Consider the following 57,269-nt stretch of genomic DNA (forward strand, 5'->3'; position numbering starts at 1 on the left):
CCTCTTCCTCGGCCCGACCGGCGTGGGCAAGACCGAGCTGTGCAAGTCGCTGGCCGAGTTCCTGTTCGACTCCGAGGACCACCTGATCCGCATCGACAGGTACGAGTTCATGGAAAAGCACTCGGTGTCGCGGCTGATCGGTGCGCCGCCGGGCTATGTCGGCTACGAGGAAGGCGGGCACCTGACCGAGGCGGTGCGACGCAAGCCGTACAGCGTGATCCTGCTCGACGAGGTCGAGAAGGCCCATCCGGACGTGTTCAACGTGCTGCTGCAGGTGCTGGATGACGGCCGCATGACTGATGGTCAGGGGCGTACGGTGGACTTCAAGAACACCGTCATCGTGATGACGTCGAACCTCGGCTCGCAGATGATCCAGCAGATGTCGGGCAGCGATTACGGTGTCGTGAAGGTCGCAGTGATGGCCGAGGTGAAGACGCATTTCCGGCCGGAGTTCGTCAATCGCATCGACGAGATCGTGGTGTTCCACGCGCTCGACGAGGCGAACATCGCGAACATCGCGCGCATCCAGCTCAAGCTGCTCGAGCGGCGCCTGGCCGCCATGGAGATGACGCTGGAAGTGACCGATGCCGCGGTGGCGGAGGTCGCCAAGGCCGGTTTCGATCCGGTGTTCGGCGCGCGACCATTGAAGCGGGCGATCCAGGGCGAGATCGAGAACCGGCTCGCGCGCGAACTGCTCGAAGGCCGGTTCGGTGCGAAGGACACCGTAAAGGTCGATGTCCGGAACGGGATGTTCGTATTCGAGAAGGCGTGATCGAAGGCGGGCGCGGATGTTCGGGCTTCGTCGTCCACCAGGATCACGTTCGGAACGGCCCCCTTTCCGGCTTGTGGGGGACAAGCAGGGGCACTTGCAAAAGTCGTGTGTCGGCTTTCACCTTCGCCCGGACCCGGTATATTCCGAGGCGGTGCATGTCCGTTGCGGTGCCTGTCGTCGAGCGGTGCATGGCGCCTTCAGGCCCGACCCGACAAGGAAGCTTTCCTCCCGATGAATCTTATGGCCCGCCGCATCGTCGGCGACCGGCGCTTCGAGCGCCTGATCATTGCGCTGATCGTGCTCAACGGAGTACTGGTCGGCCTCGAGACCTCGGCGACCGTCGTGGCGCACGCCGGCCGCATGATCGAATGGGTGCACCACCTGATCCTCGCTGCATTCGTCGCGGAGGTCGGCTTGAAGCTCGCTGCCGTCGCGCCTGCATGGCGCCGCTACTTTGGCGACGGCTGGAACCTGTTCGACTTCACCATCGTGGTGTTGTCCCTGCTGCCCTTCTCCGGCGAACTCGCGATGGTCGCGCGGATGGTGCGGCTGCTGCGCGTGCTGCGGCTGATTTCGGCGGTGCCCAAGCTGCGGCTGGTGGTCGCCACGCTGGTCCATGCACTGCCGGGCATGGGGCATGTGCTGATGCTGGTGGCGCTGCTGTTCTACATCTATGCAGTGGCCGGCTACCATCTGTTCCACGCAACGGATCCGGAACGATGGGGCAACCTCGGAGCTGCGCTGCTCACCCTGTTCCAGGTCGCGACGCTGGAGGGCTGGGCCGAAGTGATGTATGCCGCGATGGAGGCGACGCCCTGGGCGTGGCTCTTCTTCATCTCGTTCGTGATCGTCGGCACGTTCGTGATGATCAACCTGTTCGTGGCGGTCGTGATCAACAGCCTGGAGGAGAGCAAGGCGATCGAGGCGGCCGACGCGGGTCGCGAGGCCGCAGCTGACGGAGACGCGCGATTGCTCGACGAGTTGCGCGCGGCGCGCGCGGCACTGGCGCGCGTCGAGGCCGCGCTGTCTACGAGGAAACCGTGAAGCGCCCGCGCCGCGCCGGTGATCGGGCATGAATCCGCCCGCGCTGCCGGCGCTTCCGGCACGGGGATCGGTCGTGGTCACAGGTGCCGCGAGCCAGATCGGTTTCTTTCTGCTGCCACGCCTGGCGGCAGCCGGCTTCCGCGTGATCGCGGTCTCGCGCCGACCGGAGACTCAGGCGGTGGCTTCTTTCGGCGAGCGCTGGACGGGGCATGGCGTGGCGCGATGGATACAGGCCGACCTGGAGCACCCGCTCGATACGAACTGGGTCGACGGATGCGACTACTGGATAAACCTGGGTCCCCTGCAGCTGGTGCCCAGGCTGCTCGAATCCGCTCGTGTGCCTGCCCTCCGCCGGGTCATCGCATTCGGCTCGACCAGCCGTTTCACGAAGGCTGGCTCGACCCATCCGCGGGAGCAGCGCATCGTCGCGGACCTCGAAGCCGGTGAGGCCGGGCTGGCGCGCAGCTGCGCGGCGGCCGGTATCGGCTGGACGCTGTTCCGGCCGACCCTGATCTACGGGGCCGGTCTCGACCGTAACGTGATGGTGATCGCCGCGGCGATCCGGCGCTTCGGGGTCTTCCCGCTGGTAGGCGGAGGCGCAGGCCTGCGGCAGCCGGTACACGCGGACGACCTTGCCGCGGCGTGTGTCTCGGCGCTGGCCGGCACGGGCAGTGAAGGACGCGCCTACGACCTGTCCGGCAGCGAGGTGCTGTCCTACCGCGAGCTGGTGCTCAGGATCTTCCGGGCCGTGGGCCGTCCGCCGCGCTGGCTGCCGGTGCCAGTAGCCGCTGTCGGCCTCGCGCTCTGGGGCCTGTCGTGCGTCCCGCGCTACCGTGACTTCAACATCGAGATGGCACGGCGGATGGCCAAGGACATGGTGTTCGACCATGGCGATGCGCAGCGCGACTTTGGCTATCGGCCGAGGTCGTTCGAGCCAGTAGTCGAGCGACCTGTCTGAGGGGAGACGGCTGCGGCCTCCCGCTTGCCGGGTCAGGTCATCCCGGGGGCGCCGGACGTGCGGCTGGTGCGCCAGCATCTCCCTCCAGTTCGCGCGGTCGGATGATCCGGAAAGCCGTGAGCGCAGCAAGCATGAGGACCGCGATCGAAGCGAACGCGGCGCTCCAGCCTGAAGCGGACATGCCGCCGGACAGGTCGAGGATGAAGCCGACCAGCAGGGGACCGACGAAGCCGCCGGCGTAGCCGAGCATGGAATGCACCGCCAGCGTTGCGCCGCGCCGTGCCGGATCCGCGGTGCCGGCGCTACCCGCGGTGAGCGAGGACGAATCGAGCCAGGCCACCAACCCCCACAGGAACACCAGGCCCACCGCGAGCCCATAGCTGGCGCTGCCGAGCCAGCCGATGCTGGCGGCCAGCACGGTCGAAGCGGCCATTGCCAGCGTCACCAGCCGACGGCGGCCCAGCCGGATCGACGCTTCGTTGCCGGCGACGCTCGCCATCGTGCCGGCGAGCGCCAGCAGTGTCAGGACGGTGGTCGGTGCCAGCGCGGCAGGCGCGCCGCCGCTGGTCAGCCCGACGTAGCCGAGGAAGGCCACGCCCCAGCCGCGGATCGCGTTCATCTCGAGCGTATGCACGCAGTAGGCGAGCGCATAGGCCATCGCCGAGCGGTTCGCCAGCACGGGCCGGAAGTCGTACAGCGAGCCGCCGTCCGCGGGCTTCGGTCGCGCCGCGTGCGCTGCCTGCGCCGGTACCCGCCAGGCCACCAGCAGCCATGCGAGCGCGGCCGTGGCGGCGACGATGCCGAAGGCGGCGCGCCATCCGAACAGCCCGTCCAGCAGGTCGGCACAGGCAAACGAGGCGGCGCCCGATACGCCGATCGATGCCGCATGCCCGGTGACCGCACGCGACATCAGCTGGCGATCGACCCGGTCGGCGAGCAGCTTCAGCCCTGTCATGTAGGTGCCAGCCCAGCCTATGCCGGTCAGCGCACGCAGCGCGAGCGCGGACCAGAAGTCGTCGGCGAAAAGCCCGAACAGCAGGTGCCCGGCGACGGTGCAGCCTACGCCGAACAGGTACACGCGCTTCGGATCAACGCGATCGGTGAGAGTCACCAGCACCGGCACCGAGAGCATGTAGGCACCGTAGAACGCTGCGGTGATCCAGCCGGCTTCGCTGTTGGTGAGCGACCAGCGCTGCATCATGCCGGGCAGCAGCGCCGGCCAGAAGAATGCACCGATCTGCACCAGCACCTGTGCGGCGCAGACCAGCGCGACCAGTCGTGCCAGCGACCGCTGGTGCGCAGTTGCGGCGGGGCTCACCGGCACCACGCGCAGGCCAGGCGCACCGGCGCGAGGGCTTGACGGTGATCGAACAACTGAGCTTGCCGGCCTTCTTCCGATACCAAGGAATGGCTCCCATGCTGCCGTCGCGCGCTGAACCTGCCTGCCTGCCTGCCTGGCGACGCGCTGTCGTACCGATCTGGCCAGCCCGCGCGCGGCGGCTTCCTGGCGGATTGTAGAACGTCACGATGCAACTGGCGGTGTCCTGTCGCGCCTGGCCGCGCCGTGCCTGGCAGGCGTGCTTGACAGGGATCCGCAGGCAGGCCCGGTTTTTCTGGTATAGCGATTGTTGATGATGTTCCAACCGGATGAGGAAGCGAAGACGATGGATGGCCTGCAATGGATACGTGCGACCGACGCAGCGAAGGCGATCCGGGAGGGTGAGCTGGCCGCGGAGGATCTGATGAAGGCCTGTCTCGCCCAGATCGAATCGCGCGAGGGCGACGTCGGCGCCTGGGCGTTCATCGATCGCGACCATGCACTCGACCAGGCGCGACGGGCCGACGAGGAACGGCGCAGCGGACGCAGCCTGGGCCCACTCCACGGCGTGCCCGTCGGCATCAAGGACATCATCGACACCGTCGACCTGCCCACGGAAAACGGCACGGTGCTGCATGCCGGACGGCGGTCCGATGGCGACGCTGCGGTCGTGGCGATGCTTCGTCGCAGTGGCGCGCTGATCGCGGGCAAGACGGTCACGACCGAACTCGCTTCACTCGCGCCCGGCAAGACACGCAACCCGCACGATCTCGCGCGTACACCCGGCGGCTCCTCGAGCGGCTCGGCCGCTGCCGTGGCCGCCGGCATGGTGCCTGTCGCGATCGGGACGCAGAGCAACGGATCGGCGATCCGGGCGGCGGCGTTCTGCGGTGTCTACGGCTTCAAGCCCAGCTTCGGACTGGTGCCGCGTACCGGCATCCTGAAGCGCTCGCCCGCGCTCGACACCGTCAGCGTCTTTGCCCGCCACCTCGAAGACATCGCGTTGTGCATGGAGGCCCTCGCCGGGTTCGACGCCGGCGACCCGGCGACCCATCCAGTCGCGTCGCCCGCGTTTCGCGCCATCCTCGATCAGTCGCCCCCGTTGAGGCCGCGGCTGGCCTTCGTGCGTACGCCGATGTGGGAGCGGGCCGAGGCCGGGACCACGCTGGCCTTCGAGGAACTGGTCGAGATGCTGGGACCCTGCGTCGGCGTGCAGGACCTCGGCGAGCCGATGCGCCAGGCCTGGCAATGGCACAGGACGATCATGGAAGCAGACATCGCCGCCAGCTTCGCCCTCGAATACGAGCTGGGGCGCGACCGGTTGTCCGCAGCCCTGCGCGCACAGATCGAGCGCGGGCAGGGCGTCACTGCGGTCGATTACATCCAGGCGCGCGACCGCAGCGCGATACTGCACGAGGTGTTCGACGACCTCTTCGATCGCTACGATGCGATCGTCACGCCCGCTGCCGCGGGGCCCGCGCCGGCGAACCTGGCCGACACGGGCGACCCCGCGTTCTGCACCTTGTGGACCCTGTGCGGCATGCCGGCCCTGAGCCTGCCGCTGATGCGCTCGGAGGACGGCCTGCCGATGGGCGTACAGCTCGTCGGCAAGCGTGGCGACGATGCGCGCCTGCTGCGCACGGCCCGATGGCTCGTCGAAAGCCTGCAGGCTGGCGTCGACGCCGACGCTGCCACCGACGACGCGCCGTGATACTGGGCCGCGTCGCCGGTGCGCGGGGTTGCTCCCGCGCTACTTGTACAGCTCGTTAGGCAGCCACAGGCCGATCTGCGGGAACATGTAGAGCAGGGCCAGGGCGATGATCTGGATCACCATGAACGGCATCATTCCGGCGAAGATCTGGTTCAGCGTCACGTGCGGTGGTGACACGCCCTTCAGGTAGAAGGCTGCCATCGCAACAGGTGGCGACAGGAACGCAGTCTGCAGATTCAGCGCCACCAGCAGCCCGAAGAACAGCGGGTCGATGTTGAAGTGGCTCAGCAGTGGAATGAAGATGGGCATGAAGATCACGATGATCTCGGTCCACTCCAGCGGCCAGCCGAGCAGGAAGATGATCGCCTGGGCGAGCAGCATGAACTGGATGGGCGACAGGTCCATCGACAGCACCCACTGCTCGATGAGCGCCTGGCCGCCGAGCAGCGCGAAGGAGGCCGAGAAGATGCTGGAGCCGACGAACAACCAGCAGACCATGGCAGTCGTACGCGCGGTCAGGAACACCGACTCCTTCAGCCTCGGCCAGGTGAGTTGCCGGTAGAGCAGGGCGAGCACGACGCCGCCGAGCGAACCGATCGCCGCGGCTTCGGTTGGTGTCGCCAGGCCGAACACGATCGACCCGAGCACCATAAGGATCAGCATCGTCAGCGGGAAGAATGATTTCAGCAGCAGTTGCAGCACATGGAGGCGCTTGTAATCGGTGCGCCAGTAGAACCATGCCGACACCCCGCCGAGGATCACGGTGAACCCGATCAGGAGCTTGCCCCAGTCGAACCCCTGGGGACTGTCGGTGGCCGCGGCATCCGGCGGGGGCGCTTGCGCCGACAGCGGGCGCTCCTGGGGCGACGCCGGTTCCGCCACGTTGCCCAGCGGCTGAAGTTGCTCCGTCGAGGCTGCGGGTGGCGGTTCGGAAAGGCCGGTCGCGGAGGGCTCGGGCGTTTCGCTCGGCGGCGGCTCGGCCAGGCCGGTGACTGAGAGCTGGGTGCCGGCACCCGGGCTGGACGAGATTCCCATTTCAATCGGCGCTGCCCCTTCCAGCGGCGCATCGGCACGCGATCTCGCGTCGTAATAGGCCAGGATCACGACCACCATACTCAGTACCGCGAGAGCCGGTGCCGCGCTGACCAGCGCCTTCACCGCTACCTCCCGGCGCTCCGGGGCCACACCGGCCGCCGCCCTGGCCGCCTGGAAGCGGCGTGGCGCGAGCAACGCCGCCCAGATCGAACCCAGGAGGCCGCGACCATAGGTCGCCACTGCAGCCTCGGCCCAGGGCGGCGCCGGGATGCGCTGGTCTTCCTCGGACAGGCGTGGCGCGAGATGCGGCTTCCACCAGCCCACCAGCATCACGTAGCCGATGTAGAGTGTTGCCAGCATCAATCCCGGCAGGAAGGCGCCCGCATAGAGCTTGACCACCGATACGCCGGCGGTCGCACCGTAGACGATCAGCATGATGGACGGCGGGATCAGGATGCCGAGACAGCCGCCCGCGGTGATGGCCCCTGCGGCCAGGCGCACGTCATAGCCGTGGCGCAGCATCGCCGGGAAGGCCAGCAGCCCCATCAGCGTGACGACGGCACCCACGATCCCCGTCGCCGTCGCAAAGACGGCGCAGGTGATGAGGGTAGCCACGGCCAGCGATGCGGGCAGCCGCGACAGGGACAGGTGCAGGCTGCGGAACAGCATGTCGATGATGTTGGCCCGCTCGACGACGTACCCCATGAACACGAACAGCGGGATGGCGATGAGTACATCGTTGGTCATCACCCAGTAGGCCCGCTGCACCATGAGGTCGAGTACCTTGGCGGTATCGAAATCGAAGGCCAGCCAGCCGAAGAACATGCCCATGCCCATCAGCGTGAACGCCGTGGGAAACCCGAGCATGATCGCCACGACGATCAGCGCGAGCATCAGCAGGCCGAGGTGGCCGTTCGTCATGTCGCCGGGCGAGGGGAACAGTACCGCGCAAGCCATCACGATGATGGCCATCAGCGTCAACCCGAATTTCATGCCTGTCATCGCACGCTCCCGTGCGCGGGCACGGCGGGAACATCCACGCCGACCATCTTCTTCAGTTTATCCACATCCACTTCCTCGACGTCGTGCAGGCGCGCCGGCCAGGCACCGTCGCTCAGTGCGATCACGCAGCGCACCACTTCGGCGATGCCCTGCAGCAGGAGCAGCGCGCCCGCGACGGGAATGAAGGTCTTGAAGTGGTACACGGGAGGCCCCGAGGCCGTCACCGACGAATGTTCGCGGATCGCCCAACTCGTTTCCGCGAACGTGGTGCCAGCCCAGACCAGCGCCACCACGCCAGGGAAGAAGAAGACGAAGTAGAGCAGGAGATCGAGCCCGGCCTGCACACGCACCGGAAAGAATCCGTACAGCACGTCACCACGGACGTGTCCGTTGCGGGAAAGCGTGTAGGCCCCCGCCATCATGAACAGGATGCCGTACAGGATGTAAGTCGTGTCCCAGACCCAGTCGTTCGGCGAGTTCAGGACATAGCGACAGAACACCTCGAAGCTGATCAGCAGCGTCAAGCCGACGATCAGCCAGGCGAAAGCCTTGCCGAAGAACGCGCTGATCCGGTCGACCGCCAACAGCCACCCCTGCATGGTGCATCCTTCCAAAAAGAAATCACCCTCCGTTGCGGCGGAGGGTGATTGTCTAGGGCAACGTCAATGCTGCGCGGCGTGCGTTTACGACTTGGCCGGCGCTGCGGGTGCAGGTTTCGGGCCGAACCAGTGGTTGTACGCGATGCGCGGATCGACCAGCGTGTCCATCGACCAGGTCACCGTGCGGCGCGCCCAAGCCATCTGCGAATCGAGCACCTTCGCGAAGAAGGGATTCTCTTTGCGTTTCTCGTCGACGACCGTCGTCCAGGCCCGCATCTGCGCGCGCAGGATGTCGTCCGGCGTCTTGAAGAAGCGCACGCCCTGCTTCTCGCGCATCTCGATGTAGTCCTGTGAATAGCGGTGGATCGCCTTCCACGACATGTCCGCGCTGGCCGCCTCTGCCGCGATCTTCAGGATCGACTTCATGTCGGTGGGCAGCGCGTCGTACCGCTTGCGGTTGAACAGGATCTCGAAGGCCTCGGCCGGCTGGTGGTAGCTCTGCAGCATGCAGACCTTGGACACGTCCGGGAATCCCAGCAAGCGGTCCGAACTGGCATTGTTGAACTCGGCAGCGTCGAGCAGACCACGATCCATCGCCGGCACGATTTCGCCGCCCGGCAGCGCATTCACCGAAGCGCCCATCGCCTTGAAGACGTCGATAGAGAGGCCGACTGTGCGGTACTTGAGCCCCTTGAGCTGGCCGGCATTCTGCACCGGCTTCTTGAACCAGCCCAGCGGCTGGGTAGGCATCGGTCCGTACACGAACCCGACCACGTCGAGGTTGAGCACGTTCTGCACCAGTTCGTCGTACAGGGCCTGGCCACCGCCGTACGCCATCCAGGCGAGGAAGTTGTTGGCATCCATGCCGACCGCGGGGCCGGTGCCGAACAGGGAAAAGGCACTGTTTTTGCCGTACCAGTAGGCAGAGACCCCGTGACCACCGTCAAGCGTGCCCTTGGCGACCGCATCGATGAGATCGAACGCCCTGACGACGGCACCTGCCGGCAGCACGTCGATCCTGAGCCGGCCGCCCGACATTTCGTTGACCTTCTTCGCGTAGTCGAGCGCGTACTCGTGGAAGATATCCTTCGCCGGCCACGTGCTCTGCCAGCGCAGGGTGATCGGCTGCTGCGCCCTGGCGATCATGGGAAAGCCGGCGGCTACGCTTGTCCCCAGTGCCGCACCTGCCAGAAACTTGCGCCGGGGCGGATTGGACTTCGTCGAGACTGCGTGTTCTCCCACGGTGGTTCTCCTCCAGTTGTGAATGGACCGGCGCCATTGGGCGGCGCGCAATTATTTGGCAACAACTCTGAAACATCAGCACTCTATCGGCCGTTGGCGGCGCGCGCAAGCAGCGTCGGGCGTGACGATGCCGTCGTCATGCAGTCGCGCCTGGCGACAGTTGCCGTGGGGGTCAGCCAGGAGCCCATGGCAAAAAGCCCCGCTTGGTGCGGGGCTCCGGGCGCCTTGCAACCCGACTGAGCGGGTTGGAAGGAATGTTCCTGGCGGAGAGAGAGGGATTCGAACCCTCGATACGGCTTTTGACCGTATACCCGCTTTCCAGGCGAGCGCCTTCAACCACTCGGCCATCTCTCCGCTGTCTGTCGTACAGCACACGGCCGGAACCTGCCGCGACCGGGGATGATACGCCAGCCAGGCCCGTCCTTGCTAACATCGCCGGCATGAACGCGATCGATGTGCACACCCATATCGTCCCGGAGAAGTTCCCGGCCTACATCGGACGCAACCTGGACGTGCCGTGGCCGTCGATGGCACCTGCCCATGCGTGCCACTGCCACGTGATGATCCGCGGCAAGGTCTATCGCACGGTCCACCAGAGCACCTTCACCCTGGAAGACCGGCTGGCGGACATGGACCGTACCGGCGTACAGCTGCAATGCCTCTCGCCGATGCCGGAACTGCTGTCCTACTGGCTGCCCGCAGAAGACGCGCAGGTGCTGTGCCGTTACCTGAACGAAGAGATCGCCGGCATGGTGTCGCGCCATCCGGCGCGCTTCGCCGGTCTCGGCTGCGTGCCGCTGCAGGACCTCGACCTCGCGCTGGCAGAACTCGACCACCTCGTCGATACGCTGGGTTTTCCGGGCGTCGAGATCGCCAGCCACGTGAACGGCGTGTCGATCGGCGATGCGCGCTTCGAGCCGTTCTTCGCGGCGGTCGAGGCGAAGGGTGCCTGCGTGTTCGTGCACGCGCTGCGGCCGGCCGGCAAGGATCGGATCGTCGGCAGCTTCTCGGAGCAGGCAGTGTGCTTCCCGGCGGATGTCGCGCTGGCCGCGGCCTCGATGGTGACCGGGGGCATCGCGGAGCGGCATCCCGGCCTGCGCCTGTGCTTCAGCCATGGCGGTGGCGCCTTCGTCGGGATGGTGCCGCGCCTGTCGCGCGCCTGGCACCTGAACAAGCCGGCCCGAGAGTCCCTGCCGCGCGACCCGCTCGAGTACGCAAGGCGTTTCTGGTACGACAGCATCATGTTCGACACCGGATTGATCGAACTGGTCGCCGCGCGCTTCGGCCCGACCCAGGTGGTGGCCGGCAGCGACTATCCGTTCACGCTCGGCGATCCGGATCCGGTGAAGACGCTGAGCGGCACGCAGGTGGACGCGAGCACGCTGCAGGGGTTCTTCCGGGACAATGCGCTGCGCTTCCTGGGAAGGGCCTGAGAGCGCCTCGCGGTGGGCACCGCTCAGCGCATCGACCTGAGCTTCAGCGCGGCTTCGCTCTCTGCGCACAGCGCCGCCGGATCCGCCAGTCCGCGCGCCTGCGCGGCATGCAGCACGGGCAGCAGCAACTGGGCGGTGGCCTGGGCGTCGCCCAGCGCATGGTGGCGCTCGCAGTCGTCGATACCGAAGCTTGCCAGCCAGTCGTCTAGCGACACCGGCGTCTTGCCGCCGGAAGACTGCCGCGAGGGCAGCAGCAGGGGCGCCATGACCGCGAGGTCGATCCATCCGCGCAGCGGCGGCGCTGCGTGCCCATGCGCACGCAAGGTGCGCTCGATCATCCGGCGGTCGAAGCCGGCATGGAAGCCGACCGCCCAGCGGCCGTCGCACCAGCGTTCGAACGCGTCCAGTGCCGTATCCGGATCCTCGCCGTCGGCCTGCTCGCCGGTACCGACGCGGTGGATCAGGATGTCCTCGCCGACGGTTGGTTCCGGCTGGCGCAGCACCGCATAGAACGCGTCCGCAGTCTCGACCCGGCCGTCGCTCACCCCGACCGCGCCGATCGAGAGCAGCCGGTCGCGGGCGACGTCCAGTCCCGAGGTCTCGGTGTCAATTACTGCATAGCGTGCCGGCGTGCCGGCGCCGGCGGGCGGCGTGCGGCGAAGGAGGCGGTCGAGCCAGCGCATCGCGCCACTCAGATCTGGTAGTCGGCCGCCAGCCGCTGCTGCAGCTGGCGCGCCTGGACCAGCGCCTCCTTCAGCACGCGGCGGTCGAACGTGTTCAGCGCGTCCGGCAGTACCGCGTTCGGGTTGCCAGCCACGCCGGCCGGGTCGCCGAACTGCAGCCGCAGGCGCAACTGCTGCAGGATGTGGAAGGCATCGATCGCGGCTTCGGCCTCGTCTCCCGGCAGCACGCCACGCTCGCCCAGCGCGTGCAGGCGGGCGGCGGTGCCGGTGTCGGCGATGCCGTGGGCGAGCGCAAGGATGCGTGCCGCGTCGACGAAGATGCGCGCGCCATGCAGCTTTAGGTCGATTGCGTCCGGCCGCTCGCCGCGGCCGCTGCCAGTGAGGCCGCCGAACCAGCCCAGAGGGGGACGGGTCTCCAGTGCGTTACGCGCCATCGCCTGCAGGAAGGCCTTGCGCGCGGGCGCGGCCTCAACGAGCCCGTCGCGCAGCGCGATGACCGGGGGCGGCGCGGTACCGATCGGCCGCAGGTCGAAGAAGATGCTGGCCGACAGCAGCGCCTGCGGCACCGGGTTGCGCAGCCAGTCGTCGAACAGCGCACGCCATTCATCGACCGACAGGCACCAGCGCGGATTGCCGGCCATGATCCCGCCGCGGCACAGCGGGAAGCCGCAGCGGTCGAGCGCTGTGTTCGCAGCCTGTGCGAACGTGATGAGCCGCGTTCGCAGTGGCTCGAAGTCCGTTATGCCCTCGGGCGGCACGAATGCGATGCCGTTGTCCTGGTCGGTGGCGATCGTCTGCTCGCGTCGGCCTTCGCTGCCGAGCGCGATCCAGGCGAACGAGATGTCGTCGATGGCATGCGCGGCCGAGATCAGTGCCAGTACCCGCAGCACGACACGATCGTTCAGCTCCGACACGAAGCGGGTCAGCGGTTCAGCGGCGACGCCCTGCGCCAGAAGGTTGCGCGCAAGCATGCGGATGTCGCCGGTGGCGGCGGCCAGCGCATCGATATCGCCTGCGCCGTCGATGCGCTGTGCGACGCGGAAGAACGACAGCCGCTGCAGCGCGAACACGTCGCGTTGCGACACCACGCCGGCGAAGCGCCCGTCGCGCACGACGACTGCATGGCGCACCGAATGGCGCACCATGCACAGAACGGCATCGCCGACCGTGGCATCGTGCGGCAGTGCGTGCACGCCGTGGGTCATCAGCGCCGAGATCGGCGCCGCGCGGTCGAGGCGATCGGATGCCGCACGGTCGACCACGTCGCGCTCGGTGAAGATGCCGACCGGATGCGCGTCCTGGTCCACCACCACCATGCAGCCGATGCGCTCGCGACGCATCGTGTCGAGCACGGTGGCGACCGGCGTGTCGGGCGTGCAGCCGAGCGGCGCGCGGCCGAGCAGATGTGACAGCGGCGTGGTCATCGACTGCTCGCTGCTGGAGGCCTCGCTGTAGCGTGCCTGCAGCGCCGCGCGCGACTGCTCCAGCATCGTGCGCAGCCGTTGCGAGCAAAAGGCCTGCAGCGACGGGCTCTCCGCCACCACGGTGCGGAACGTGTCGCCATCGATCTCGTGGCAGAACACATCGCCTATCGCGCGGTAGGTGCATGCGACCGGGCGGCGGTCGAGCACCGCGGTGACCGGGAACAGCTCACCGGCCTGCAGCGACTCGTCCGCATCGCCCGGGTTCACCCAGGCGGAGGGCACCTGCCGCTCGACCCGGCCGCGCTGCACGACCATCACGTGCGAGGGCGGGCCGTCGTCCGGGGAGAGCAGGGTCTCGCCGGGCGGGCAATAGCGGATGCGGGCAGCCGCGGCGAGGCGGGCGACGTGGGTGGCCTGCATCCGGTCGAACGGGGGATGGAGGCGCAGGAAAGCGGCGACGGCAAAGGCGGGGGTAGCGTCGGATGCGATGGACATGGCAGTGCTCGACGGATGGATGTCATACCTTGGCACAATCCGCCGGCGGCTGCAGCCGGGCTTGCAGAGGCAGGCCGGTCCGTCAGAGGTCCAGCAACACCCGTCCGCGGGCGCGCGACACACACGGCGTCATGCGGTGCACGCGTGCCGTGTCGTCGATCGCGACGTCGCGGTGGATCACTGTGCTGCCGTCCGCCACCCGATAGCCGCACTCGCAGGCACCGCAGACGCCGATCCCGCAGGACGACGGGTGCATGAACCCGTGCTCGCGCAGCACGTCGAGCGCGCTGCGCCCGGCGGGCACCTCGAGCGTGGCACCGGTGGAGGCGATGCCGAGCTGGAACGCCTCGGGCACGAAGCCGGCGTCGTACAGCGGGGCGAAGTGCTCGACATGCACGCTGCCGGCCGGCCAGCCCGCGCTTGCGGCGAGCACCGCATCCACCAGCCTGTGCGGGCCGCAGCAGTACAGGTGCGTGCCGGGTTGCGGCAGGGGCGAGAGCCTGTGCGGGTCGAAGCGGGAGGGCACATCGCCGCCCGAGCGCCACAGGTGCAGCCGGGTGCCGCAGGCAGCCCGCAGTTCGGGCAGCAGCGGTGCGCTGGCCTCATCGCGCACGCAGTAGTGCAGCTCGAAGGCTTCGCCGCAGCGCGCAAGGTGCCGGGCCATCGCCGCGATCGGCGTGATGCCGATGCCGCCGGCGACCAGCACGTGCTGGCGTGCCCCCTCGGCCAGCCGGAAGTTGTTGCGCGGTGCGCTGACCGGAACCACGGCGCCGGGCTGCAGTTGCTGATGCACCCAGCGCGAGCCGCCACGGCCCTCGGGTTCGAGCTTCACCGCGATCGTGTAGCGGGTCGCGTCGGCGGGATCGCCACACAGCGAATACTGGCGTACCCGTCCGTCGGGCAGGTGCAGGTCGACATGGGCGCCGGGCTCGGGTTTCGGCAGTGTCGGCCGCAGGCGGTGTCGGAAGGTCAGTACGCGCACGCCGGGGGCGGCGTCCGCCACTGCGGACACCTCGAGCTTCATGATCAGGCGTGGGGTCATGCGGCGCGCGTCGGTTCAGAGCGGCTCGATCCGGTCGCCGACGCGGATGCGTCCACCCTGCTCGATCGCGCAGTTGATGCCGGAGCGGTTGTACAGCGGTTGGTAGACCGGGCGGCCGAGCAGTTGCTCAAGGTAGCGGCAGGGAAAACTCAGGCGCGCGCCGCGCAGCACCGCCTCGCCGATGCGGAAGCGCACCCCGACCAGGTGCGCAAGCGGCACGCCGCGCACCGTGAGGTTGCGGCGGTGCTGCCCGGGGTCTATGAGCAGTGGAGCGTCCTGCAGCGGCGGGTCGTTGCGAGCGAGCGCCTCCAGCACCTCGATCTCGATCAGCGTCACGTCGCGCACCGCTGGCAGCTTCGAGTAGGTGCCGGTGCCCAGGCAGTAGCGGTCGCCCTCGATGCCACGCCCGGCGATCAGCGTGGCCTCGTCGAGCGGCTCCATCTCGTAGGAGGCCGCTTGCGCGACGTGGATGTGCAGCAGCGTGCCGCGCCAGTGCGGCGTGCCGTCGTCGCCTGGCATCAGTCGAGCTTGATGCCAGCTTCGGCCACCACCTTCGCGTAGATCGGGTACTCGCGCGCCATCATCTCGCCCAGCAGCTTCGCGCCGCCGCTGTCCGGATCGATGCTCATGCCGGCGAGCTTCTCGACCACCGCCGGTGACTTCATAGCCGCCGCCACCTGCTGGTCGAGGAACCCGACCTGCGGCGCGGGCAGCTTCGCTGGCCCGAAGTAGCCAAACCAGAGGCCGAGGTGCACCGCCGGATAGCCGGCCTCGACGAAGGTGGGTGTGTCCGGGATGTCGGGGTGGCGCTTCGCGCCGGTCCAGGCGAGCGGCACCAGACGGCCCGCGCGGATGTGCGGCAGCGCTGTCGAGATACCCATGATGTTCACCGGGATGCGGCCGCTCAGCGTGTCCGAGGTGCCCTGGGTGGAATCCTTGTAGGCGACATGGTTCAGCGGGATCTTCGCGCTGGTGCGGAACAACTCAACGGTCAGGTGCGCCGCCGAGCCGATCAGCGGCGAGGTGTAGTCGATAGGGTTGGCCGAGGCCCTGGCGCGGGTGACCAGGTCCTTGACCGACTTGATGCCGGCCGCACCCGAGGCCACCAGCAGGTTGTCGCCGCGGCCGACCAGCGCGATCGGGGTGAAGTCCTCCAGCACCCGGTAGGGCACCTTGCTGAACAGGCTGGGAGTGATCACCAGGTTGTTTGCCGAGAACAGCAGCGTATAGCCGTCGGGCACCGCGCGCGCGACCGCTTCCGATCCGATCATGCCACCGGCACCGGGCCGGTTTTCGATTACCCAGGACTGCCCGGTGCGCCGGCCGAGCTCCTCGCTCACGATCCGCGCCACCGGGTCGGTGAGGCTGCCGGAGGCTGCCGGCACCACCACGCGGACGGACTTCGCCGGGAAGCCGCCCGGGCCGGTTAGCGGCTGCGCGAGTGCGACGCTGGGGGCGACCGCGGCGAACGCGAACGCAAACGGGAGGCCAATGACGAGGCAGCGTCGGTGCATGCGGGCGATCTCCAGGGGCAGGGCGAGTGATTGCAGTGTAGGAACGCCCCGCCGTGACGGGTAGCACCGTTTCCGGGACGGGGCGATACCGTTTCGGCAGCAGGTCACTTCCCCGCGCCGCCTCGCCCGGCGCTGGACGGTCCAGGCTGACCTGCTTCAGGCCGACGCCGCGCGCGCTTCGAGCGCGGCGGCCACCACCTGCGCGAACGCGTCCACCGCCGGCGGCAGCACCCGCCCAGCGCGCACGTAGGTACCGAGGTCCGACGGCGGCGCCCCGCGTAGCGGCAGGTGGCGCAACTGTCCCGCACGCAGTTCCCGCTCGATGCCGAAGCCGTTCACGAAGGCCACGCCCACCCCGCGCCGCGCGAGTTCCTTCATCAGCTCGAGCGACTCGGTGTTCACCACCACCTGCAGCGGTCGCTTGCAGGCAGCCACCAGCGGCGCGAGTTCCCAGTGCAGCGACAGCGCCGGCCCCGGCATCACCAGCGGATGGCGGGTGCAGTCGGCAAAGGCAACGGTCGAGTCGGCCACCAGCGGATGCGAGGGGTGTACGAGCGCGCCCAGCGCGAAGCGGCCCACCGCCACCTGGCGCAGCTCTGCCGAACGGCGCAGCACGAAGCCCAGTGCCACGTCGGCCTCTCCCGACACTACCATCGCTGCAGCGGCCGCCGAGCCGGCGATGCGAACCCCGATGCGCACGCCGGGGTAGCGCGCCGCCATGGTCTCGATCACCCCGGGCAGGAAGTCCGCGGTCAATGCCTCGACGCAGACCACCTCCACCGCGCCGCGGCGCACGCCTTCGAGGGCATCGAGGTCGGCGCTCAGGCGCTGGGCATCCTGCAGAACGGTGATCACGTGCCGCGAAAGCGCCTCTCCGGCCGCGCTGAGCCGAAGGCCTGCCTGCAGGCGCTCGAACAGCGGCATGCCTATTTCGGCTTCCAGTTGCAACAGCTGCCGGTTGACGGCCGAAGACGATACATGCAGCCGGCGCGCCGCCTCGCGGATCGAACCGCAGCGGCGGATCATGTCGAAGTAGCGCAGCGCCCGAGCGTGCAGGTGGAGGGCGGTGGGCGGGCGGGGGGACGGCAGCGCCGTGGCCGCGGGCTTGCGGACGGCTGGCTTCAGCGATCGGCTCAAGGGCGGGAGCAGGGCTGGACGCTGGTTGCGGGCAGGACGAAGTCGGTGCCCCGCTCCAGCGTCAGCAAGGGCGTGCCTCCGATGCCCGCCCTACCGCACCTGCCTCAACTGCTCCAGTATCGCCGGGTTCTCCAGCGTCGACACATCCTGCGTGATCTCCTCGTTCTTCGCGAGCGAGCGCAGCAGGCGCCGCATGATCTTCCCCGAACGCGTCTTCGGCAGGTTGTCGCCGAAGCGGATCTCGTCCGGCTTGGCGATCGGTCCTATCTCGTGCGCCACCCAGTCGCGCAACTGCTTCGCGAGTTCCTCGATCGCGGCGCCTTCCGGCCGCTGACCCTTCAGCACGACGAACGCGCACACCGCCTCGCCCTTGATCTCGTGCGGCTTGCCGACCACCGCAGCCTCGGCCACCAGCGGGTTGGCAACCAGCGCCGACTCGATCTCCATCGAGCCCAGCCGGTGTCCCGAGACGTTCAGCACGTCGTCGATCCGGCCCATGATCCAGAAGTAGCCGTCCAGGTCGCGGTTGGCGCCATCGCCGGCCAGGTAGTACTTGCCCTGGAAGTCTTCCGGGTAGTAGGCCTTCCGGAACCGCTCCGGGTTGCCCCAGATGGTGCGGATCATCGACGGCCACGGCCGCTTGATCACCAGGATGCCGCCCTTGCCGTTCTCGACGTCATGGCCGGTCTCGTCGACGATCGCTGCCATGATGCCGGGCAGGGGCAGGGTGCACGAGCCAGGCTTGGTCGCGACCACGCCGGGCAGCGGCGTGATCATCTGTCCGCCGGTCTCGGTCTGCCACCAGGTGTCGACGATCGGGCAGCGTTCCTTGCCGACCCTACGATGGTACCAGATCCATGCTTCCGGGTTGATCGGCTCGCCGACGGTGCCGAGCAGGCGCAGGCTGGACAGGTCGTACTGGGTGGGCAGGTCGCCACCGGCCTTGATCAGCGAGCGGATGGCGGTCGGGGCGGTGTAGAAGATGGTGACCTTGTGGTCCTGGATCATCCGCCAGAAGCGGCCGGCATCCGGGTAGGTCGGTACGCCCTCGAAGATCACCTGGGTGGCGCCGACGGCCAGCGGGCCGTAGCAGACGTAGGTGTGACCAGTGACCCAGCCGACGTCGGCCGTGCACCAGAATACGTCGTCGGGCTTGTGGTCGAACGTCCAGCGCATGGTCAGCGCCGCATGCATCAGGTAGCCGCCCGTCGCGTGCTGTACGCCCTTCGGGGTGCCGGTCGACCCCGAGGTGTAGAGGATGAACAGCGGATGCTCGGCATCCACCCATTCCGGCTCGCAGGCGTCGGGCTGTCCCTGCTCGAGGTCGTGCCACCAGCGGTCGCGCGCGCCATCGAACGCGACCGGCGTGCCGGTACGCCGGTACACGACGACATTGCGCACGCTGTCGCAGCCGCCCAGCGCGAACGCTTCGTCGACGGTGGGCTTGAGCGGGATCTCGCGGCCGCCACGCATCTGCCCGTCGGCGGTGATCACCGCGACAGCGCCGGCATCGAGGATGCGTTCATGCAGGCTCTTCGCGGAGAAGCCGCCGAACACGACCGAATGGGTGGCGCCGATGCGCGCGCAGGCCTGCATCGCGACCACGGCCTGCACCGACATCGGCATGTACACGATCACCCGGTCGCCGCGCGCGATGCCCAGCGACTTCAACGCATTGGCGAAGCGGCATACCCGCTGGTGCAGGTCCCGGTAGGAGACATGGCTGACCTGTCCGTCGTCGGCCTCGAACACGATCGCCGTCTTGTCTGGCTGGGTGTCCAGATGGCGGTCCAGGCAGTTCCAGGACGCATTGAGCGTACCGTCCTCAAACCACTTGAAGAATGGCGCGTTCGATTCGTCCAGCACCTTGGTGAACGGCTTCTTCCAGCCGATGTGTTCGCGCGCCAGCCGGGCCCAGAATCCTTCGTAGTCGCGTTCGGCCTCTGCGCACAGCGCACGGTAGGCTTCCATGCCGGAGATGGTCGCGCTGCCGGCGAACGTGGCGGACGGCGGAAAGAGACGGGTTTCGTTGAGGACGGATTCGATCGTCGACATGGGGTTCCTCCGGGACGGGTGGCACGAGCCACCGACTATGCGTTACCAAGTGTTGTTATGGCGAAGATGGAATCATTATTCGTCCGGGCTGTAAAGCGGTACACTTGCGGCTCAATGGCGGGCCTCCCCGCATTGCAGCGTGGTGAATCTGGTCAGGTCCGGAAGGAAGCAGCCACAGCTACTCACTGCAAGTGCCGGGGGTCAGGCTCGCCACCCTCATTCGTGCCCCGGGCGCCGAGCGGCCGACGGCGCCAGCAGCCGGTCTCCAGCGCATCGATGCAGCGGGTTCCCAGCGATGCGGCGGTGGTCCGTCCGGAGGCTAAGGCGACAGGGCTTGGCCCGGTGGCACCCACCGATCTGAACGCGGGCGATCGATGAGCGGCATGACACAGGCGCTGGCGCGCAAATGGAGGCCGAGGAGCTTCCCGGAACTGACCGGACAGGAGCATGTCGTGCGCGCGCTCGCCAACGCGCTCGACCGCGGCCGGCTGCACCATGCGTGGCTGTTCACCGGCACGCGCGGCGTCGGCAAGACCACCCTCGCGCGCATCCTGGCCAAGGCGCTGAACTGTGGGCAGGGGGTGTCCAGCACGCCGTGCGGGGCCTGCGATGCCTGCCTGCAGATCGATGCCGGCCGCTTCGTCGACCTGATCGAACTCGATGCCGCGTCGAACACGCAGGTCGACAGCATGCGCGAACTGCTCGAGAACGCGATGTACGCGCCGACGACGGGACGCTACAAGGTCTACATCATCGACGAAGTGCACATGCTGTCGAAGTCCGCCTTCAACGCGATGCTGAAGACGCTGGAAGAGCCGCCCGAGCATGTGAAGTTCATCCTGGCCACCACCGATCCGCAGAAGATCCCGGTGACGGTCCTCTCGCGCTGCCTCCAGTTCAACCTCAAGAACATCCCGCCGCAGCTCATCGCATCGCGGCTCGCGTTCGTTCTGGGCGAAGAATCGGTCGGATTCGACATCGCTGCGCTCAACCTGATCGCGCGAGCCGCACAGGGCAGCCTTCGCGATGCGCTGTCGCTGACCGATCAGGCGATCGCCCATGGCAGCGGACGGGTCGACGAAGCTTCGACGCGCGAGATGCTCGGCGTGATCGACCAGCGCTATCTGTTCGAACTGCTCGCGGCGGTCGCGCAGGCCGATGGCCCCGGCCTCGTCGCGGGTATAGAAAGCCTGGCTGAACGCGGCGTGGGCTTCGAGGCCGCGCTGCGCGAACTGGCCGGCGTGCTGCACCGACTGGCGGTGATCCAGCTGGTTCCGGACGCCCTGCGCGACGATGACCCGGATGTTGCCCTGTGGCGTGACCTCGCGGCGCGGTTCAGTCCGCAGGAGGTCCAGCTCTGTTATCAGATCGCGGTCCAGGGGGTGGACGAGATCGGTCTTGCGCCCGACGAGCATGCCGGCTTCTCCATGTCGATGCTGCGGATGCTTGCGTTCGCGCCGGAACGCGAAAGCAGCGCCGAGGCGCGACCGGCGCCGGCGCGCGCACCGGAACGTCCACAGGCTGCGCCGGCCCGGGCATCGCCGGTCGCTGCGGCGGCCGTGCCGGCGGCGGTACAACCACCGGTGCAAACACCGTCGCCACCACCGGCGCGGCCCGCAGGGCAGGCCGCGGCGGCGCTGGCGGCTGCCAGGGCCGCCGCCGAAAAAAAAAAGCTGACCCGGGACGACTGGGCTGAGTTCATCGCTTCGGCACGCGTATCCGGCATGGCACGCATGCTCGCCCAGCACTGCGCGCTCGGCTCGCACGAGAATGACGGCGGCGTCGACCGGATCGAACTGGTGCTGCCCGAAGCGCATCGCCACCTGCTCGAGAACGCGTATCGGGATAAGCTCCAGCAACACCTGTCGCGCGAGTTGGGCAACGATGTGCAACTGCGCGTGCGCATCGGTGCGCCGGAAAATGAAACCCCGGTCGAAATCGATCGCCAGGCACGACGACGGCAGCAGGTCGAGGCGGTTGCTGCGATCGAATCCGACCCGTTCGTGCGCACGCTGATCGAGCAGTTCGACGCCCGCCTCGACGAGGCGGCCATCACTCCGAAATCACCCGATACCCCCGCAGCCTCCCCCGCTGCAAACACTGGACGAGACCCGAGATGAAAGGTGCCATCGGCAACTTGATGAAGCAGGCGCAGCAGATGCAGGAAAACATGCGCCGCATGCAGGAACAGCTGGCCACCCAGGAGGTCGAAGGGCAGGCCGGTGCAGGACTGGTCAAGGTCACGATGACCTGCCGGCACGACGTGAAGCGCGTCTCGATCGATCCCAGCGTGGTTGGCGACGATCGCGAACTGCTTGAGGATCTCGTGGCGGCTGCGGTCAACGACGCCGTGCGCAAGGTGGAGGCGACGGTCCAGGAGAAGATGGGCGCGATGAGCGCGGGCATGGGCCTGCCGCCCGGCCTGAAGCTCCCGTTCTGAGCCGCTCGTCCAGTCCCGTCGCACAGCCGACCGCATGTCGAACCCGCCGAGCGCGCTGGCGGCGCTGATGGAGGCCCTGCGCTGCCTGCCCGGTGTCGGCCCGAAAAGTGCGCAGCGGATGGCCTATCACCTGCTGCAGCACGACCGTGACGGTGCCAGGCGGCTCGGGGCCGGGCTCGAACGTGCGCTGTCGGACGTCCACCACTGCGAACTGTGCAACGACTTCAGCGACACGTCGCTGTGCCCGCTGTGCGCGTCGCCGCGGCGCGACGAGACCAAGCTGTGCATCGTCGAGATGCCTGCCGATGTCCTGATGGTCGAACAGGCACGCTGCTTTGCCGGACGCTATTTCGTGCTGATGGGCCGGCTGTCGCCGCTCGACGGGATGGGGCCTGCAGAACTCGACCTCGACCGCCTGGCGGCGCGTGCGCTCGACGGCAAGGTCAGCGAGGTCATACTGGCGATGAATTACACCGTCGAGGGCGAGGCCACGGCCCACTACCTCGGTGAACTGCTCGGCGCGCGTGGCCTTTCCTGCACGCGGATCGCACGCGGCATCCCGGTCGGCGGCGAACTCGAGCATGTCGACAGCGGCACACTGGCACAGGCGATACATGAGCGCAAAAGGGTCTAGGTCACGCAATACACGCGGCGCAAGCGGGCCGCGGCCCGGTCCGCGCAGCGGCGGCCCGAAGAAGCCGGGCAGTCGGGGTGGGCCGTCGCGCATCCCCGGCCGAAGTGCGCGGGCGGGTTTCCGTGCGGCACCCACGATCGGTCCGGGCGGTGGGCGGCGTCCCCGGCCAGTCGGAGTCGCCGAGGGGCGCGACGCAGGTCCGGGCGCGCAGGATGCCCGTGAAGGCCGGCAGGGTGCCGGAGCCGGGCGGTCGGGCATGGCGGGGCCCGGCAAGCGGCGGCCCGCGCGTTCCGGCGGCAAGGCGCGCACGCCGTTCCGGCCGCCCCAGAAGAAGTCGGGCAGGCATGCCGACGAGGCGGGCGCACGCGGGGTCGGAGCCCCTGCTGCGGGCGGTTTCCGGCGGGCGCTGGCGGGTGATGACTGGCCGGACGCAGGCGCTGGCGCCGGCGCATATCCGCCCGCGTTCATCCCGCCCGACTTCGACCGGCCGGAGCGGGTGCCGGCGGGGCCCACGCAGAAGCTGCAGAAAGTGCTCGCCGATGCAGGTATCGGGTCGCGCCGCGCCATGGAAACCCTGATCGGGCGCGGGGCGGTGACGGTCAACGGCCGGCCGGCGACGATCGGCACGCGCGTGGCCATCGGCGATGGCAGCCACCCGGGCGACGTGATCGCCATCGACGGCCGGCGCATCCGCGCTCGCGCCGGCGAACTGCCGAAGGTGCTGCTCTACCACAAGCCCGAGGGCGAGATCGTTTCGCACGACGATCCGGCGGGGCGTGCGTCGGTGTTCGATGCGCTGCCGCGCCTGCGCAGCGGCAAGTGGCTGTCGGTCGGTCGCCTCGACTTCAATACCAGCGGCCTGCTGATCTTCACCGACTCGGGCGATTTCGCGAATGCGCTGATGCATCCGCGCTTCGGCAACGACCGCGAGTACGCGGTGCGCGTCCTCGGCGCGTTGACGCCGGAGCAACTGGGGCAGTTGACCGCGGGCGTCGAACTGGCGGACGGCCTGGCACGGTTCGAATCGATCCATGACGGCGGCGGCGATGGCGCGAACCGCTGGTACCGCGTGGTCGTGACCGAAGGACGTAACCGGCTGGTGCGCCGGCTGTTCGAAGCCAGTCGGTTGACGGTGAGCAGGCTGATGCGGGTGCGCTTCGGTCCGATCGAACTGCCGTCGAAGCTCAAGCGCGGCCAGTTCCTGTCCCTGACCGACGAGGAAGTGGCGGCGATCCAGGCGCGCCTCGAGCGCGATGCGGACAACGAAGCTGCGACACCGGCGGCCCCGGCGCGTCCGCAGGGCCGGGCGCGCATGCGCGCCAGCGACGACAGCCTGCCGCGGCTGGCCGTGCCCGAGGGCCGGCCGGGTCGCAAACGCCTCGATCGACGCATTCCGCGTACGGGTGCATCGACCGGGTCGGGGCCTGCTAACCGCCGGGAAGCGTCGGCGCCCCGAGGTCCTCGCGCGCCAGCAGGCAGACCGAAGACACCTGGGCGGTCGTCTCGATCCAGATGAACGGCAGTTGCGGAAACGCTGCCTCCAGCGCAACCCGGCTGTGGCCGACTTCCATCACCAGCCTGCCACCTGGTGCCAGGTGGCGCGCCGCCTCGGCGAGGATCGTGCGCACCAGGTCGAGACCATCCGTACCGCCCGCCAGCGCGCCGACCGGCTCGTGTCGATACTCGACGGGCAGCGCTGCCATGGCCGCTGCATCGACATAAGGCGGGTTGGTGAGTATCAGATCGTAGGTCCTGTCACCGAGCGGCCGGTACAGGTCGCCTTCGAACAGGGACAGGCGCTCCGCCAGTCCGTAGTCGTCGACGTTCATCCGGGCCACGGCCAGTGCATCCGGGCTCAGTTCGACCGCATCGACCTCGGCCTCGGGAAAGCGAAGCGCCGCCGCAATAGCGAGGCAGGCCGAGCCAGTGCACAGGTCGAGCACGCGCCGGACGCGGTCGTCGTCGATGCCCACGGGGGCCAGGTCTTCCCGCAGTACCTCGGCGATGTACGAGCGGGGCACGATCACCCGTGTATCCACCCGGAAGCGGAGCTCGCCGAGCCAGGCCTCGCCAGTCAGGTAGGCGGCCGGTATCCGCTCATCGATGCGACGGCGCAGGATGTCGGCGAGCGCCTGTCGTTCTTCCTGTAGCAGGCGGGCGTCGAGGAAGGGCTCGAGCAGGTCGAGCGGCAGGCCGAGCGTGCGCTGGCACAGATAGACGGCTTCGTCCCAGGCGTTCGCGCTGCCATGGCCAAAGAAGACGTTCGCCTTTTCGAAGCGGGTGACCGCGAAACGGATGAAGTCGCGCAGCGTCGACAGTTGCAGCACTGCTGCGGCGAACGGATCCGCCGTGGTGTCGCCGGTTCCGGGGGGCGTGGCCTTGGGTGGCATTCGCGGCTTCAGTACAGTTGCGCCTGGATCCGCGCCGGCAGTTCGCGATCGTAGGCGGCTGCGTCGATGGTGCCCCGGCTGATGTCGCCGATCATCGTACCGGTGCTGGGCAGGGCGGAACGCTCGATGCGCGCGGCGGGGTCCCACAGCTTCGACCGTACCAGCGCTTTCGAGCACTGGTAGTAGACAGTGTCGACTGCGACCACCAGCACCGAACGCGGTACCTTGCCGTCTACCGCGAACGTGTCGAGCAGCGCCGGATCCACCGAGATCACCGCCCGTCCGTTGACCCGTAGCGTCTCGCCGACGCCGGGGATAAGGAACAGCAGGGCGATACGCGGGTCGGCGAGGAGGTTGCGCAGCGTGTCCAGCCTGTTGTTGCCCCTGCGGTCGGGCAGCATCAGGGTACGGTCGTCGACCACGCGCACGAAGCCCGGTGCGTCGCCGCGCGGGGAGTTGTCCAGCCCGCCCGGTCCGCTGGTCGCGACCGATACGAATGGCGCGGCCTCGATGAATCGCCGGTAATGCGGGTGGATGTACGGCAGTTCTTTCGCCACGGCCGCACCGACCGGCTCGCCGTAGCAGGCGAGCAGGGTGTCGAGGTCACGGATCAGGTGCGGGGTGTCTGCCATCGCTGGCACCGGCGCGGCTGTGTCGGACGTCATGGTGCGAGCAACCGATCGAGCATGCCTTCGTAGATTGCGGCGAGCAGCGCGGGCGTCTCTACCGAGACCCGCTCGTCGACCGCATGGGCGGTGGCGTTACGCGCCCCGAATTCGATCAGTTCTCCGCAGATGTCCTTGATGAAGCGCCCGTCCGACGTGCCGCCTGTGGTCGATACTTCCGGCTGGCGGCCGGTCACCGCCTGGATGGACTTCACCGCCACATCGACGAGCCGGCCCCGACCCGTATGGAAGGGTTCGCCGCCGAGGGTCCAGTGCAGGTCGAACGCCAGTCCATGACGGTGCAGGATCGACTCCAGGCGTTCGCGCAGCGAGGCTGCGGTGCTGGTGGGCGCGAACCTGAAATTGAACTGTATCTCGACGCTCCCCGGGATGATGTTGCCGGCGCCAGTGCCGGCGTGGATGTTCGAGACCTGCCAGGCGGTCGGCTGGAAATCCTCGTTGCCCTCGTCCCAGCGGGTGGCGGTGAGTTCGGCCAGGGCCGGTGCCATCAGGTGCACCGGGTTCGCGGCCAGGTGCGGATAGGCGATATGCCCCTGTTTGCCCTTGATCACCAGCTTGCCGGACAGCGAGCCGCGGCGACCGTTCTTCAGCATGTCGCCCACGGCGTCGACGGAAGTCGGTTCGCCGATCACGCAGAAATCGAGGTGTTCGCCGCGGGCACGCAGGTGCTCGACGACGCGTACGGAGCCATCAACCGCCGGCCCCTCCTCGTCGGAAGTCAGCAGGAAGGCAATCGAGCCCGCAGGCTCGGGATGGCGGGCGAGGAATCGCTCGCAGGCCACGACCATCGCTGCGATCGCGCACTTCATGTCGCAGGCGCCGCGACCGACCAGTTCGCCGTCGACCACCGACGGTTCGAACGGGGGCGTACGCCATGCCCCGAGAGGACCGGTGGGTACCACGTCGGTGTGCCCTGCAAAGCAGAACAGCGGACCGGTAGTGCCGCGCCGAGCCCAGAGGTTATTCACATCTCCCCAGGCCAGGGGTTCGACGCTGAACCCGGCGGCTGCAAGGCGACCGGCCAGCAGCGACTGGCAGCCGGCATCGTCAGGAGTGACCGAGGCGCGGGCGATCAGTTCGCGCGACAGTTCGAAGGCGGGGTGTGCAAGGGATGCCGCGCTCATCAGACGCCGTCCATGTTGAACTTGAAGCTGCCGAGGTCGGTGCCTTCGGTACGCACTGGCACCTTCGACCGCGTAGCTGGCGTCCAGCCGGGTGCCGGCGCGGCCGGCTGGACGCCGTCACGCCCCGGCGCGGCGGCTTTCTCTCGCGCATTGTTGATAAGCCATGACAGATTGGTCGGGGAATCGGAGTGGGCGAGCGCCTCTTCCTGGGTGACAAGGCCGGACGAGAAGTGCTCGAACAGCGATCGCTCGAAGGTCTGTGATCCGGGCGTCATGCTCTGTTCCATCATGTCGCGGACCTGGTCGAAGTCGCCCTTGCGGATCAGTTCCTGGATCGACAACGTGTTCATCAGCACCTCGATCGCCGGCACCAGCGAGCCGTCCCCGGTCTTCAGCAGCCGCTGCGAGATCACCGCACGCAGCGTCATCGACAGATCCATGAGGAGCGAGGCACGCGTCTCGTGCGAGAAGAACGTCACGATCCGGTTGAGCGCATGGTAGCTGTTGTTGGCGTGCAGCGTCGCGATGCAGAGATGGCCGGTCTGGGCATAGGCAATCGCGTGCTGGAGGGTGTCCCGGTCGCGGATCTCGCCGATCACCAGCACGTCCGGGGCCTCGCGCATGGCACTGACCAGTGCATGGCCGTACGACAGGGTGTCCACCCCAACTTCGCGCTGGTTGATGATGCTCTTCTTGTGACTGAAGTTGAACTCGATCGGATCCTCGATGGTGAGGATATGCCCGCCGCGCGACTGGTTCCGGTAGTCGATCATCGCCGCGAGCGTACTCGACTTGCCCGCGCCGGTCGCCCCGACGATCAGCACCAGGCCGCGCTTCTCCAGGGCCAGTTCGCCGAGCGACGCCGGCAGTCGCAGGTCGGTGAGCGAAGGGATCTGGTTCTTCACATGCCGGATCACCATGCCGACCATGCTGCGCTGCTTGAACACGTTCACCCGGAAGCTGCCCACGTCCTTCAGGGCGTAGGAGAAGTTCATCTCGAGGGTTTCCTCGAAGGTCTTCGCCTGCGCCTCGGACATGATCTCCCAGGCGATCCGGCGCACGGTTTCCGCGTCCAGCACCTGACCGTTGATCGGCATCACGTTGCCGCGGATCTTGATGTAGATGGGCGCTTCGGCCGTGAAGAACAGGTCGGAGGCCTGTTTCTCTGCCATCAGGTGGAGCAGGGGGGTCAGGAACATGGGAGCATCGCCGCGGGCGCCTCGGGTTCATGGCCGCCGCATGGGGCGGCGGAATCGGAACAGACGTCGCGGCAGGTCAGTCCGCCTTGCGCCTGAGCAGCGACCGGAGGCTTCCGAAGATCGATTTCGGCGGATTGTCCTCGGGGGGATCGTCGACGACCGGCGGTTCGGGCTCCGGCGCTTCCCAGGCCGGCTGGATCCGCGGCGGACTGCGCATCGGCTGCTGGTGCTTGCCCATCGAGCGGAACCGGTTCGGCTTGCCGATCAGCAGCTTCACGAGTTCCTCGATGAGCGCGCTGTCGATCTCGTCCAGCTCGTATGTGTACGACACCTCGCCGAGCTTCTCGAGGTTGCGCGTGACGATCAGCAGGTGCCCGCGGTCCGCCAGGCCAGAGATCGTGATGGATATCGGCACTTCCGGTTCGACGACGAATATCCCGGTCTGCACATAGCCACGTTCGCTGCGGGTTTCGCTCAGGTCGAACTTCAGCGAGTTGCCCCAGAGAAACTCGCGCATCCGCGTGACCAGCGCGTCGGAGTCCTTCTCGAACTTCAGCTTTCCGGTGCCGACGCAACGCGTGCGGAGGATGACTTCCTCGAAGAAATCGGCGTGGTCGATCGACTTGCGCTTCGCGAAGACAGCGTAATCGCCCTGGCGCAGGTCTTCGAGGACGTTGGACGGCTCGACGTAGTAGTACCGGATCACCTCCGGTCGAAGGGTGTTCAGCGAGGTCGCGAGCTCGGTGAGTTGCGCATAGATCACCTTCAGCCGTTCGTGGATCTCGCGGAAGTAATGATCGTGCAGCGCCGAACCTGACTGCTGCCGCTTGCGCAGTACTTCAGCCTGATTCTTGAGGTCGTCGAGCAGCGACATGTCAGTGAGGAGACCGAACGAAGATTGCGATCAACAGGATTGTGCCAACCCCGGTCAGGTTTGCAAAGCGGATTGCAAGGTCCATGCCGGGGCGGTGCGGCACCCCGGCACCGGGCATGACGTTCAGACGCCGCGCAACAGTTCGTTGATGCTGGTCTTGGCCCTGGTCTGAGCGTCGACGCGTTTCACGATGACCGCGCAGTAAAGGCTGTGGCTGCCATCGGGAGCCGGCAGCGAGCCCGGCACGACGACCGAACCTGCCGGAATCCGGCCATAGGTGACGGTTTTCGTCTCCCGGTCGAAGATCCGGGTACTCTGGCTGACGAAGACGCCCATCGACAGCACCGACCCTTCCTCGACGATCACGCCCTCGACCACCTCCGAGCGTGCGCCGATGAAACAGTTGTCTTCGATGATCGTCGGATTCGCCTGGAGCGGTTCCAGTACGCCGCCGATGCCTACCCCGCCTGACAGATGGACGTTACGGCCGATCTGCGCGCAGGACCCGACGGTGGCCCAGGTATCGACCATCGTGCCGTCGCCGACATGGGCTCCGATGTTCACGAACGAAGGCATCACAACCACGTTCTTCCCCAGGTAGGCACCGCGCCGCACGGTCGCCGCCGGAACCACCCGGAAGCCACCGTCGGCGAAGGCCTTCGCATCGTAGCCAGCGAACTTCGAGTCGACCTTGTCGTAGAACTTCATCGCCCCGGCGTCCATCACCACGTTGTCCTGCAGCCGGAAGGACAGCAGCACAGCCTTCTTCACCCACTGGTGTACGACCCATTCGGATCCGGTCTTTTCGGCTACGCGCAACGTACCGTCGTCCAGGCCTGCGAGCACCTGGTCGACCGCATCGGCGACCTTCCGGTCGGAGCCGGGAGACAACTCCGTCCGGCGCTCCCAGGCGGTTTCGATCAGGCTTTGAAGTTCGGCGTTCGACATCGTGGCTCCGGAAATCTCTCGGTGGATGGAAGGGCAGTGGCGGTCGGGGGAAGGGCGGCCGGACGTCAGCGGTTTCGTACGAATGCGGCCAGCCGGGTGGCGGCCTCGACGCATTCGGCTACCGGTGCGACAAGCGCGGCCCGGACACGGCCGAGGCCTGGATTGATGCCGTGCGCTTCGCGCGCGAGGTAGCTGCCGGGCAGCACGGTGACGGCCTGGTCAAGGTAGAGATCGCGTGCGAAATCGGTATCGGCGCCCGGCGTCTCGAGCCACAGGTAGAAGCCGCCGTCCGGGCGCTGTACCGGCATCGCCGGGGCCAGCACCTCGATCACGGCATCGAATTTCTCGCGGTACATGCGTCGGTTCTCGACCACGTGCGACTCGTCGTTCCACGCGGCGATGCTGGCAGCCTGCACGGTCGGGCTCATGGCGCAGCCATGATAGGTGCGGTACAGCAGGAAGCGCTCGATGATCGTGGCATCGCCGGCGATCAGACCCGAGCGCATGCCGGGACAGTTGGAGCGCTTCGACAGGCTGCCGAGCACGACCAGCCGCGGGAAGTCGGTGCGCCCGAGCGCCACCGCCGCGCCCAGCCCGCCGAGCGGCGGCGCTGCGTCATCGAAGAAGATCTCTGAATAGCACTCGTCGGACACGATCACGAAACCGTGGCGGTCGGACAGCGCGAACAACGCGCGCCAGTCGTCCAGCGTCAGCACTGCCCCGGCCGGATTGCCGGGCGAGCAGACGAAGAGCAGTTGAGTCCGGCTCCAGGTGTCCTCCGACAGTTGTCCGAGGTCGAGACGGAAGCCGTTGTCCTGCGTCTGATTGAGGAAGGCCGCGCGGGCACCGGCCAGCAGCGTGGCACCTTCGTAGATCTGGTAGAACGGATTCGGCGACACCACCAGTGGCGAAGCCCGCGTCCGGTCGACGATCGTCTGGGCGATCGCGAACAGTGCCTCCCGCGAGCCGTTGACCGGCAGCACCTGTGTCTTCCAGTCCAGCCCGGGCAGCCCGTGGCGCATCACGAGCCAGTCGGCCATCGAGCGACGCAGCGCCTCCGAGCCGGCCGTGGCCGGGTAGGTCGCCAGGCCGTCCAGGTTCGCGGTGATGGCTGCGCGGATGCGCTCCGGTGTCGGATGCTTCGGTTCGCCGATGCCCAGACTGATCGGGCGCAGGGCCGGGTTCGGCACGACGCTGCCGAACAGACTGGCGAGGCGCTGGAATGGATACGGTTGGAGCAGATCCAGATCGGGATTCAAGTCGGGCGGTGGCCGGGCGGCCGGCAGGCGGTCGCCCGGCCCTTGGAAGGGCGAGGCGCGAGTATATCGCCGGGGCGGCCGGCGGCTGCTGCCGATGCGCTCAGGTACGGTTCACGCCGCGCCGAAATCTCCGTGCGCGCGGCGGATTGCCCTGCGATGCAGGATGAACACACAGCGTTCATAGGCATCGCGCGTCGCCTCCGGCATCGGGGCCAGCGTCGCAAGCACGCGGACCGCAGCCGCGCCGGGCGCTGCCACCGGCGCATCCGGATGACGGGCTAGCGTGGCCGGCAGGCACGCGGTGACCGGGTGCCCGGTGGCCACCCGCACCTCGACCACCACCACCGTACCGTCGGGGGGCGGCACGGGTTCGTCCCATTCGACAGAGCCGGCGGTGAAGCGGGCATCGCAGTACAGAAATTCACTGCGTCCGCCGTCGGACGCGGCCGGATCGATCGCGGCCGACAGGCGGTCGAGGGTCACCAGCAGCAGGTCGATCTTCGCTTCGACACGGTCCGGCGGCAGCCCGTCAGGCGCCGCACCCTCCGCGTCCAGGCAGGCGGCCAGTGCCCGGACGCTCGCGGCACATTCGGCGTGCAGCTGCGCCGCGCCCGCGCGCCCGCCGATGCGCCAGCGCAGGGCCACCGCAGCGGTGGCCGACAGCGATGCGTGCTCAGGTGCGTCCTCGCGCATCGTCGACTGCGGCGTCAGCCGCGCACGCTCTGCTGCGAGTCGAGCGCTTCGAGCACGACCGGCACCGGCGGTTTCCACCCGGCCTTGCGATGTTCGGCGACCACCGTCGTGAAGACCCCGCCGCGGACGAAGAATTTCGCCTTGAGCCGCATGAAGCGCGGGCGGGTCGCGCGCACGAGGTCGTCGAGGATACGGTGCGTCACCGCTTCATGGAACGCGCCCTGGTCACGGTACGACCAGACATAGAGCTTGAGGCTCTTGAGTTCGACGCACAGCCGGTCCGGGACGTAGTCGAGTACCAGCGTCGCGAAGTCGGGCTGGCCGGTCTTCGGGCACAGGCAGGTGAACTCCGGGATTTCCATGTGTACGCGCAGGTCGCGCGAGGGCGCCGGGTTCGGGAAGGTCTCGAGGTCGCGGGACGGTCCCGCGACAGGGGCGGGACGGGCATCGGCGGCAGGGCCGCCGGCACTCTTGGATCGTGCGGGCATGAGGGATTCTGCGGGAGTGGCGGGATGGGCGGCGGGCGTCGGCCTGCGGTAGTTGAGTATAGCGGCGGGCGCTCCGGGTGCCCGCGCGGGGGCGGCTGGCCAATCCGGAAGGCGGGGCTGGAGCCAGCGCTGCCGAGGCGGTATTCTGACGGCCCGCGCGCGAAGGGCCGGCTGCAGATCGGACGGCGCACCGGGATTCCATGGAGGAGTGCCACATGAATCGGTTTCGCCTGTCCGTACTAACCGTCGCGGCCTGCCTGCCGCTGTCAGCCTGGGGCGCGGATGACCCGTTCCCGGTACGGCCGGTGACCATCGTCAACCCGAACGCGCCGGGCGGCTTCGTCGATATCGTCGCGCGCGGCCTGGCGGCCTCGATGCAACGGCAATGGCGCCAGCCGGTGCTGGTGGTGAACCGGCCGGGTGCCGCCTCGGCGGTGGGCACGATGGCGGTAGCCAACGCCACCCCGGACGGATACACCCTGCTGCTGCAGTCGCCCGCGTTCGCGGCGATCCCGGCGATCGACGAGGTGTTCCAGCGCGCGCCGGGCTACCAGTTGTCGCAGTTCGTACCACTGGCGCAGATCACCGCCGACCCGGCGATGCTGCTGGTTAATCCGTCGTTGCCGGTACGCACCGTGAAGGAGTTCGTGGCACTGGCCAAGGCCAGGCCGGCGGACTTCCTTGTCTCCTCGTCGGGCACCTACGGCACCACGCACCTGCCGATCGCGATCCTCGAGCAGGCCGCCGGTATCAAGCTGCGCCACGTTCCGTATACCGGCGGTGCGCCTGCAATCGCGGCGGTGGTCGGTGGCCATGCGACCGCGGTCGCCTCGGCGCCGAGCGTGGCCATGCCGCAGGTGAAGGGCGGCCGGGTGCGCGCGATCGCCCAGTGGGGCGGGGCGCGGATCCCTGCCTTCCCGGACGTGCCGACCTTCCGCGAAAGCGGCATCGACATCGAGTTCACCCTCTGGACCGCGCTGTTCGCGCCGGCGAAGACGCCGCCCTCGACCCTCAAGATCCTGCAGGACGCGGTACGTGCGTCGGCGCAGGACGAAGAGTTCCGCAATGCGATGGCCCGCTCGCTGTCGACGGTTGCCTACATGGAGGGCGCCGAGTACGCGGCTGCGTGGCAGCGCGAGGTGAAGCGGATCCAGGCTTCGGTACGGTTCATCGGCCGCACCGACGAGTGAACGGCCGCGGGTCAGGTGCTGCGGCCGCTGGTGGCATCGACCGCGACGCCGCCGGCGATGTCGGTGGCCGCCTCGTCGCCGGAGAAGATCAGCTCGATCTCGGCGCCGTCGGGATCGCGGAAGAACACTTGAACCAGATTGCGGTCGGGCACCGCGAAGGACTGGTTGCGGATGCCCAGCCGGTCGAGCGTCGCGCGAGTGGCCGCGAGGCCCGAGGCGCGGAACGCCACGTGATCGTAGGCGTCGCGCTTGCTCGAATCGGGCACCCGGGCGGTGGAGATGTGCAGGATCGCGTGGTCGCCGAGGTACATCCAGGCGCCCGGCCGGCCGAAGGGCGGGCGGGCGCCGTCGCGCAGGCCGACCACCTCGGCGTAGAACCGCCGCGCCCGATCGAGATCGGCGGTACAGATATTGTAGTGGTCCAGTGCTTCGATCGGCATGTCGCTGATCCTCGAAAGGCGAGCAACGCAGTGTCCGACGATCGATCCCGACGGTCAAGCCGCCTGCCGGGTTGCCTTCGGCTAAACTCACGGGTTACTCCCATCAGACCGTCGAAGCTACCTAAGTGCGCCTGACCGAAATACGCCTGTCCGGATTCAAGTCGTTCGTCGATCCCACGCAGATCCGCCTGCCCGGGCAGATCGTCGGCGTGGTCGGCCCGAACGGCTGCGGCAAGTCGAACGTGATCGACGCAACCCGCTGGGTGCTCGGCGAATCTTCCGCGCGCCACCTGCGCGGCGAGACCATGCAGGACGTGATCTTCGCCGGCTCGGCCACCCGCAAGCCGGCGAACCGTGCGAGCGTCGAACTCGTGTTCGACAACAGCCTCGGCAAGGCCGGCGGGCAGTGGGCGAGCTATGCCGAATTGTCGATCAAGCGGGTGCTCGAGCGGGACGGCGACTCGGCCTACTACATCAACAACCAGCATGTGCGTCGGCGCGATGTTGCCGACGTTTTCCTCGGCACCGGTCTCGGCGGCCGCGGCTACGCGATCATCGAGCAAGGCACCATTTCGCGCATCATCGATGCCAAGCCGGAGGAACTGCGCGTCTTCCTTGAAGAGGCTGCCGGGGTGTCGCGCTATCGGGAGCGCCGCCGCGAGACCGAGAACCGGCTTTCCGACGCGCGCCAGAACCTGGCGCGCGTGGATGACATCCGGCTCGAGCTGGAGCGGCAGATCGAGCGGCTCACCTCGCAGGCCGCAGTCGCCGCACAGTTCCAGCAGCTTACGACCGAACTCACGTCGGCGCAGGACCTGCTCTGGTACCTGCGCCGCAGCGAGGCGAGCGCTTTGCGCGAGCGCCAGCAGCGCGAAGTCGAGCGGCTGTCGATCGAACTCGAGACCGAGACCGCGCGACTGCGCGAGGTCGAGAAGCGTCTCGCCGCGACGCGCGACGAGCAGCAGCTCGCCAACGATGCCACGCGCGTGGCGCAGGGCGAACTGTACGAGTCGAACGCGGAAGTGGCCCGCCTCGAACAGCAGCTCGCCCACCTGCGCGATACGCGCTCGCGCGTCGAGAGCCAACTGGTGCAGGCGCGCGCGCGCCTCGAGCAGACTGGCGAGCGCCGCGATGGTCTGATTGCCAGTCTCGCCCAATGGCAGGGCGATGCGAAGTCGCTCGAGGCTCAGGCGGACACTGCGCGCGCCAACGCCGAGCACGAATCCGCACTGCTGCCGCAGTCGGAGGCGGCGGCACGCGATGCCCATGCACGCGTGCGCGAGGCAGAGCGCGCGCTGGCGCAGGCCGAGCAGCTCTGGCAGGTCGAAGAGACCCGCCGCGGTTCGTCCCAGCGGCTGGCCGAACAGCTTGGCCAGCGGGCTCAGCGGCTGGCGGCCGAGCGCGCCGGGCTGCAGCCGCCCGATCGCGAGGCACTGGCGGCGATGCAGGAAGCCGTGGCGGCGCTCGGTGCCCAGCTCGCCGAGATGCGGGCCGGCGCTTCGTCGGCCGAGCAGACGCTGGCGCAGGGCGAGATCGCCGCGCGCGAGGCGCAGTCGGCCGTCGACGGGGCGAACCGCGAACTTACCAGGGTGCAGGCGCGGCGCGATGCCCTGGAGCAATTGCAGAGTCGGTTGGCCAATGCACAGGCCACGCGCGACTGGGCGGCCCGGCACGGGCTGGCCAATGCGCGTCGCCTCTGGCAGGGGCTGCGCATAGAGGAGGGCTGGGAAAATGCGCTCGAAGCGGTGCTGCGTGAGCGTCTGAATGCATTCGCGGTCGAGCGCATCGATGCCGGTGCGGGCTGGCTGGGCGACATGCCGGGCGCCAAGGTCGCGGTGTACGAGCTTTCCGCTGGCGCTGCCACTACCGGGTCACTTGGCGTGCTCGGCCGTCCGCTGCGCGAACTGGTGAGCTGCGAGGATGCGCGTACCGAGCCGGTGCTGGGCGACTGGCTGAGCCAGGTCTTTATCGCGGCGACCCTCGACGAGGGCATGCGGCTGCGCGAGCGGTTGCCCGCCGGCGCGATGATGGTTACCCGCGAAGGTCATCTGCTCAGCCGCTCCAGTGTCGTGTTCTACGCCCCCGATTCCGAAGTGCATGGCGTGCTGGCCCGCCAGCGCGAGATCGAGGCGCTGGCGGCGCAGATCGAGACGATGTCCGGTCAGTTGTCGGATGCGCGTGGCCGCCACATCGAGGCCACCGAAGGGGTGGCGCGTGCGCGCCGTGACCTCGCCGACAAGCGCCGGCTGGCCGATGAACTGCGGCAGAACCAGCACGCTTCGCAGATGCATCTGGTGCGCCAGACCGAACAGGCCGACCGCGTCGAGCAGCGCATCGCGCAGATCGACCGCGAGTCGACCGAGATCGAGACCGAGCGCGCGGCCGAGGTCACTCGCCTGGCCGAAACCGACCAGAACCTGCAACGCTTTGCCGAGCAGCTGCAGTCGATCGGCGCCCAACTCGCTACCACGCGCTCGGACGCAGGCCGGGCGCAGGGGCAGCTGTCGCGGGCGCGCGACTCTGCGCAGCAGGCGACCCAGGCGGTGCAGCAGCTGCGCTACCGCATGGAGTCCGCGCAGTCGAGGATCCGGGACGGCGAGAACGCGGTGGCCGTCAGCGAACGCGAACTGGCCGGGCTCGTCGCTGAAGTCGATCGGCTGGCGGCCGAGGCGCAGCAGTTCGAAGAAGCACCGATCGTCGAAGCCTTGCAGGCCGCCCTCTCGGCCCGTGAAGTGCGCGAGGCCGCGATGTCGGCTGCGCGCAACACCTTGTCAGGGCTCGAATCGCAGCTGCGCAGCATCGACGAGGAGCGCCTGACTTCCGAGCAGAAGCACGAGCCGCTGCGCAATGCGATCGGCGAGGCGAAGCTGAAGGAGCAGGAGGCGCGGCTTACCGAGGAACAGTTCGCCGCCAAGCTGGTCGAGTCGGGCGCCGACGAGGCCGCGCTGGCGGCGCGGGCCGAGGACGGGCCGCGCCCGCGGACGCTGGCCGGCGAGATCAATCGCCTGCAGGCCGAGATCAACGCGCTCGGTGCGGTGAACCTGGCAGCGCTCGAGGAACTCGGTGGGGCGACCGAGAAGAAGAACGCCCTCGACGCGCAGGCAGCCGACCTGAACGAGGCGATCGGCACGCTCGAGACCGCGATCCGGCGCATCGACAAGGAAACCCGCGAGCGCCTGATGGCGACCTTCGCCGAGGCCAATGGTCACCTCGCCAGGATGTTCCCGGCGCTGTTCGGTGGCGGCCATGCCGAACTGGTGCTCACCGGCGAAGAGATCCTCGACAGTGGCGTCCAGATCTTCGCCCGCCCACCGGGCAAGAAGAATGCGTCGATCCAGCTCCTGTCCGGCGGTGAGAAGGCGCTGACCGCGATGTCGCTGGTTTTTTCGCTGTTCCAGCTCAATCCCGCCCCGTTCTGCCTGCTCGACGAGGTCGATGCGCCGCTCGACGACACGAACACCGAACGCTTCCGCAACCTGCTCACCAAGATGTCCGAGCACACCCAGTTCCTGTTCATCTCGCACAACAAGATCACGATGGAAGGTGCACACCAGCTCGTCGGGGTGACGATGCAGGAGCAGGGCGTATCGCGGGTGGTGACCGTCGACATGGAGCAGGCGATGCGTCTCACCGAAGATCAGGCAGCGTGACCGATACCGATGACTGATCTGCAGGGAGCACTGATCGTCCTCGGCGTGCTCGCCGTAGTGGCGGTCGCGATCTACAATCAATGGCAGGAGCGCCAGTTCCGCCGCAAGTCGGACGCGTTGCTGCCGGATGCTCAGGACGATGCGCTGCTGCCCGGCGACCACCCGCGCGAATCCGGCGTATCCGGTCGTGTCGAAGCGGTCGACGCGCGCGACGACCCGCCCATGATCGAGCCGGCGGTTCAGCCCGGCCATCGCCTCGATGAGCGGCGCGAACCCATCCTCGGTGCGTTTGCCACCGCTGTGCACGAGCGGGCGGAGCCGGGCTTTGACCCGGGCGCCGATGGCGCACGCCCATCGCTGGACGCGGGACCGTCCGCACCGGCCGCCTCCGGTGCCAGTGCGCCTGCGGTGCACACCGGCACGCGCCGCGTCGATCCGCGGGCTGAGCCTGCCACCGGCCTCGAGGGACCGGCCGGACTCTGGTATCCCATTGTGTTCCGGTTGCCGGCGATCGTCGATGCGGCCGCGCTGGCGGTGATCCGTTCCGACGTGTCGGGCGAGCGTCGGCTTTCCGACTGGCTCGATCCGGACCTGCTCGCCATCGCCAGCGCGGACGGCGACGAGGTCGGCGAGCAGGCGACCATCGACCGTATCCTGCGCATCCAGGTGGTGGATCCGCGCGGTCCTGCGTCCACGGCCGAACTGCAGGTGTTTGTCTCGAATGCCCATCGGGCGGCCGCCAGCGTTGGCGGGCAGGTCACGGCCCCCGACCCCGCGACCAGCGCAGCCCAGGCGGGCGCGTTGTACGAGTTCTGCAACTCGGTCGATGTCGCCATCGGGTTGAACGTCGCGGCGTCCAGCGGCGGGTTTGCCGGAACGAAGCTGCGTGGACTGATCGAGGCGGCGGGCTTCCGGGCGCTGCCCGACCACACCTACGTGCTGGCCGACGATGCGGGCAATACGCTGTGCACGCTGACCGATGGCAATGGCGGTGGCCTCGATCCGCAGGCCCTGCGCAGCCAGGCGGTGCGCGCGATCTCGCTGCTGCTCGACGTGCCGCGTGCGCCCGGTACGGTCGCGCAGTTCGAGCGCATGGCGACCCAGGCCCGACAGTTCGCGCAGGCGCTGTCGGGCAGCGTAATCGACGACTCCGGGCGCGTGCTCGACGAGGCGAGCATCGGCCGCATCCGCGTGCAGTTGGCATCGATGCTCAAGGCGATGCGGGCACGGGGCATCGAGCCCGGGGACGCGATCGCGCGTCGCATCTTCGGCTAGGCTCGTGGCCATGGCAGGTTCTGAAGATCCGGCGTCACGGGTGGCCTGGCTGAGGCAGGAACTGCACCGCCATTCGCACGCGTATTACGTGCTGGACGCGCCGTCGGTGCCGGATGCCGAGTACGACCGTCTGTTCCAGGAACTGGACGCCCTGGAGCGTGCGCACCCCGGGCTGGCGACCCCGGATTCGCCGACGCAGCGGGTCGGTGCCGCACCTTCTTCGGCCTTTGCCACCGTCGCGCATCGGGTGCCGATGCTTTCGCTGAACAATGCGTTCAGCGACGAGGAGGTCGTCGCCTTCGATCGACGCGCGCGCGAGGCGTTGGGCAGCGGCGGCCCGATTCGCTACGCCGTGGAACCCAAGTTCGACGGCCTCGCCGTGAGTCTCACCTATGTCGACGGCCGGTTCGCGACCGGTGCCACACGCGGCGACGGCGAGGCGGGGGAGGACGTGACCGCGAACCTGCGCACGATGCAGGCGATCCCGCTGCGCATCGAGACCGCCCCCCCACTGCTGGAAGTCAGAGGGGAAGTCCTGATTCTTCGGCGCGACTTCATGCGGATCAACGACGCACAGCGCGCGCGCGGAGAGCGCGAGTTCGTGAATCCGCGCAACGCGGCGGCTGGCTCGCTGCGCCAGCTCGACCCGACGGTGACTGCCGCGCGCCGCCTGTGGTTCTTCGCCTATGGCGTCGTCGCCGGGGACGACGTACAACTGCCGGCAGACCGGCACAGCGCGCTCATGGACTGGCTGGCTTCGCTGCGCTTTCCGGTCACACCCGATCGCGCGACGGTGAGCGGAGTGGACGGGCTGCTCGGCTATTTCCGCGACATCGGCGGACGCCGAGGCATGTTGCCCTACGACATCGACGGCGTCGTCTACAAGGTTGATTCGATCGTCGATCAGCAGCGCCTGGGGTTCGTGTCGCGCGCACCACGGTTCGCCCTCGCGCACAAGTTCCCGGCCGAGGAGGCGTTGACCGAACTGGCCGGCATCGACGTGCAGGTCGGACGCACCGGGGCACTGACGCCGGTCGCGCGGCTCAGGCCGGTGTTCGTGGGCGGCGTCACCGTCACCAACGCCACCCTGCACAACGAAGACGAGGTGCGGCGAAAGGATGTCCGGGTCGGAGACGTGGTGGTGGTACGGCGCGCCGGCGATGTGATCCCCGAAGTCGTGCGGATCGTGCCGGAACGGCGGCCGCCGGATACGATCGTATTCACGATGCCGAGCCGGTGCCCGGTCTGCGGTTCGGCGGTCGTGAAGCCGGACGGCGAGGCGATCAGCCGCTGTACGGGGGGGCTGTTCTGCGCGGCGCAGCGCAAGCAGGCGCTGCTGCATTTCGCCTCGCGCCGGGCGATGGACATCGAAGGCCTCGGGGAGAAGCTGGTCGATCAGCTGGTGGGCGGCGTCCCGGCGCCCGGCGACGACCCAGGCTTGCCGTCCGCGCAGGCCACGCCGCTGGTGCGCACGCCCGCCGACCTGTACCGGCTCACCGTGGGGCAGCTGGGCGGGCTGGAACGAATGGCCGAGAAGTCCGCAGGAAACCTGGTCGCCGCGATCGACGCCAGCCGCCGTCCCACCCTCTCCAGGCTGGTGTTCGCGCTGGGTATTCGCAACGTAGGCGAGACGACCGCGCGCGACCTCGCTCGGCATTTCCGGACACTCGAGGCCTTGATGCGCGCCACCGAGCCCGAGCTGCTGCAGGTGCCCGATGTCGGTCCGGTGGTCGCGCAGAGCATCGCCACGTTCTTCGCGCAGTCGCATAACCGCGAAGTGATCGATGCGCTGTTGCAGGCCGGCGTACAGCCGCAGCCAGTCGCGGCGGGCCCGACGGTCGTGGATGGCGCCGGGGCGGTCGCTGGCAGGACGTTCGTCTTGACCGGCACCCTGCCAGGGCTGTCGCGCGACGAGGCTCGTGCGCTGATCGAAGCGGCGGGCGGCAAGGTGGCGGGCAGCGTGTCGAAGAAGACCGACTACGTGGTGGCCGGCGACGAGGCTGGCAGCAAGCTCGAGAAGGCCCGCGCGCTGGGCGTCGCCGTGCTCGACGAGGCTGGGTTGCAGGTACTGCTGAGGCAGGGCGCCGGGGCCGACGGGGCCGATTGAGTCGCCGTGGCCGATCGAATAGACTGGAAACGACCATGAGCAAGCGATGATCGACCGAACGCAGGCCTGGAACATCCTCGAAGCCGCCGAGCTGCTTCATGGCGAGGCCGAGATCGCGCAGGCGATCGACCGTGTGGCTGTGCAGATCGTCGCGCGGCTCCGCGATACCGAACCGCTGGTACTGGCGGTGATGGGTGGTGGCGTCGTTTTCGCGGGGCAACTGCTGCCGCGCCTGCGCTTCCCGCTGGAGTTCGACTTCATCCACGTGACGCGCTATCGCGGCGGTACCACCGGCGGCGAGGTCCGCTGGCCAGTCGCACCGCACGTACCGCTGAAGGACCGCACGGTCCTGGTGGTCGACGACATCCTGGACGAAGGGCGCACGCTGGCGGCGGTGCGCGAGCGGTTCCTGTCCGAGGGCGTGCGCGCGTTCCACAGTGCCGTGCTCTGCGAGAAGCTGCTGCAGCAGGAGAAGCCCGTGCGCGCCGACTATGTCGGCGTGACGGTTCCCGACCGTTATGTGTTCGGCTGCGGCATGGACGTCAACGGCGCCTGGCGCAACCTGCCGGGGATCTACGCGGTCGGCCGGCAGCCTTGAAGACGATCGGCCTTCTCGGCGGGACCAGCTGGCCCTCAACCGTGATCTACTACCGACTCCTGAACGAACTCGCCCAGGAACGGTTCGGCGGCCACCACTCCGCGCGGCTGCTCGTGCACAGCATCGATTACCACGATATCCGCAGCCGTTATCCGGGTGACGGCGTTCCGCCCGAGGCATTCGACGGCATCGCACCGTTGCTCGAGGCCGAACTGCGCGCACTGGCGGCCTGCCGGCCCGGCTGCATCATCCTCGGCAACAACACGCTTCACAAGTCGCTGGATACCTTTGTCGACCGGCTGGCGCTGCCGATGCCGCTGTTCCACATCGTCGACGAGACGGCCCACGTGGCCCGGGCTGCGGGGTATCGCCGGGTGCTCCTGCTCGCCACCCGCTTCACGATGGAAGACGGCTTCTTCGCGCGGCGCCTGGCGGCGCACGGCATCGAGGCGGTGGTTCCGGATGTTCCCGACCGTGCCGAGGTGCAGGCGATCCAGGCACCGCTTGCGCGCGGCGAATGGCTGGACGAGTACCAGGACCGCCTGCTGCGCGTCGTCGATCGCCATGCTTCGCTCGATGCGGTGGTACTTGGATGCACCGAACTGCCACTGGCCATGAAGCCGGAGGCTTCCGCGCTGCCGGTGCTCGATACCGTGCGCATACAGTGCGAGCGCGCGTTCGACTGGGCGGTCGAAGGGCGTGCGCCGTCCACCCCCGCTTCTGCGTACTGACACGCTCCGGAACAAAGGACTCACATGCTCGCGATCATCGGAGGCTCCGGCCTCGGGAAGCTTGCCACGATCGAGGCGCCGCACCGGCGCGTGGTGCGCACACCCTATGGCGAACCCTCGGGCGCACTGACGTTCGGGCGCCTGTGCGGGCGCGACGTGGTGTTCCTGCCGCGCCACGGACATGGCCACACGATCGCGCCGCACGAGGTCAACTACCGCGCGAACATCTGGGCACTGCGCGAGGAGAACGTAGACGCGATCATTTCCGTTGCATCCGTCGGTGGCATCCGCGCAGACCTGGCGCCAGGCGTGCTCGCGGTACCGCACCAGATCATCGACTACACGCACGGCCGCCGCGGAACCTTCTTCGAGGGACCCGATCAGCCCGTCACGCATGTCGACTTCACCGAGCCCTACTGCCCGCAGCTGCGGGCGAGCCTGCTGGCAGCAGCGGCAGCCGCAGGCGAAGCGATGATTGCGGACGGTGTCTATGCGGTAACGCAGGGGCCGCGGCTGGAGACCGCTGCCGAGATCGACCGGCTCGAGCGCGACGGCGCCGACATGGTCGGCATGACCGGAATGCCCGAGGCCGCGCTGGCGCGCGAGCTCGGGCTTTCCTATGCGGCTCTCGCCGTGGTGGCCAACTTCGCCGCCGGCCGCGGCAACAGTGCGCATGCGATCGACTTGCACATCATCGGTGGCGTGCTTTCGGTGGCCATGCAGCGGGTCCAGCATATCCTCGACCGATGCGTGGAATGCCATGGTTCGTGACGTCCTGCGGATGGGAAACCCCGTGCTGCTGCAGGTCGCGCGGCCGGTCGATGCATTCGGTACGCCCGAGCTCGCGGCCCTGCTGCAGGACATGCGTGACACGATGGCCGCCCTCGATGGCGCAGGGCTTGCCGCGCCGCAGATCGGTATCTCGCTGCAGGTGGTGATCTTCGGCGTCGCGTCCAATCCGCGCTATCCCGACGCGGACGATGTGCCGTACACCGAACTGCTCAATCCGGTCCTGGAGCCTGCAGGCGAGGAAATCGAGGACGGATGGGAGGGCTGTCTGTCGGTGCCCGGCATGCGTGGCGTGGTGCCGCGCTGGAAGCATCTGCGCTACCGCGGCCTGACCCCGTCGGGTGAGCCGGTCGATCGTACGGTGTCGGGCTTCCATGCGCGGGTGGTGCAGCACGAATGCGACCACCTGATGGGCATCCTCTATCCGATGCGCATCCGCGACCTGCGTCAGTTCGGGTTCAGCGAAGCCCTGTTCCCCGGCGAGGCCCTGGCGGACGACTAGCATCGTCGTCCCGCGGCGGGCCAGGCACTGGCCTGGTGCCAGGCAGCGTCGCCGCGCGCCGCACAGGATGCCTGTGTCGGTGCGGTGGCACGCTTTCTGCACTCGTCGTGTGCATGAACTGCCATCTCGACATTTCCTGCCGACATCGCGCCACGCGTGGCAAGCCTTGCCGGTCCGGGCGGCAGCATGACGTCGCCGGAGCCGCGTCATGAGCGCCGGGCCAACCCTGGCTGAAGCGGCCCTGCTGCACGATTCCGGCCAGTTCGACGCAGCGCGCCGCGCCTACCGTTCGATCCTCGACGCGCAGCCCGACAGCGCGCGGGTGCTGTACCTGCTCGGCCTGCTCGAGAAGGCCAGCGGTGACCGGGAACAATCCATGTCCTGCCTGCAGCAGGCGATCGCAGCGGATCCTATGCAGGCCGACGTGTGGATGGCGATCGGCGACCTGCATGCGGAGACCGGCGCCGATGCACTTGCGACCGAGGCATTCGAGCGTTGCGTCGCGCGTGCCCGCGGCAGCGCGCTCGGCTGGTTCAAGCTGGGCTTCGCGCAGCAGAAGCTCGAGCGCCATGCGGACGCCGAGAAGGCCTATCGCCGGGCGGTGAAACTGCAGCCGGTGTTCCCCGAGGCATGGTGCAATCTGGGCAACGAACTCGGTGCGCTGATGCGCAAAGACGACGCGATCGCCGCGCTGCGCCGCGCGGTTGCCCAGCGCCCTGCGTTCCCCGAAGCCTGGCGAAACCTCGGCGTCATCCTCGAAGCCGTCGGCCGGCGAGCGGAGGCACTCGACTGCTTCGAGCGAGCCTGCGAACAGCGGCCCGACGATGCCGATGCCCACTTCTGCCGGGCCGCTGCGCTCGCTGCGCTCGGTCGCGGCGTCGATGCGGTGGCCGCCTACGAGCGCGTGTTCGAACTGGCGCCTGCGCACGCTGGCGCCTACAACAACCTGGGCATCCTGTTCCTGGACGAGCATCTGCTCGACGATGCGCGCGCATGCTTCCTGTGCGCGCTCGATGCCGACCCCGCCCACGCCGAAGCATTGAACAACCTCGGCAACGTGGACTTGCGCGAGCAGCGTTTCCCGGAGGCCGCCGAAGACTTCCGACGTGCCCTGGAGCTCTCACCGTCGTTCGTCGAGGCGCTCAATGGCGCCGGCCTCGCAGCGCAGGAACTCGGTCGAGCGCGGGACGCGGCATCGTCCTTCAGGAGCGCGATCGCGCTGCGCCCCGGTTTCGCGGAGGCGCATGCAAACCTGGCGATGACCTTAGTACAACTCGGCGATACAGCTGCGGCGCGGCAGACCTTCCTGCATGCGGCGGCGCTGTCGGACGACGCCACGCTGCGCCTGCGGGCAGCGACGCTGCTGCCCGCGATCATGGGCACGAAGGCCTCGATCGAGGCCGACCGCCAGCGCATCCGCGCCGACATGCAGTCGCTGGCCGCCGCGCCGCAAAGCGCGACCGAGGCCCGGGTGATGAAGTACCTCGATCCGCCGTTCTACTTCGCCTATCGTGGGTGGAACAATCGCCAGACGCTGTCCGACCTGGCCGCCCTCTACCTGAAGATGGCGCCCGAGCTCGGCTGCGAATCGCCGCATGTCGGGGCACCGCGTACCCGCTCTCGCGTGCGGGTCGGATTCGTGTCGCAGTATTTCTTCCGGCATTCGGTCGGTATGTCGTTCACGCGGCTGATCGCCGGTCTGGCTGCCGATCCAAGGCTGGAGATCGTCGGCATCTCGCTCGGGCACAAGGACGACGAGGTGACGACGAGCATCCGGTCGAATTGCGCCGGCTGGATCTCGCCACGCGGCAACCTGTCCTCGATACGCGCGGCGATCGCCTCGCTCGACCTGGATGTCCTGTTCTACACCGACATCGGCATGGATCGGATCACCTATCCGCTCTCGTTGTCGCGCCTTGCCCGGGTGCAGTGCCTCAGCGGTGGCCATCCCGAGACCAGCGGTAGCCCGAACATCGACTACCTGCTGTCCAGCCGCTGGCTGGAGACGCCAGCCGCACAGGCCTTCTACAGCGAGCAACTGGTGCTGCTGGACGCCTACAACAGCGTGCTCACCCGGCCGGCCGTCATGCCCGACCTGGCGAGCCGGGCCCAGCTGGGGCTAGCCGGCGAGCATGTGTACCTGTGCCCGGTAAAGTTGCACAAGCTGCACCCGGATTTCGACGTGGCCCTGGCTGCCCTGATCGAGCGCGACCCGAAGGCCTGCGTGGTGCTGTTCGAGGACGAGCGACAGGCGCACTGGCGTGTGCTGACCGAGGCGCGCCAGCGCGAGACCATGGGTGCCGCCGCAGGCCGGGTACGGTTCGAGCCCTGGGCGGATGCGCGGACCTTCCAGTCCTGGCTGCAGGCAGCCGATGCGGTCCTCGACTGCTGGCCTTTCGGAATGGGCACGACCGCCATCAACGCGCTCGGGCAGGCGATACCGGTGCTGACCCTGCCGTCCGAACGCCTGTCGGGGCGCGGTACCCAGGCGTTGCTGCGCATGATGGAAATCGACTGGCTGGTGGCCGCCGACGTCGACGATTTCGTTTCGCGCGCGGTGACGCTGGCCGCGGAACCGTCGCTGCGCCAGCAGCTCGCTCAAGATTTGCGGGCCCGGTCCGATGTTCTGTTCCGACAGGCGGACTGCGCAGCGGAAATGGCCGGATTCCTGGTCGAAAGCGTGGCCCGAAAGGAGGCAGCAGCATGAACCCCATCCCGGTGCTCAAGCCCGACATGCCGTCGGTGGACGACCTGTTGCCCTACCTGCGGCGGATCGACGAGGCGCAGCAGTACGCCAACTTCGGGCCCCTGTGCCTGGAGCTCGAGAAACGGCTGTCTGCCGACTGCGCCGCACTGAGCGAGCAGCCGGTGGCCCTGACCACCGTCGCCAACTGCACCGTCGGCCTGCAACTCGCGCTGATGGCGAGCGTCGACCGTCCGCGGGTGAAGGTGCTCGTGCCTTCGCTGACGTTTCCCGGCACGGTATCCGGCATCCTCCAGGCCGGGTTCGAGCCGGTTCTCGCCGACGTCGACCCGGCGCGCTGGGTGCTGACACCGGAGATCGCGCGCGCTGCGATGAACCGGGTGCGCGGCATCCGGGCGATCATGCCGGTGGCCGCGTTCGGCGGTGCACTCGACGCAGACGCCTGGGATCAGCTGACCGAGGAGACCGGCGTCCCTGTCGTGATCGATGCCGCAGGAGCCTTCGGCAACCAGCGCATCGGCCGCCATACCGTGGTCGCCTACAGCATGCATGCGACCAAGGCGCTGGGTGCCGGGGAGGGCGGCTTCGTGGTCGCGCGCGATGCCGAGATCGTCGCGCGGGTGCGACGCCTGTCCAATTTCGGCTACATGTCTGCGGGTGGCCTGATCTCGGATATCGGGGTCAACGGCAAGATGAGCGAGTATGCCGCCGCCGTCGGGCTGGCCGCCCTCGATCGCTGGCCCGCGATCAGCGCGGCGCGGCGCCGGCTGATGGCGACCTACCGGCAGGCGCTGACGGATACCTGCCCGGAGATCGTGCTGCAGGAGCGTCCGGCCGGCGGCGTCTATTCGCTGGGCGTGGTGCGCTTGCCAGACCGGCTGCGCGCGGAAACCGTGGCGGAGTTCCTTGCATCGCGCGGTATCGGCTCGCGCCGCTGGTACTGCCCGGGCATTTATGCTCACCCCGCATTCCTGTCGCTGACGCAGGCCGATGACCATGTGCTCGTCAAGCACCTGGACCAGCATCTGCTCGGGTTGCCGTTCCACCTCGAGATGAGCCTGGCCGACATCGAGCGGGTGACCGGTGCGCTGCAGGCCATACTCTCGCTGGGCGGGCGTGGCCGTACCGGTGTCGCCAAGGCTACGCGCAGCAGCAGTTCGCGCGGCGCGCACCTGCGCGCGGTGGGCTAGCGATGGCCTCGCGTCAGCCGCTGGTGGTGTTCGGCGCCGGCCAGATCGCGGAGGTGGCATGGCACTGCTTCGCGCACGATTCGGACTACGAGGTGGTCGGATTCACGGTCGACCCGGAGTATCTCGCTGCCGACACCCTGCTCGGCCTGCCGGTGCTGCCGTATGCGCAGGCGATGGCGTGCTGGCCAGCCGCGACCCATGCGATGTTCGTGGCGATCGCCTACGGGCGTCTGAACCAGGCACGCGCCGGCACGGTGGCAAGGGTGCAGGCCGATGGCTACCGCTGCGCGAACTACATCAGCTCGCGTGCGCGGGTCGCTGGCGAAGTGGTGCCGGACAGCAATACCTTCGTGATGGAACTGAACAACGTGCAGGCGTTCTCGCGCCTCGGACGCGATGTATGGCTGTGGGCGGGCAACCATATCGGACACCACTCGACGATCGGCGACCACTGCTTCCTCGCCTCGCATGTGGTCGTGTCCGGATCGGTCGAGGTCGGCGAGTCGAGCTTCATCGGCGTCAACGCGACGATTCGTGACAATGTCCGGATCGGCGCGCGCAACGTGATCGGTGCCGGCGTGGTGATCCTCGCCGACACGAAGGACGCCGAGGTGTACGTCGGCCCGAAGACCGAAGCCTCGCGCGTGCCCAGCCACCGGCTGCGCGGCATCTGAGTGGAGCGACCCTGGATACCCTGATGCCATCCCCGATCACGCTCGCGTCGGACAGCCCTGTTGCAGCCGAGGCCACGGCCACCGGCTGGCACTGGCGCAAACTCGGGCAGGTGTTCGACCCGCGTGCCCATCCCGAGTGGGCCGGCAGCCATGCTCAGGTTCCGACGGTGCTCGTGATGACGGACCGCCTGCGCGTGTACTACGCCGGCCGCGGCGCGGACGGCCGAAGCTTCCCGACCTTCATCGACGTCGACCGCGACGATCCGACACGGTTGCTCGACTGCCACCGCTCGCCCGTGCTCGGGCTCGGCGCGCCGGGCACCTTCGACGACGAGGGCGTGATGCCGGCCTGGGTGCATCAGCGGGAAGGCCGGGTGTGGATGTACTACAGCGGCTGGAACCGGCGGCTGACCGTGCCGTACCACAACGCGACCGGGCTCGCGGTCAGCGACGATGGTGGGCTTACGTTCCAGCGCGCCTACCAGGGTCCGGTGCTCGACCGTACGCCGGAAGAGCCGTACCTCGCCGTCACCCCCTGGATCGAATGCGAGCCGGCGGGGCAGGACGCCGACGCACGGCCAGCCTGCGGTGCGCGCTGGCAGGCGTGGTACATCTCCGGCGAACGCTGGGTGGAAGTCGGCGGCCGCTACGAGCCGGTCTACGTGATCCGGCACGCGCGCTCCGACGACGGCGTGCACTGGCAGCGCAGGGCGGTCACTTGCGTCGAGCAGGCCCATCCGCTGGAGGCGTTCTCGCATCCGACCGTGCTGCGCGAGGGCGGGCGCTACCACCTCTGGTACTGCCATCGGCACAGCCTCGACTACCGGGACGGCAGCGGAGCCTACCGGATCGGCTACGCATGGTCCGACGACGGCGAACGCTTCGTGCGCAGCGATGCGCAGTCGGGCATCTCGCCCTCGACCGACGGCTGGGACTCGACCATGACCTGCTACCCGTCGACGGTGCGCGTCGACACCCGCACATATCTTTTCTACAACGGCAACGGCTTCGGGCAGAGCGGCATCGGCGTCGCGATCCTCGAAGGCCGGCTGCCCGGGCGGCCCTGGGCCGGCACCGGGCCGACAGCGGAAGGCTGAACCAGATGACGCTCCACGGAAGCACGCGCACCAGCAGCGAAGGCACCTCGGCGGACGAACAGCAGCTCGGCCAGCGGCAGCAGCTCGAACGGATGTTCCGGGAGTCGCCGCTGCCGCCCGAGCACCTGATGTTCAACCTCGGCATGTACACCCGCAGCTCGGTGCTGGTGAAGTTCCTGTTCATGAACGACATCTACCAGCGCATCCGGCACCTGCCCGGGGTGCTGATCGAACTGGGCGTCTGGTGGGGCCAGAACCTGGTGCTGCTGGAAAACCTGCGGGCTATCCATGAACCCTTCAACAAGCAGCGCATGATCGTCGGTTTCGATACGTTCTCCGGTTATCGCACGTTCACCGACAAGGACATCCGCGGCGACGTGATGAGCGACGGTACCTATGCGACGCCTCCGGGATACCGCCACTACCTCGCAATGCTGCTCGAGGCCCACGAGGGCGCGAACGCGTTCGGCCACCAGCGCGGCAACCACCGGCTGGTGGAGGGCGATGCCACCCAGACCGTCCCGAACTATTTCGCCGAGCATCCGGAAACGCTGGTCGCGATGGCGTTCTTCGACATCGGTACCTACCTGCCGACGGTCGAGGCGCTCAAGGCGATGAAGTCGTCGTTGATGCCCGGCAGTGTGCTGGTGTTCGACGAACTGACCTGGGCCGGCGCGCCCGGCGAGGCGATTGCCTTCAAGGAAGTGTTCCGGGACATCGACTACACGATCGAGAAGGCGGCTCTGTATCCGTCCAAGGCGATCGTCACCGTAAAGTGAGGAACAGAGCATGCCCGACATGACCGAACCCGTGGTCGTTGCGCAGCACTGCCTGCGCGCAGGGCTGACCGTCGACCGCTTCTGCGCAGCGATGGCAACGCGCGGATGGCTGGTCATCGATCGCTTCGTCGACGACGACCTCGTATGCCGGATGCGCGCCGACCTCGACCGGGCCTACGCCACGTGCCGTCGTCTGCAGGTGGCCAACGGCATCGCGCTCGACACGGAAGGCACGCTGCACCATCTCGTCGGCCAGGGCGAGTCGTTCCTCGAGTTCATCGACCGGCTGGCACCGATCGTCCCGCACCTCGAGACCCACTTCGGCGGGCCGTTCATCCTGAACTCGTTCGGGGGCAACATCCTGCGCGCGAGCCCGTCCTACGCGAGTGCCATCCACCGCGACGTGCGCACGTGTTCGCGCGAACTGCCGCTGCTGCTCAACACACTGCTGATGCTCGACGACTTCACCGTGCACAACGGCGCGACGCTGATGATGACCGGCAGCCACCTCGATTGCCCGGACCGGCCGTCCGACCAGGCATTCGCCGCGCGCGCCGAGGCCGCGACCGGCCGTGCCGGCAGCCTGCTCGTGTTCGATTCGAACCTATGGCACGCCGCTGGCGTGAACAACACGGCCGCCGCGCGTCGCTCGGTCACGCCGATGTTCAGCCGTCCGCTGGTAAAGCCGCAGTTCGACCACCCGCGCGCGCTCGGCTACGAGCGCATGGACACCCTGTCCGAACTGCAGCGCCAGGTGCTCGGGTACTACTCGCGCATTCCCGCGACGCTCGAGGAGTGGTACCAACCGCCGCAGCGCCGCATGTACCGCCCCGGGCAGGGATGAGACGATGAAACGCGACCTCCGGCTCGAGCACCAGGACACCGGCGCACGCAAGTACGCGTATGCCTTCGACTACATCCACCGGGAGTACATGTGGCGTGCGTTCCAGCCGTTCCTGCCGCGCCATGCCGGCGCGCGGGCGCTGGAGATGGGCTGCTACCGCGGCGAGTTCACGCGCACGCTGGCTGGGGCCTTCGACGACCTCACCGTGCTGGAAGGGGCTGGGGACCTGGTCGAGGCGGCACGCCGGGCCGTGCCCGCCCATGTGCGGTTCGTGCACTCCCGCTTCGAGGACTGGAACCCGCCCGCCGACGCCGGGTTCGATGCGGTGTTCCTGATGCACACGCTCGAGCATGTCGACGAGCCGGTGCCCTTGCTCGAGCGCATAGGCCGCTGGCTCGCCCCTGGGGGGCGATTGTTCCTGGTGGTACCCAATGCCAATGCGCCGTCGCGCCAGATCGCCGTCAAGATGGGGCTGATCTCGCACAACACCGCGGTGACCGCCGGCGAGTACGAGCACGGTCACCGGCGCACCTACGCGTTCGATACGCTGGAGCACGAGGTGCGGCTGGCCGGGCTCGACGTGACGCACCGTGCGGGCGTGCTGTTCAAGCCACTGGCGAACTTCCAGATGGATCGTGCGCTCGAGGCAGGGATCATCGATCGCGCCTACCTGGAGGGCTGCTACCAGCTCGGCATGGTCCATCCGGACCTCTGCGCGAGCATCTTCCTGCTTTGCAGTCCGGGCTCCGGTGGCCTGGGCGAACCGGTCGGCCCTGTCGGCAAGGGCAACCTGTCCTGAGGATTCGACGATGACACCCGCTCTCCACGCCGAAAGCCCATGCGCAGCCGACGCCGGTTCCGACTGGGTTGCCTCCTATCGCGCCAGCGGGCTGGCCGTGATTCCGGGTGCGCTGCCGGTGGATCGCCTAGACCGCATCGCGCGCGACATGCACTGCGCCTACGCACGGCAGCTCGAGCGGCTGGGCCGGCCGGCCGCGGCCTGGAGCGGGCGTGCCTCGCTGCTGCAGAACATGGAGCAACTGCTGCAAGCCGACGTGAAGGCATACCTCGCAACGACCCGGCACAGCGCGCGGCTCGCTTCCCTGCAGCAACTGGTCGTATCGGATGCCGTGCTGTCGATCGGCTCGGCGCTCGGGCTGCAGGCGGCTTCGTTGCCCACCTCGCCGGTGCTGCACGTGATGGGCGACACGCTGCGCATCCCCGGCGGCTATCACGGCGTCGCCACGCACCAGGATTGGCCCGTTGTCCAGGGCTCGCTCGACGCGGTCACGATGTGGTTTTCGCTGTTCGACGTGACGCCGCGCACTTACCCGCTGCAGTTGATCCCGGGCAGCCACCGGCGCGGCGTCTGGCCCTCGCGGATCACCGAACACACCAGTGAGGTGGATCCGTCCTGCTACAGCGAGGACGACTTCATCACGGCGACCGTATCGCGCGGCGACCTGCTGGTGTTCACCGGTTTCACCGTGCATCGCACCGCATTGAAGGATTGTGCCGGCTTGCGCATTGCCGCCAGCATGCGCTACGAGAACACCGCCGAGGCTACCTTCGTCGAGCGCAGCTATCCGTGTGCCTACCAGCGGACGGTCATCCGCGAGGCGCCATTACCCGGGTTTCCGTCGATCGCTCAGGTCGACCGCGCGATCGGTCTGACCGACTGACGCCCCGGTGATCACCGCGCGGCTGCCAGCCAGTCGCGCCAGATCGCACGCAGGCGCGCTTCGAAGTTGACCGCAAAGGCGGCGGTGTCCCATTGCGGCGTCGCAGCCAGGTGGCTGGCAAGGGTTGCGCGCTGGCGGCGCAGGTAGTCGACGTCGCTGGCCATCGCTTCCGCGCGCGCGATGTAGTCGTCGACATCGCGGGCGATGGAGTCGTTAAGCCCCGCACCGACCAGGATCGAGGCGGTGTTCCGGCTGCGCCACTCGTCGCCGCCGATCGCGACCACCGGCACGCCCTGCCAGAGGGCGTTGATGGAGGTGGAGCCGCTGCTGTAGGGGAAGGTATCGATCGCGACATCGACCTGCGCATACAGTCGCTTCATCGCGTCGTAAGGGGATGGCCCTTCGAGGATCAGGCGGTCGCCGCCGATGCCAAGCGCGCGGAACGCTGCGGCGACCCGTTCGCGTTCGGCGGGCATGCGCAGGTTCGCGCTCTTGAGGTACAGCTTCGCATGCCTCACCCGATGCAGCAGGCGCGCCCACGCGTGCATCACTTCGGGATTGACCTTGAAGAAGTCCCCGAAGCAGGAAAACGTCGGATAGCCGTTGCGCTCGACCGGCGGCGCCGTGGTGGCCGGTGGATCGCCCATGTCCCAGGCCGAGATGGTGCCGTTGGGCATGTTGAAGATCTTCTCGACGTACAGGCTGGCATCCTCGGGCGGTACGCTGTAGTCGTCGGCGATCAGGTAGTTGTAGGCCTTCGCCCCGACCGTCGCGGTCAGGTTGAACCAGTTGACCTGCACCGGCGCGGGCTGCCGCAGCATCGCGCCGAAGAAGTTGGGCGTGCGCAGCCGGCCGTTGATGTCGAGCAGGATGTCGATCCGGTCGGCCCGGACCCGGTCGAAGAAGGCGGTGTCGCCGATGCCGTGCACGTCCCGGTACTGGTCGACCAGCGCTCGCAGCACCGGCCCGCCATTGCCGAAGTTGTAGCAGTACAGCTCGATGCGCTGACGGTCGTACTGGCGGAAGAACGGATACAGGGTCTGCCGGCCGATCATGCTGTCGATGTAGTCGCCGACCAGCCCGACGCGCAGGCGCCGCTCGGGGTCACGGTCATTAGGAAACGAGGCTGGGTCGGGCAGTCGCTCCTCCACAGCGTGCGCCGAGGCCCATGCGCGGCTTTCCGCGAAGTAGTCATGCGCCGAATGCCGGGGACTCGCCAGGTAGCACTTGAGCAGGAAATTGTGGTGGTCCACCGTGTTTGCGCGCGCGAGGTCTGCCCTGGCCATCGCCTCGGCGTCGTCGATCAGCCCACCGTGATAGAGGCGGTCGCGTTCAAGCGCATCGGGTTGCATGCGGGACAGGGCCACGCGCTGCAGTTCCGCGACGGCCTGCCCGCTGGCACCGTTGCGCGCCGCGCGTTCGAGCAGAGGCAGCGCAGCGTCGGACAGACCGCGGTCCATCACCGCCAGCGACAGGTTCAGCAGCAGTTCTGCGTTGTCGGGGTTTGCGACGAGCCCATGTGCGAGCGTGTCCTGGGCGGCAGCCAGGTCGTGCGCACGATAGTGGATCCGTCCGAGCCCGCTCGCGGCCTGGAAGCACCCGGGGGACAGCCGCTCGGCTTCCGCATAGCAGGCGCGAGCTTCGTCCTCACGCTCGAGCGAAAGCAACACGTTGCCGAGGTTTCCGAATGCCTCGGGATAGGACGGCCGATGGTGCACGGCCGCGAGGTACGACTGCAGGGCACCTTCGAGGTCGCCCTCGGTCATGCGCACGCTGCCCAGGTTGTTGTGTGCTTCGGCGGATGCGGGGCGCAGCGCGAGGGCTGCTTCGATCAGACGCCGCGCGAGCGCGGCTTCGCCAAGATTCAGCGCAGCGACGCCCATCAGGTGCACGGCGTCGAAGTCGCGCGGATCGGCCTCGTACAACTGCTGGTAGACCTTGATCGCGTCCCGGAAATGGCCTTCACCGTGCAGCTGCATCGCACGGGCGAGCAGGCTTCGATCGGCATCGCCGGGTGAACGCGGATCGCTCATGCAGGCTCGGGATACGCTTTGGTGGGGTGCGCCGGTTCCGGAGTGAAACCCGCAGCGCGAACAGGCATTATCGAGCATCGCGCGGACGTTGCGAAGCCTGCGTCTGCAGCGCGTTGCATAGCCGGACAGCGGTTGTACGGCTTCCAGAGGGCAGGGCAATGACCACTGTTGCGATCATGCAGCCGTACTTCTACCCGTACGCCGGGTACTTCCGGCTGTTCTCGCGCGCGGATCTGTTCGTGGTTTACGACTGCGTGCAGTTCCCGCGCCGCGGCTGGGTGCACCGGAATCGTCTGACGGGGGCCGGCGGGCAACTGCAGTGGCTGACCCTCCGGCTCGCGCATGCTGCGCAGGACACGGCCATCCGCGACATGCGTCTCGAACCCTTCGCGATGGAGCAGCTCGCCGCCGACCTGCGGCGCTTTCCTGCGTTCGATCGGGCGGAGCCTGAGCTGCGCGCCCGGCTGCCGCTGCTCGAAGGCGGGGCGACGCTCGTCGACTATCTCGAACGCAACCTGCAGGCAGTGCTCGACTGTCTCGGGATTGCCTGCCGGATGGTCCGCTCATCGAGCCTCGACATCGATCCGAGCCTGCGCGGGCAGCAGCGGATCCTCGCCATCGCGCGCCGGCTCGGTGCCGATCGATACCTGAATGCGCCGGGGGGGCGCGACCTGTACGAGTCCGACGCTTTCGCACGCGACGGGATCCGGCTCGAATTCCTGGAGCCGGCGGCCGGCAGCCAGGCGAGCCTGCTGGAGCGCCTGTGCAGCGAGGAGCCCGAGTCGATCCGCGCCGACGTGCGCTGAAGGCTCTTGCAGGATGTCCAGCCGTCCACCCGCGCGGCGTTCGCTCAAGTTTCGCCGTCCTGTGCCGTTACCAGCGACGACAAAGAACTGTTCCGTCCTGTTCCCGGCCCACCTCAAGCGACTGATTCGCTAAAGAATTTCGAGGTCTGGCCGTTAATGACTGGGACAGCGGCTCGCAAGGCCTTAAGTGGCGAGGGATGAGCGATGTCAAACAGTAACGACCCGTTTGACTGACACGACCACGAACACTTCAGGAGACTTTCATGTCCCAGGTAATCAACACCAACATCGCTTCGCTGAACGCACAGCGAAACCTCACGACGTCCCAGAGCAATCTGGCGACCGCGCTGCAGCGCCTGTCCTCGGGTCTGCGCATCAACTCGGCAAAGGATGATGCCGCCGGTCTCGCGATCTCCGACCGCATGACCTCGCAGATCCGCGGCCTCGACCAGGCCCGCCGCAACGCGAATGACGGCATCTCGCTGTCGCAGACGGCCGAGGGCGCGCTGGCGCAGTCCGGCGAGATCCTGCAGCGTATCCGCGAGCTGGCGATCCAGTCGGCGAACGCGACGAACTCGGCCAGCGATCGCCAGTCGCTGAACTCGGAGGTGAGCCAGCTGGTGACCGAGGTCACCCGGATCGCCAATGCGACCACCTTCAACGGCCTGAAGATCCTCGACGGGAGTTACCAGGGCCAGCAGTTCCAGGTCGGCGCCGATGCCAACCAGACGATCGGCGTATCGATCCAGGGCGCGGCAGCCAAGGACCTGGCCAACAATTCCGTGGCCGGTCAGGGTACCGGCGCGACCGGCCTGGGCGGCGCCTCCGCGGGTGCCAATGCGGCGCCGGCGGGCAACGGCGTCGCGGCGCAGACCGTGACCGTGTCGGGCTCGAACGGTTCGGCGAACGTCAGCGTTGCCGCCGACGACCAGGCGTCGACCATCGCCGCAGCGGTCAATGCGCAGTCCGGTGCGACCGGCGTCAGCGCCCGTGCGTCGACTTCCGCGACCCTGGCGGTCGCCAACGTGGGCAACGTGTCGTTCAGCCTGAACGGTGGCGGTACCGCGACCACGATCAACGCGACGATCCCGGCCGGCGGTAACCTCGGCGCGGTTGTCACCGCAGTCAACCAGGTGTCGGGCCGTACCGGTGTCACCGCGACCCTCAATGCTGCAGGCAATGCGCTGACCTTCAGCCAGGCCGACGGCAAGGACATCGTGGTCGAGAACTTCCTCAATTCGGCTGGTGGTACCGCGACCTTCACCGGATCGAACACGACTGCGGCGACGCTGACCAGCGGCGGTACCGACTCGAGCCGTGCCTCGGGTACGGTCAGCTTCACCTCGGATGCCGGCTTCACCGTAGCGTCTGACGCGGCCAACGGCGTGGTTGCCGCTGCCGCGAACACTGCAGTGGGATCGACCGCGGCCGATCTGACCAGCGTCGACATCTCGACGGCGACTGGCGCCAACACCGCCATCGGCATCGTCGATGCGGCGCTGAACCAGATCAACAAGTCGCGTGCGCAACTCGGCGCGGTGCAGAACCGGTTCGGAAACACCATCGCCAACCTGCAGACAACCTCGGAGAACCTGAGTTCCGCGCGCAGCCGGATCCGCGACGCGGACTTCGCATCGGAGACGGCGTCACTGACCCGCGGCCAGATCCTGCAGCAGGCCGGCACCGCGATCCTGGCCCAGGCCAACTCGCTGCCGAACAACGTGCTGTCGCTGCTGAGGTAATCGTCCCGGAAAGGAGTGCAGTGAAGCCGTTGCAGTAGAAAGAGACGTCCGGCCGGGCAGGTGCCCGGCCGGACACCCTCGTTAGCAAGGAGACAGTGCCATGCTGATCCAGCCGACATCGGCCGCCTTGAATACAGGCAAGCCGGAGCTTCAGCCGCGCCAGGTGGCGCGCGATGCTCCCGCCGCACCGGCGACGCAGGAAAAGGCAGCACCCGTCGAAACGAATACCCAGGCGGT

General features: G+C 68.1%; 50 protein-coding genes, 1 tRNA gene and 1 other RNA gene (1 of these 52 running past the window's edge). 29 read left to right on the forward strand and 23 right to left on the reverse strand.

The window, feature by feature from the left end; all coding sequences use genetic code 11:
• From ING98_14655 to ING98_14665, 3 genes are all read left to right on the forward strand, one after another.
• The coding region (locus tag ING98_14655) for an AAA family ATPase (protein MCA3103104.1) at positions 1-772 on the forward strand (772 nt) is incomplete at its 5' end.
• A gap of 240 nt (positions 773-1,012) precedes the next feature.
• Positions 1,013-1,816: an ion transporter gene (locus ING98_14660; GenBank protein MCA3103105.1), complete on the forward strand. Its 804-nt coding sequence runs from the start codon at positions 1,013-1,015 to the stop codon at positions 1,814-1,816.
• A 28-nt stretch (positions 1,817-1,844) separates the two neighbouring features.
• Positions 1,845-2,774, forward strand: a complete 930-nt coding sequence (locus tag ING98_14665; protein ID MCA3103106.1) for an NAD-dependent epimerase/dehydratase family protein — start codon at positions 1,845-1,847, stop codon at positions 2,772-2,774.
• Between the two features lie 37 nt (positions 2,775-2,811).
• On the opposite strand, the gene ING98_14670 is transcribed toward ING98_14665, so the two are convergent.
• On the reverse strand, positions 2,812-4,092 hold the full coding sequence (locus ING98_14670; GenBank protein MCA3103107.1) for an MFS transporter: 1,281 nt from the start codon (positions 4,090-4,092) through the stop codon (positions 2,812-2,814).
• Between the two features lie 346 nt (positions 4,093-4,438).
• Here ING98_14670 and ING98_14675 point away from each other — a divergent pair, with 346 nt between their 5' ends.
• A complete protein-coding gene (locus tag ING98_14675) occupies positions 4,439-5,803 on the forward strand; it encodes an amidase (protein ID MCA3103108.1) in 1,365 nt (454 codons plus the stop codon).
• 39 nt (positions 5,804-5,842) lie between these two features.
• Here ING98_14675 and ING98_14680 read toward each other — a convergent pair whose 3' ends face one another.
• The 4 genes from ING98_14680 to ING98_14695 form a co-directional block, all read right to left on the reverse strand.
• Positions 5,843-7,840 carry a TRAP transporter large permease subunit gene (locus ING98_14680; protein MCA3103109.1) on the reverse strand — a complete coding sequence of 666 codons (1,998 nt, stop codon included), beginning with the start codon at positions 7,838-7,840 and terminating at the stop codon, positions 5,843-5,845.
• On the reverse strand, positions 7,837-8,439 hold the full coding sequence (locus ING98_14685; protein ID MCA3103110.1) for a TRAP transporter small permease subunit: 603 nt from the start codon (positions 8,437-8,439) through the stop codon (positions 7,837-7,839). The genes ING98_14680 and ING98_14685 overlap by 4 nt, the downstream gene beginning before the upstream one ends.
• 84 nt (positions 8,440-8,523) lie before the next feature.
• Complete coding sequence (locus tag ING98_14690) at positions 8,524-9,585, reverse strand: TRAP transporter substrate-binding protein (GenBank protein MCA3103111.1); 1,062 nt, start codon at positions 9,583-9,585, stop codon at positions 8,524-8,526.
• 357 nt (positions 9,586-9,942) lie between these two features.
• Positions 9,943-10,035: transfer RNA gene (locus tag ING98_14695), tRNA-Ser, on the reverse strand.
• 86 nt (positions 10,036-10,121) lie between these two features.
• Between ING98_14695 and ING98_14700 the strand changes: the two genes are divergently transcribed.
• Positions 10,122-11,114, forward strand: a complete 993-nt coding sequence (locus ING98_14700; GenBank protein ID MCA3103112.1) for an amidohydrolase — start codon at positions 10,122-10,124, stop codon at positions 11,112-11,114.
• Positions 11,115-11,137: 23 nt separating this feature from the next.
• Here the strand turns inward: ING98_14700 and ING98_14705 are convergent, their stop codons facing one another.
• The 7 genes from ING98_14705 to acs all read right to left on the reverse strand — a co-directional run bounded on the left by ING98_14705 (position 11,138) and on the right by acs (position 19,464).
• The gene (locus ING98_14705) at positions 11,138-11,797 is read right to left on the reverse strand and encodes a 3'-5' exonuclease (protein MCA3103113.1); all 660 of its coding nucleotides are present in this window, start codon (positions 11,795-11,797) and stop codon (positions 11,138-11,140) included.
• 8 nt (positions 11,798-11,805) lie between these two features.
• Positions 11,806-13,716 (reverse strand): CBS domain-containing protein, encoded by a 1,911-nt coding sequence (locus ING98_14710; protein ID MCA3103114.1) that lies wholly within the window; start codon positions 13,714-13,716, stop codon positions 11,806-11,808.
• 82 nt (positions 13,717-13,798) lie between these two features.
• Positions 13,799-14,758, reverse strand: coding sequence for an oxidoreductase (locus ING98_14715; GenBank protein MCA3103115.1), 960 nt, complete (start codon positions 14,756-14,758; stop codon positions 13,799-13,801).
• Positions 14,759-14,773: 15 nt separating this feature from the next.
• Positions 14,774-15,277, reverse strand: coding sequence for an MOSC domain-containing protein (locus ING98_14720; protein ID MCA3103116.1), 504 nt, complete (start codon positions 15,275-15,277; stop codon positions 14,774-14,776).
• Positions 15,277-16,272 (reverse strand): hypothetical protein, encoded by a 996-nt coding sequence (locus ING98_14725; GenBank protein ID MCA3103117.1) that lies wholly within the window; start codon positions 16,270-16,272, stop codon positions 15,277-15,279. Before ING98_14725 ends, ING98_14720 begins: the two co-directional genes overlap by 1 nt.
• Positions 16,273-16,428: 156 nt before the next feature.
• Complete coding sequence (locus ING98_14730) at positions 16,429-17,298, reverse strand: LysR family transcriptional regulator (protein MCA3103118.1); 870 nt, start codon at positions 17,296-17,298, stop codon at positions 16,429-16,431.
• A gap of 201 nt (positions 17,299-17,499) precedes the next feature.
• Complete coding sequence (gene acs / locus ING98_14735) at positions 17,500-19,464, reverse strand: acetate--CoA ligase (GenBank protein MCA3103119.1); 1,965 nt, start codon at positions 19,462-19,464, stop codon at positions 17,500-17,502.
• 116 nt (positions 19,465-19,580) lie between these two features.
• On the opposite strand from acs, the gene ffs reads away from it, so the two are divergent.
• The 5 genes from ffs (at position 19,581) to ING98_14760 (ending at position 24,054) form a co-directional block, all read left to right on the forward strand.
• Positions 19,581-19,679, forward strand: an RNA gene (gene ffs / locus ING98_14740) — signal recognition particle sRNA small type.
• A 159-nt stretch (positions 19,680-19,838) separates the two neighbouring features.
• On the forward strand, positions 19,839-21,584 hold the full coding sequence (gene dnaX, locus ING98_14745) for a DNA polymerase III subunit gamma/tau (GenBank protein ID MCA3103120.1): 1,746 nt from the start codon (positions 19,839-19,841) through the stop codon (positions 21,582-21,584).
• Positions 21,581-21,904: a YbaB/EbfC family nucleoid-associated protein gene (locus tag ING98_14750; protein ID MCA3103121.1), complete on the forward strand. Its 324-nt coding sequence runs from the start codon at positions 21,581-21,583 to the stop codon at positions 21,902-21,904. The genes dnaX and ING98_14750 overlap by 4 nt, the downstream gene beginning before the upstream one ends.
• 34 nt (positions 21,905-21,938) lie before the next feature.
• Positions 21,939-22,538, forward strand: a complete 600-nt coding sequence (recR, locus tag ING98_14755; protein MCA3103122.1) for a recombination protein RecR — start codon at positions 21,939-21,941, stop codon at positions 22,536-22,538.
• Entirely contained in the window at positions 22,486-24,054 is a 1,569-nt protein-coding gene (locus tag ING98_14760; GenBank protein ID MCA3103123.1) for a pseudouridine synthase, read from the forward strand. Before recR ends, ING98_14760 begins: the two co-directional genes overlap by 53 nt.
• Here the strand turns inward: ING98_14760 and prmB are convergent.
• The 9 genes from prmB to queF form a co-directional block, all read right to left on the reverse strand.
• Positions 23,966-24,928 (reverse strand): 50S ribosomal protein L3 N(5)-glutamine methyltransferase, encoded by a 963-nt coding sequence (gene prmB, locus ING98_14765; GenBank protein ID MCA3103124.1) that lies wholly within the window; start codon positions 24,926-24,928, stop codon positions 23,966-23,968. The two genes, ING98_14760 and prmB, sit on opposite strands and share 89 nt — an antisense overlap.
• An 8-nt stretch (positions 24,929-24,936) precedes the next feature.
• Positions 24,937-25,560 carry a pyridoxamine 5'-phosphate oxidase family protein gene (locus ING98_14770; protein ID MCA3103125.1) on the reverse strand — a complete coding sequence of 208 codons (624 nt, stop codon included), beginning with the start codon at positions 25,558-25,560 and terminating at the stop codon, positions 24,937-24,939.
• A gap of 29 nt (positions 25,561-25,589) precedes the next feature.
• Positions 25,590-26,738, reverse strand: coding sequence for a succinyl-diaminopimelate desuccinylase (gene dapE / locus ING98_14775; protein MCA3103126.1), 1,149 nt, complete (start codon positions 26,736-26,738; stop codon positions 25,590-25,592).
• On the reverse strand, positions 26,738-27,937 hold the full coding sequence (locus ING98_14780) for a PilT/PilU family type 4a pilus ATPase (protein MCA3103127.1): 1,200 nt from the start codon (positions 27,935-27,937) through the stop codon (positions 26,738-26,740). The genes dapE and ING98_14780 overlap by 1 nt, the downstream gene beginning before the upstream one ends.
• Before the next feature lie 76 nt (positions 27,938-28,013).
• Positions 28,014-28,811: a hypothetical protein gene (locus tag ING98_14785; protein MCA3103128.1), complete on the reverse strand. Its 798-nt coding sequence runs from the start codon at positions 28,809-28,811 to the stop codon at positions 28,014-28,016.
• 123 nt (positions 28,812-28,934) lie between these two features.
• Positions 28,935-29,759, reverse strand: coding sequence for a 2,3,4,5-tetrahydropyridine-2,6-dicarboxylate N-succinyltransferase (dapD, locus tag ING98_14790; protein ID MCA3103129.1), 825 nt, complete (start codon positions 29,757-29,759; stop codon positions 28,935-28,937).
• A 65-nt stretch (positions 29,760-29,824) separates the two neighbouring features.
• Positions 29,825-31,018 (reverse strand): succinyldiaminopimelate transaminase, encoded by a 1,194-nt coding sequence (locus ING98_14795; GenBank protein ID MCA3103130.1) that lies wholly within the window; start codon positions 31,016-31,018, stop codon positions 29,825-29,827.
• Between the two features lie 111 nt (positions 31,019-31,129).
• Positions 31,130-31,711: a hypothetical protein gene (locus tag ING98_14800; protein MCA3103131.1), complete on the reverse strand. Its 582-nt coding sequence runs from the start codon at positions 31,709-31,711 to the stop codon at positions 31,130-31,132.
• A gap of 14 nt (positions 31,712-31,725) precedes the next feature.
• Positions 31,726-32,199, reverse strand: coding sequence for an NADPH-dependent 7-cyano-7-deazaguanine reductase QueF (gene queF, locus ING98_14805; protein ID MCA3103132.1), 474 nt, complete (start codon positions 32,197-32,199; stop codon positions 31,726-31,728).
• A gap of 215 nt (positions 32,200-32,414) precedes the next feature.
• On the opposite strand from queF, the gene ING98_14810 reads away from it, so the two are divergent.
• Positions 32,415-33,389 (forward strand): tripartite tricarboxylate transporter substrate binding protein, encoded by a 975-nt coding sequence (locus ING98_14810; protein MCA3103133.1) that lies wholly within the window; start codon positions 32,415-32,417, stop codon positions 33,387-33,389.
• Positions 33,390-33,400: 11 nt separating this feature from the next.
• On the opposite strand, the gene ING98_14815 is transcribed toward ING98_14810, so the two are convergent.
• Positions 33,401-33,829 carry a VOC family protein gene (locus ING98_14815; GenBank protein MCA3103134.1) on the reverse strand — a complete coding sequence of 143 codons (429 nt, stop codon included), beginning with the start codon at positions 33,827-33,829 and terminating at the stop codon, positions 33,401-33,403.
• A gap of 125 nt (positions 33,830-33,954) precedes the next feature.
• On the opposite strand from ING98_14815, the gene smc reads away from it, so the two are divergent.
• The 15 genes from smc (at position 33,955) to ING98_14890 (ending at position 52,451) form a co-directional block, all read left to right on the forward strand.
• Entirely contained in the window at positions 33,955-37,479 is a 3,525-nt protein-coding gene (gene smc / locus ING98_14820; GenBank protein MCA3103135.1) for a chromosome segregation protein SMC, read from the forward strand.
• A 9-nt stretch (positions 37,480-37,488) separates the two neighbouring features.
• Complete coding sequence (locus ING98_14825; GenBank protein ID MCA3103136.1) at positions 37,489-38,754, forward strand: hypothetical protein; 1,266 nt, start codon at positions 37,489-37,491, stop codon at positions 38,752-38,754.
• Positions 38,755-38,764: 10 nt separating this feature from the next.
• Complete coding sequence (ligA, locus tag ING98_14830; GenBank protein MCA3103137.1) at positions 38,765-40,861, forward strand: NAD-dependent DNA ligase LigA; 2,097 nt, start codon at positions 38,765-38,767, stop codon at positions 40,859-40,861.
• 46 nt (positions 40,862-40,907) lie between these two features.
• Positions 40,908-41,459 (forward strand): hypoxanthine-guanine phosphoribosyltransferase, encoded by a 552-nt coding sequence (locus ING98_14835; protein ID MCA3103138.1) that lies wholly within the window; start codon positions 40,908-40,910, stop codon positions 41,457-41,459.
• Positions 41,456-42,190: an amino acid racemase gene (locus ING98_14840; protein ID MCA3103139.1), complete on the forward strand. Its 735-nt coding sequence runs from the start codon at positions 41,456-41,458 to the stop codon at positions 42,188-42,190. Before ING98_14835 ends, ING98_14840 begins: the two co-directional genes overlap by 4 nt.
• A 24-nt stretch (positions 42,191-42,214) precedes the next feature.
• Complete coding sequence (locus ING98_14845) at positions 42,215-42,961, forward strand: S-methyl-5'-thioinosine phosphorylase (GenBank protein MCA3103140.1); 747 nt, start codon at positions 42,215-42,217, stop codon at positions 42,959-42,961.
• The gene (locus ING98_14850; protein ID MCA3103141.1) at positions 42,951-43,481 is read left to right on the forward strand and encodes a peptide deformylase; all 531 of its coding nucleotides are present in this window, start codon (positions 42,951-42,953) and stop codon (positions 43,479-43,481) included. Before ING98_14845 ends, ING98_14850 begins: the two co-directional genes overlap by 11 nt.
• Positions 43,482-43,689: 208 nt before the next feature.
• Complete coding sequence (locus ING98_14855) at positions 43,690-46,188, forward strand: tetratricopeptide repeat protein (protein ID MCA3103142.1); 2,499 nt, start codon at positions 43,690-43,692, stop codon at positions 46,186-46,188.
• Positions 46,185-47,375: a DegT/DnrJ/EryC1/StrS aminotransferase family protein gene (locus tag ING98_14860; GenBank protein ID MCA3103143.1), complete on the forward strand. Its 1,191-nt coding sequence runs from the start codon at positions 46,185-46,187 to the stop codon at positions 47,373-47,375. Before ING98_14855 ends, ING98_14860 begins: the two co-directional genes overlap by 4 nt.
• 2 nt (positions 47,376-47,377) lie before the next feature.
• Positions 47,378-48,049, forward strand: coding sequence for an acetyltransferase (locus ING98_14865; protein MCA3103144.1), 672 nt, complete (start codon positions 47,378-47,380; stop codon positions 48,047-48,049).
• A gap of 23 nt (positions 48,050-48,072) precedes the next feature.
• The gene (locus ING98_14870; GenBank protein ID MCA3103145.1) at positions 48,073-49,146 is read left to right on the forward strand and encodes a hypothetical protein; all 1,074 of its coding nucleotides are present in this window, start codon (positions 48,073-48,075) and stop codon (positions 49,144-49,146) included.
• Positions 49,147-49,151: 5 nt separating this feature from the next.
• The gene (locus tag ING98_14875) at positions 49,152-49,925 is read left to right on the forward strand and encodes a dTDP-6-deoxy-L-hexose 3-O-methyltransferase (protein MCA3103146.1); all 774 of its coding nucleotides are present in this window, start codon (positions 49,152-49,154) and stop codon (positions 49,923-49,925) included.
• A gap of 91 nt (positions 49,926-50,016) precedes the next feature.
• Entirely contained in the window at positions 50,017-50,769 is a 753-nt protein-coding gene (locus ING98_14880; GenBank protein MCA3103147.1) for a phytanoyl-CoA dioxygenase family protein, read from the forward strand.
• A 4-nt stretch (positions 50,770-50,773) separates the two neighbouring features.
• The gene (locus ING98_14885) at positions 50,774-51,568 is read left to right on the forward strand and encodes a class I SAM-dependent methyltransferase (protein ID MCA3103148.1); all 795 of its coding nucleotides are present in this window, start codon (positions 50,774-50,776) and stop codon (positions 51,566-51,568) included.
• A 10-nt stretch (positions 51,569-51,578) separates the two neighbouring features.
• Positions 51,579-52,451: a phytanoyl-CoA dioxygenase family protein gene (locus ING98_14890; protein MCA3103149.1), complete on the forward strand. Its 873-nt coding sequence runs from the start codon at positions 51,579-51,581 to the stop codon at positions 52,449-52,451.
• Positions 52,452-52,462: 11 nt separating this feature from the next.
• On the opposite strand, the gene ING98_14895 is transcribed toward ING98_14890, so the two are convergent.
• Positions 52,463-54,484 (reverse strand): tetratricopeptide repeat protein, encoded by a 2,022-nt coding sequence (locus ING98_14895; GenBank protein ID MCA3103150.1) that lies wholly within the window; start codon positions 54,482-54,484, stop codon positions 52,463-52,465.
• 158 nt (positions 54,485-54,642) lie between these two features.
• Between ING98_14895 and ING98_14900 the strand changes: the two genes are divergently transcribed.
• The 3 genes from ING98_14900 to ING98_14910 all read left to right on the forward strand — a co-directional run.
• Positions 54,643-55,290, forward strand: coding sequence for a WbqC family protein (locus ING98_14900; GenBank protein MCA3103151.1), 648 nt, complete (start codon positions 54,643-54,645; stop codon positions 55,288-55,290).
• Positions 55,291-55,553: 263 nt separating this feature from the next.
• Positions 55,554-57,032, forward strand: a complete 1,479-nt coding sequence (locus ING98_14905; protein ID MCA3103152.1) for a flagellin — start codon at positions 55,554-55,556, stop codon at positions 57,030-57,032.
• 100 nt (positions 57,033-57,132) lie between these two features.
• Positions 57,133-57,269: the start of a flagellar protein FlaG gene (locus ING98_14910; GenBank protein MCA3103153.1), read on the forward strand. 211 nt of this gene lie beyond the right edge of the window; only the first 137 of its 348 coding nucleotides appear in the window; the start codon lies at positions 57,133-57,135; its stop codon lies beyond the right edge, outside the window.

This window comes from Rhodocyclaceae bacterium (assembly GCA_020248265.1).
Lineage (GTDB): Bacteria > Pseudomonadota > Gammaproteobacteria > Burkholderiales > CAIKXV01 > CAIKXV01.

What these genes read in the sequence shown, in the direction of transcription:
- ING98_14660 (MCA3103105.1), top strand. Translation starts at nt 1,013, where the DNA reads ATGGCCCGCCGCATCGTCGGCGACCGGCGCTTCGAGCGCCTGATCATT.
- ING98_14665 (MCA3103106.1), top strand. Translation starts at nt 1,845, where the DNA reads ATGAATCCGCCCGCGCTGCCGGCGCTTCCGGCACGGGGATCGGTCGTG.
- ING98_14675 (MCA3103108.1), top strand. Translation starts at nt 4,439, where the DNA reads ATGGATGGCCTGCAATGGATACGTGCGACCGACGCAGCGAAGGCGATC.
- ING98_14680 (MCA3103109.1), bottom strand. Translation starts at nt 7,840, where the DNA reads ATGACAGGCATGAAATTCGGGTTGACGCTGATGGCCATCATCGTGATG.
- ING98_14685 (MCA3103110.1), bottom strand. Translation starts at nt 8,439, where the DNA reads ATGCAGGGGTGGCTGTTGGCGGTCGACCGGATCAGCGCGTTCTTCGGC.
- ING98_14690 (MCA3103111.1), bottom strand. Translation starts at nt 9,585, where the DNA reads ATGATCGCCAGGGCGCAGCAGCCGATCACCCTGCGCTGGCAGAGCACG.
- ING98_14700 (MCA3103112.1), top strand. Translation starts at nt 10,122, where the DNA reads ATGAACGCGATCGATGTGCACACCCATATCGTCCCGGAGAAGTTCCCG.
- ING98_14705 (MCA3103113.1), bottom strand. Translation starts at nt 11,797, where the DNA reads ATGCGCTGGCTCGACCGCCTCCTTCGCCGCACGCCGCCCGCCGGCGCC.
- ING98_14710 (MCA3103114.1), bottom strand. Translation starts at nt 13,716, where the DNA reads ATGTCCATCGCATCCGACGCTACCCCCGCCTTTGCCGTCGCCGCTTTC.
- ING98_14715 (MCA3103115.1), bottom strand. Translation starts at nt 14,758, where the DNA reads ATGACCCCACGCCTGATCATGAAGCTCGAGGTGTCCGCAGTGGCGGAC.
- ING98_14720 (MCA3103116.1), bottom strand. Translation starts at nt 15,277, where the DNA reads ATGCCAGGCGACGACGGCACGCCGCACTGGCGCGGCACGCTGCTGCAC.
- ING98_14725 (MCA3103117.1), bottom strand. Translation starts at nt 16,272, where the DNA reads ATGCACCGACGCTGCCTCGTCATTGGCCTCCCGTTTGCGTTCGCGTTC.
- ING98_14730 (MCA3103118.1), bottom strand. Translation starts at nt 17,298, where the DNA reads ATGATCCGCCGCTGCGGTTCGATCCGCGAGGCGGCGCGCCGGCTGCAT.
- acs (MCA3103119.1), bottom strand. Translation starts at nt 19,464, where the DNA reads ATGTCGACGATCGAATCCGTCCTCAACGAAACCCGTCTCTTTCCGCCG.
- dnaX (MCA3103120.1), top strand. Translation starts at nt 19,839, where the DNA reads ATGAGCGGCATGACACAGGCGCTGGCGCGCAAATGGAGGCCGAGGAGC.
- ING98_14750 (MCA3103121.1), top strand. Translation starts at nt 21,581, where the DNA reads ATGAAAGGTGCCATCGGCAACTTGATGAAGCAGGCGCAGCAGATGCAG.
- recR (MCA3103122.1), top strand. Translation starts at nt 21,939, where the DNA reads ATGTCGAACCCGCCGAGCGCGCTGGCGGCGCTGATGGAGGCCCTGCGC.
- ING98_14760 (MCA3103123.1), top strand. Translation starts at nt 22,486, where the DNA reads ATGTCGACAGCGGCACACTGGCACAGGCGATACATGAGCGCAAAAGGG.
- prmB (MCA3103124.1), bottom strand. Translation starts at nt 24,928, where the DNA reads ATGCCACCCAAGGCCACGCCCCCCGGAACCGGCGACACCACGGCGGAT.
- ING98_14770 (MCA3103125.1), bottom strand. Translation starts at nt 25,560, where the DNA reads ATGGCAGACACCCCGCACCTGATCCGTGACCTCGACACCCTGCTCGCC.
- dapE (MCA3103126.1), bottom strand. Translation starts at nt 26,738, where the DNA reads ATGAGCGCGGCATCCCTTGCACACCCCGCCTTCGAACTGTCGCGCGAA.
- ING98_14780 (MCA3103127.1), bottom strand. Translation starts at nt 27,937, where the DNA reads ATGTTCCTGACCCCCCTGCTCCACCTGATGGCAGAGAAACAGGCCTCC.
- ING98_14785 (MCA3103128.1), bottom strand. Translation starts at nt 28,811, where the DNA reads ATGTCGCTGCTCGACGACCTCAAGAATCAGGCTGAAGTACTGCGCAAG.
- dapD (MCA3103129.1), bottom strand. Translation starts at nt 29,759, where the DNA reads ATGTCGAACGCCGAACTTCAAAGCCTGATCGAAACCGCCTGGGAGCGC.
- ING98_14800 (MCA3103131.1), bottom strand. Translation starts at nt 31,711, where the DNA reads ATGCGCGAGGACGCACCTGAGCACGCATCGCTGTCGGCCACCGCTGCG.
- queF (MCA3103132.1), bottom strand. Translation starts at nt 32,199, where the DNA reads ATGCCCGCACGATCCAAGAGTGCCGGCGGCCCTGCCGCCGATGCCCGT.
- ING98_14810 (MCA3103133.1), top strand. Translation starts at nt 32,415, where the DNA reads ATGAATCGGTTTCGCCTGTCCGTACTAACCGTCGCGGCCTGCCTGCCG.
- ING98_14815 (MCA3103134.1), bottom strand. Translation starts at nt 33,829, where the DNA reads ATGCCGATCGAAGCACTGGACCACTACAATATCTGTACCGCCGATCTC.
- ING98_14825 (MCA3103136.1), top strand. Translation starts at nt 37,489, where the DNA reads ATGACTGATCTGCAGGGAGCACTGATCGTCCTCGGCGTGCTCGCCGTA.
- ligA (MCA3103137.1), top strand. Translation starts at nt 38,765, where the DNA reads ATGGCAGGTTCTGAAGATCCGGCGTCACGGGTGGCCTGGCTGAGGCAG.
- ING98_14835 (MCA3103138.1), top strand. Translation starts at nt 40,908, where the DNA reads ATGATCGACCGAACGCAGGCCTGGAACATCCTCGAAGCCGCCGAGCTG.
- ING98_14845 (MCA3103140.1), top strand. Translation starts at nt 42,215, where the DNA reads ATGCTCGCGATCATCGGAGGCTCCGGCCTCGGGAAGCTTGCCACGATC.
- ING98_14850 (MCA3103141.1), top strand. Translation starts at nt 42,951, where the DNA reads ATGGTTCGTGACGTCCTGCGGATGGGAAACCCCGTGCTGCTGCAGGTC.
- ING98_14855 (MCA3103142.1), top strand. Translation starts at nt 43,690, where the DNA reads ATGAGCGCCGGGCCAACCCTGGCTGAAGCGGCCCTGCTGCACGATTCC.
- ING98_14860 (MCA3103143.1), top strand. Translation starts at nt 46,185, where the DNA reads ATGAACCCCATCCCGGTGCTCAAGCCCGACATGCCGTCGGTGGACGAC.
- ING98_14865 (MCA3103144.1), top strand. Translation starts at nt 47,378, where the DNA reads ATGGCCTCGCGTCAGCCGCTGGTGGTGTTCGGCGCCGGCCAGATCGCG.
- ING98_14870 (MCA3103145.1), top strand. Translation starts at nt 48,073, where the DNA reads ATGCCATCCCCGATCACGCTCGCGTCGGACAGCCCTGTTGCAGCCGAG.
- ING98_14875 (MCA3103146.1), top strand. Translation starts at nt 49,152, where the DNA reads ATGACGCTCCACGGAAGCACGCGCACCAGCAGCGAAGGCACCTCGGCG.
- ING98_14880 (MCA3103147.1), top strand. Translation starts at nt 50,017, where the DNA reads ATGGCAACGCGCGGATGGCTGGTCATCGATCGCTTCGTCGACGACGAC.
- ING98_14885 (MCA3103148.1), top strand. Translation starts at nt 50,774, where the DNA reads ATGAAACGCGACCTCCGGCTCGAGCACCAGGACACCGGCGCACGCAAG.
- ING98_14890 (MCA3103149.1), top strand. Translation starts at nt 51,579, where the DNA reads ATGACACCCGCTCTCCACGCCGAAAGCCCATGCGCAGCCGACGCCGGT.
- ING98_14895 (MCA3103150.1), bottom strand. Translation starts at nt 54,484, where the DNA reads ATGAGCGATCCGCGTTCACCCGGCGATGCCGATCGAAGCCTGCTCGCC.
- ING98_14900 (MCA3103151.1), top strand. Translation starts at nt 54,643, where the DNA reads ATGACCACTGTTGCGATCATGCAGCCGTACTTCTACCCGTACGCCGGG.
- ING98_14905 (MCA3103152.1), top strand. Translation starts at nt 55,554, where the DNA reads ATGTCCCAGGTAATCAACACCAACATCGCTTCGCTGAACGCACAGCGA.